This window comes from Asaia platycodi JCM 25414, from assembly GCF_000614545.1.
In the GTDB taxonomy this organism is placed as follows: domain Bacteria; phylum Pseudomonadota; class Alphaproteobacteria; order Acetobacterales; family Acetobacteraceae; genus Asaia; species Asaia platycodi.
In genome coordinates this window covers 112,585-168,216 of the sequence record NZ_BAKW01000002.1, presented here as the reverse complement: position 1 = coordinate 168,216, position 55,632 = coordinate 112,585, and the positions used below count along the sequence as shown (strand labels likewise).

At 58.1% G+C, this 55,632-nt stretch carries 57 protein-coding genes, 1 tRNA gene and 10 pseudogenes (2 of these 68 cut by a window edge); 28 read left to right on the top strand and 40 right to left on the bottom strand.

Annotated elements, in window-relative coordinates; genetic code table 11:
- Positions 1-915: the 3' portion of a tyrosine-protein phosphatase gene (locus JCM25414_RS02840; protein WP_025840664.1), read on the top strand. Its footprint begins 168 nt before the window's first position; 915 of the gene's 1,083 nt are visible here — the last part of the coding sequence; the start codon falls outside the window, past its left edge; it ends in the stop codon at positions 913-915.
- A gap of 469 nt (positions 916-1,384) precedes the next feature.
- On the opposite strand, the gene JCM25414_RS02830 is transcribed toward JCM25414_RS02840, so the two are convergent.
- Positions 1,385-2,845: a catalase gene (locus JCM25414_RS02830; protein WP_025840663.1), complete on the bottom strand. Its 1,461-nt coding sequence runs from the start codon at positions 2,843-2,845 to the stop codon at positions 1,385-1,387.
- A gap of 313 nt (positions 2,846-3,158) precedes the next feature.
- On the opposite strand from JCM25414_RS02830, the gene JCM25414_RS02820 reads away from it, so the two are divergent.
- The 3 genes from JCM25414_RS02820 (at position 3,159) to JCM25414_RS21290 (ending at position 4,830) form a co-directional block, all read left to right on the top strand.
- On the top strand, positions 3,159-3,419 hold the full coding sequence (locus tag JCM25414_RS02820) for a hypothetical protein (protein ID WP_148300920.1): 261 nt from the start codon (positions 3,159-3,161) through the stop codon (positions 3,417-3,419).
- Positions 3,420-3,574: 155 nt separating this feature from the next.
- On the top strand, positions 3,575-4,411 hold the full coding sequence (locus tag JCM25414_RS21295; RefSeq protein ID WP_025840661.1) for a Hint domain-containing protein: 837 nt from the start codon (positions 3,575-3,577) through the stop codon (positions 4,409-4,411).
- Positions 4,396-4,830, top strand: coding sequence for a hypothetical protein (locus JCM25414_RS21290; protein WP_025840660.1), 435 nt, complete (start codon positions 4,396-4,398; stop codon positions 4,828-4,830). The genes JCM25414_RS21295 and JCM25414_RS21290 overlap by 16 nt, the downstream gene beginning before the upstream one ends.
- Before the next feature lie 689 nt (positions 4,831-5,519).
- Here the strand turns inward: JCM25414_RS21290 and JCM25414_RS02805 are convergent.
- The 18 genes and pseudogenes from JCM25414_RS02805 to JCM25414_RS02750 all read right to left on the bottom strand — a co-directional run bounded on the left by JCM25414_RS02805 (position 5,520) and on the right by JCM25414_RS02750 (position 18,063).
- Positions 5,520-5,978 carry a periplasmic heavy metal sensor gene (locus JCM25414_RS02805; RefSeq protein ID WP_025840659.1) on the bottom strand — a complete coding sequence of 153 codons (459 nt, stop codon included), beginning with the start codon at positions 5,976-5,978 and terminating at the stop codon, positions 5,520-5,522.
- Positions 5,975-6,484 carry a hypothetical protein gene (locus tag JCM25414_RS21285; RefSeq protein WP_025840658.1) on the bottom strand — a complete coding sequence of 170 codons (510 nt, stop codon included), beginning with the start codon at positions 6,482-6,484 and terminating at the stop codon, positions 5,975-5,977. The genes JCM25414_RS02805 and JCM25414_RS21285 overlap by 4 nt, the downstream gene beginning before the upstream one ends.
- A complete protein-coding gene (locus JCM25414_RS02795; RefSeq protein ID WP_025840657.1) occupies positions 6,463-6,753 on the bottom strand; it encodes an RNA polymerase sigma factor in 291 nt (96 codons plus the stop codon). Before JCM25414_RS02795 ends, JCM25414_RS21285 begins: the two co-directional genes overlap by 22 nt.
- Positions 6,663-6,998, bottom strand: a complete 336-nt coding sequence (locus JCM25414_RS26390) for a sigma-70 family RNA polymerase sigma factor (RefSeq protein ID WP_369345982.1) — start codon at positions 6,996-6,998, stop codon at positions 6,663-6,665. The genes JCM25414_RS02795 and JCM25414_RS26390 overlap by 91 nt, the downstream gene beginning before the upstream one ends.
- A 352-nt stretch (positions 6,999-7,350) precedes the next feature.
- The gene (locus tag JCM25414_RS02790; protein WP_025840656.1) at positions 7,351-8,184 is read right to left on the bottom strand and encodes a TIM barrel protein; all 834 of its coding nucleotides are present in this window, start codon (positions 8,182-8,184) and stop codon (positions 7,351-7,353) included.
- 79 nt (positions 8,185-8,263) lie between these two features.
- Positions 8,264-8,653, bottom strand: coding sequence for a tautomerase family protein (locus tag JCM25414_RS02785; RefSeq protein ID WP_025840655.1), 390 nt, complete (start codon positions 8,651-8,653; stop codon positions 8,264-8,266).
- Between the two features lie 59 nt (positions 8,654-8,712).
- Positions 8,713-9,834, bottom strand: coding sequence for a Gfo/Idh/MocA family protein (locus JCM25414_RS02780; RefSeq protein WP_025840654.1), 1,122 nt, complete (start codon positions 9,832-9,834; stop codon positions 8,713-8,715).
- 16 nt (positions 9,835-9,850) lie between these two features.
- The gene (locus JCM25414_RS25720) at positions 9,851-9,973 is read right to left on the bottom strand and encodes a hypothetical protein (protein WP_277910975.1); all 123 of its coding nucleotides are present in this window, start codon (positions 9,971-9,973) and stop codon (positions 9,851-9,853) included.
- Positions 9,974-9,985: 12 nt separating this feature from the next.
- A pseudogene (locus JCM25414_RS25715) lies at positions 9,986-10,207 on the bottom strand (MFS transporter); the annotation flags it as partial.
- 103 nt (positions 10,208-10,310) lie between these two features.
- Positions 10,311-11,291, bottom strand: a pseudogene (locus JCM25414_RS16455) (sugar porter family MFS transporter); the annotation flags it as partial.
- Positions 11,292-11,484: 193 nt separating this feature from the next.
- A complete protein-coding gene (locus tag JCM25414_RS02770; protein WP_025840653.1) occupies positions 11,485-12,498 on the bottom strand; it encodes a Gfo/Idh/MocA family protein in 1,014 nt (337 codons plus the stop codon).
- Between the two features lie 24 nt (positions 12,499-12,522).
- Positions 12,523-13,409 (bottom strand): annotated as a pseudogene (iolB, locus tag JCM25414_RS16450) (5-deoxy-glucuronate isomerase).
- A complete protein-coding gene (locus tag JCM25414_RS24345) occupies positions 13,354-13,506 on the bottom strand; it encodes a hypothetical protein (protein WP_242403315.1) in 153 nt (50 codons plus the stop codon). Before JCM25414_RS24345 ends, iolB begins: the two are co-directional and overlap by 56 nt.
- 125 nt (positions 13,507-13,631) lie before the next feature.
- A pseudogene (locus tag JCM25414_RS24340) lies at positions 13,632-13,811 on the bottom strand (myo-inosose-2 dehydratase); the annotation flags it as partial.
- 26 nt (positions 13,812-13,837) lie between these two features.
- Complete coding sequence (locus JCM25414_RS24335) at positions 13,838-14,215, bottom strand: IolE/MocC family protein (protein ID WP_242403297.1); 378 nt, start codon at positions 14,213-14,215, stop codon at positions 13,838-13,840.
- Between the two features lie 50 nt (positions 14,216-14,265).
- Positions 14,266-15,704 (bottom strand): annotated as a pseudogene (locus tag JCM25414_RS16440) (thiamine pyrophosphate-dependent enzyme).
- Between the two features lie 87 nt (positions 15,705-15,791).
- Positions 15,792-16,229 (bottom strand): annotated as a pseudogene (locus tag JCM25414_RS26385) (thiamine pyrophosphate-binding protein); the annotation flags it as partial.
- A complete protein-coding gene (locus tag JCM25414_RS02750; protein ID WP_025840652.1) occupies positions 16,138-18,063 on the bottom strand; it encodes a bifunctional 5-dehydro-2-deoxygluconokinase/5-dehydro-2-deoxyphosphogluconate aldolase in 1,926 nt (641 codons plus the stop codon). The pseudogene JCM25414_RS26385 and the gene JCM25414_RS02750, both read right to left, overlap by 92 nt.
- 212 nt (positions 18,064-18,275) lie before the next feature.
- Between JCM25414_RS02750 and JCM25414_RS16435 the strand changes: the two genes are divergently transcribed.
- Positions 18,276-19,352, top strand: coding sequence for a MurR/RpiR family transcriptional regulator (locus JCM25414_RS16435; protein WP_159101700.1), 1,077 nt, complete (start codon positions 18,276-18,278; stop codon positions 19,350-19,352).
- 23 nt (positions 19,353-19,375) lie between these two features.
- Here the strand turns inward: JCM25414_RS16435 and JCM25414_RS24330 are convergent.
- From JCM25414_RS24330 to JCM25414_RS16425, 4 genes and pseudogenes are all read right to left on the bottom strand, one after another.
- A pseudogene (locus JCM25414_RS24330) lies at positions 19,376-19,636 on the bottom strand (glycosyltransferase family 25 protein); the annotation flags it as partial.
- Entirely contained in the window at positions 19,555-19,857 is a 303-nt protein-coding gene (locus tag JCM25414_RS23600) for a hypothetical protein (protein WP_199897584.1), read from the bottom strand. The gene JCM25414_RS23600 and the pseudogene JCM25414_RS24330, both read right to left, overlap by 82 nt.
- Before the next feature lie 100 nt (positions 19,858-19,957).
- Positions 19,958-20,908 carry a 2-hydroxyacid dehydrogenase gene (locus JCM25414_RS02730; RefSeq protein WP_025840649.1) on the bottom strand — a complete coding sequence of 317 codons (951 nt, stop codon included), beginning with the start codon at positions 20,906-20,908 and terminating at the stop codon, positions 19,958-19,960.
- Between the two features lie 58 nt (positions 20,909-20,966).
- The gene (locus tag JCM25414_RS16425) at positions 20,967-21,641 is read right to left on the bottom strand and encodes a dimethylarginine dimethylaminohydrolase family protein (protein ID WP_369345978.1); all 675 of its coding nucleotides are present in this window, start codon (positions 21,639-21,641) and stop codon (positions 20,967-20,969) included.
- A gap of 435 nt (positions 21,642-22,076) precedes the next feature.
- On the opposite strand from JCM25414_RS16425, the gene JCM25414_RS02720 reads away from it, so the two are divergent.
- The 8 genes from JCM25414_RS02720 to JCM25414_RS02690 all read left to right on the top strand — a co-directional run bounded on the left by JCM25414_RS02720 (position 22,077) and on the right by JCM25414_RS02690 (position 30,360).
- Positions 22,077-23,033 (top strand): LysR family transcriptional regulator, encoded by a 957-nt coding sequence (locus JCM25414_RS02720; RefSeq protein WP_051535659.1) that lies wholly within the window; start codon positions 22,077-22,079, stop codon positions 23,031-23,033.
- A complete protein-coding gene (locus tag JCM25414_RS02715; protein WP_081775772.1) occupies positions 23,033-24,610 on the top strand; it encodes an ABC transporter substrate-binding protein/permease in 1,578 nt (525 codons plus the stop codon). Before JCM25414_RS02720 ends, JCM25414_RS02715 begins: the two co-directional genes overlap by 1 nt.
- Complete coding sequence (locus tag JCM25414_RS02710) at positions 24,600-25,361, top strand: amino acid ABC transporter ATP-binding protein (RefSeq protein ID WP_025840646.1); 762 nt, start codon at positions 24,600-24,602, stop codon at positions 25,359-25,361. Before JCM25414_RS02715 ends, JCM25414_RS02710 begins: the two co-directional genes overlap by 11 nt.
- Before the next feature lie 94 nt (positions 25,362-25,455).
- Positions 25,456-27,723, top strand: a complete 2,268-nt coding sequence (locus tag JCM25414_RS02705; protein ID WP_025840645.1) for a TonB-dependent receptor — start codon at positions 25,456-25,458, stop codon at positions 27,721-27,723.
- A 10-nt stretch (positions 27,724-27,733) separates the two neighbouring features.
- Positions 27,734-28,594, top strand: coding sequence for a sugar phosphate isomerase/epimerase family protein (locus tag JCM25414_RS02700; RefSeq protein WP_025840644.1), 861 nt, complete (start codon positions 27,734-27,736; stop codon positions 28,592-28,594).
- Position 28,595: 1 nt separating this feature from the next.
- Complete coding sequence (locus JCM25414_RS24325) at positions 28,596-29,141, top strand: 2-oxoglutarate and iron-dependent oxygenase domain-containing protein (protein WP_242403296.1); 546 nt, start codon at positions 28,596-28,598, stop codon at positions 29,139-29,141.
- A complete protein-coding gene (locus JCM25414_RS24320) occupies positions 29,108-29,629 on the top strand; it encodes a 2OG-Fe(II) oxygenase family protein (RefSeq protein WP_242403295.1) in 522 nt (173 codons plus the stop codon). Before JCM25414_RS24325 ends, JCM25414_RS24320 begins: the two co-directional genes overlap by 34 nt.
- A gap of 2 nt (positions 29,630-29,631) precedes the next feature.
- Positions 29,632-30,360, top strand: coding sequence for a class II aldolase/adducin family protein (locus tag JCM25414_RS02690; protein WP_025840643.1), 729 nt, complete (start codon positions 29,632-29,634; stop codon positions 30,358-30,360).
- A 212-nt stretch (positions 30,361-30,572) separates the two neighbouring features.
- Here JCM25414_RS02690 and JCM25414_RS26380 read toward each other — a convergent pair whose 3' ends face one another.
- The 5 genes from JCM25414_RS26380 to JCM25414_RS16410 form a co-directional block, all read right to left on the bottom strand.
- Positions 30,573-30,746, bottom strand: coding sequence for a hypothetical protein (locus tag JCM25414_RS26380; RefSeq protein ID WP_369345977.1), 174 nt, complete (start codon positions 30,744-30,746; stop codon positions 30,573-30,575).
- 2 nt (positions 30,747-30,748) lie between these two features.
- Complete coding sequence (locus JCM25414_RS26375; RefSeq protein ID WP_051535642.1) at positions 30,749-31,711, bottom strand: TonB-dependent receptor domain-containing protein; 963 nt, start codon at positions 31,709-31,711, stop codon at positions 30,749-30,751.
- Positions 31,712-31,772: 61 nt separating this feature from the next.
- Positions 31,773-33,674 carry a TonB-dependent receptor plug domain-containing protein gene (locus JCM25414_RS26370; RefSeq protein ID WP_369345976.1) on the bottom strand — a complete coding sequence of 634 codons (1,902 nt, stop codon included), beginning with the start codon at positions 33,672-33,674 and terminating at the stop codon, positions 31,773-31,775.
- 376 nt (positions 33,675-34,050) lie between these two features.
- On the bottom strand, positions 34,051-34,362 hold the full coding sequence (locus tag JCM25414_RS24315; RefSeq protein ID WP_242403294.1) for an MFS transporter: 312 nt from the start codon (positions 34,360-34,362) through the stop codon (positions 34,051-34,053).
- An 8-nt stretch (positions 34,363-34,370) separates the two neighbouring features.
- Positions 34,371-35,279 carry an MFS transporter gene (locus tag JCM25414_RS16410; protein ID WP_242403293.1) on the bottom strand — a complete coding sequence of 303 codons (909 nt, stop codon included), beginning with the start codon at positions 35,277-35,279 and terminating at the stop codon, positions 34,371-34,373.
- Between the two features lie 643 nt (positions 35,280-35,922).
- Between JCM25414_RS16410 and tkt the strand changes: the two genes are divergently transcribed.
- On the top strand, positions 35,923-37,944 hold the full coding sequence (gene tkt, locus JCM25414_RS02675; protein ID WP_025840642.1) for a transketolase: 2,022 nt from the start codon (positions 35,923-35,925) through the stop codon (positions 37,942-37,944).
- A gap of 185 nt (positions 37,945-38,129) precedes the next feature.
- Positions 38,130-38,780, top strand: a complete 651-nt coding sequence (locus JCM25414_RS16405) for an SDR family oxidoreductase (protein WP_199897583.1) — start codon at positions 38,130-38,132, stop codon at positions 38,778-38,780.
- 63 nt (positions 38,781-38,843) lie between these two features.
- On the opposite strand, the gene JCM25414_RS02665 is transcribed toward JCM25414_RS16405, so the two are convergent.
- Positions 38,844-39,302: a GNAT family N-acetyltransferase gene (locus tag JCM25414_RS02665; RefSeq protein WP_025840641.1), complete on the bottom strand. Its 459-nt coding sequence runs from the start codon at positions 39,300-39,302 to the stop codon at positions 38,844-38,846.
- Positions 39,303-39,415: 113 nt separating this feature from the next.
- Between JCM25414_RS02665 and JCM25414_RS21255 the strand changes: the two genes are divergently transcribed.
- From JCM25414_RS21255 to JCM25414_RS02650, 5 genes and pseudogenes are all read left to right on the top strand, one after another.
- Positions 39,416-40,126, top strand: coding sequence for a uracil-DNA glycosylase family protein (locus JCM25414_RS21255; RefSeq protein WP_148300918.1), 711 nt, complete (start codon positions 39,416-39,418; stop codon positions 40,124-40,126).
- Between the two features lie 164 nt (positions 40,127-40,290).
- Positions 40,291-40,671: pseudogene (locus JCM25414_RS26365) on the top strand (Ca2+-dependent phosphoinositide-specific phospholipase C); the annotation flags it as partial.
- 95 nt (positions 40,672-40,766) lie between these two features.
- Entirely contained in the window at positions 40,767-41,336 is a 570-nt protein-coding gene (locus JCM25414_RS16395; protein WP_277910957.1) for a Ca2+-dependent phosphoinositide-specific phospholipase C, read from the top strand.
- On the top strand, positions 41,333-41,575 hold the full coding sequence (locus JCM25414_RS24310) for a Ca2+-dependent phosphoinositide-specific phospholipase C (protein WP_242403292.1): 243 nt from the start codon (positions 41,333-41,335) through the stop codon (positions 41,573-41,575). The genes JCM25414_RS16395 and JCM25414_RS24310 overlap by 4 nt, the downstream gene beginning before the upstream one ends.
- Positions 41,576-42,014: 439 nt before the next feature.
- Positions 42,015-42,091: transfer RNA gene (locus JCM25414_RS02650), tRNA-Asp, on the top strand.
- A gap of 124 nt (positions 42,092-42,215) precedes the next feature.
- On the opposite strand, the gene JCM25414_RS24305 is transcribed toward JCM25414_RS02650, so the two are convergent.
- The 4 genes from JCM25414_RS24305 to JCM25414_RS02630 form a co-directional block, all read right to left on the bottom strand.
- Positions 42,216-42,488: a hypothetical protein gene (locus JCM25414_RS24305; RefSeq protein ID WP_242403291.1), complete on the bottom strand. Its 273-nt coding sequence runs from the start codon at positions 42,486-42,488 to the stop codon at positions 42,216-42,218.
- A complete protein-coding gene (locus JCM25414_RS16385; protein ID WP_242403290.1) occupies positions 42,449-42,979 on the bottom strand; it encodes an ATP-binding cassette domain-containing protein in 531 nt (176 codons plus the stop codon). The genes JCM25414_RS24305 and JCM25414_RS16385 overlap by 40 nt, the downstream gene beginning before the upstream one ends.
- A gap of 2 nt (positions 42,980-42,981) precedes the next feature.
- Complete coding sequence (locus JCM25414_RS02640) at positions 42,982-43,833, bottom strand: ABC transporter permease (protein WP_025840639.1); 852 nt, start codon at positions 43,831-43,833, stop codon at positions 42,982-42,984.
- 343 nt (positions 43,834-44,176) lie between these two features.
- On the bottom strand, positions 44,177-45,178 hold the full coding sequence (locus JCM25414_RS02630; protein WP_025840638.1) for an MBL fold metallo-hydrolase: 1,002 nt from the start codon (positions 45,176-45,178) through the stop codon (positions 44,177-44,179).
- On the opposite strand from JCM25414_RS02630, the pseudogene JCM25414_RS26360 reads away from it, so the two are divergent.
- The 5 genes and pseudogenes from JCM25414_RS26360 to JCM25414_RS02605 form a co-directional block, all read left to right on the top strand.
- A pseudogene (locus JCM25414_RS26360) lies at positions 45,126-45,734 on the top strand (retropepsin-like aspartic protease); the annotation flags it as partial. The gene JCM25414_RS02630 and the pseudogene JCM25414_RS26360 sit on opposite strands and share 53 nt — an antisense overlap.
- A 106-nt stretch (positions 45,735-45,840) precedes the next feature.
- Positions 45,841-46,416, top strand: coding sequence for a retropepsin-like aspartic protease family protein (locus JCM25414_RS02620; RefSeq protein ID WP_025840636.1), 576 nt, complete (start codon positions 45,841-45,843; stop codon positions 46,414-46,416).
- 65 nt (positions 46,417-46,481) lie between these two features.
- On the top strand, positions 46,482-47,123 hold the full coding sequence (gene queE / locus JCM25414_RS02615; protein ID WP_025840635.1) for a 7-carboxy-7-deazaguanine synthase: 642 nt from the start codon (positions 46,482-46,484) through the stop codon (positions 47,121-47,123).
- A pseudogene (queC, locus tag JCM25414_RS16380) lies at positions 47,123-47,823 on the top strand (7-cyano-7-deazaguanine synthase QueC). The gene queE and the pseudogene queC overlap by 1 nt, the downstream one beginning before the upstream one ends.
- Positions 47,810-48,358, top strand: a complete 549-nt coding sequence (locus JCM25414_RS02605; protein ID WP_025840634.1) for a 6-pyruvoyl trahydropterin synthase family protein — start codon at positions 47,810-47,812, stop codon at positions 48,356-48,358. The pseudogene queC and the gene JCM25414_RS02605 overlap by 14 nt, the downstream one beginning before the upstream one ends.
- Before the next feature lie 46 nt (positions 48,359-48,404).
- Here the strand turns inward: JCM25414_RS02605 and JCM25414_RS23270 are convergent, their stop codons facing one another.
- Positions 48,405-48,563: a hypothetical protein gene (locus tag JCM25414_RS23270; RefSeq protein WP_159101696.1), complete on the bottom strand. Its 159-nt coding sequence runs from the start codon at positions 48,561-48,563 to the stop codon at positions 48,405-48,407.
- A gap of 235 nt (positions 48,564-48,798) precedes the next feature.
- Here JCM25414_RS23270 and JCM25414_RS02590 point away from each other — a divergent pair, with 235 nt between their 5' ends.
- Positions 48,799-49,419, top strand: coding sequence for a DNA polymerase III subunit epsilon (locus tag JCM25414_RS02590; protein ID WP_025840633.1), 621 nt, complete (start codon positions 48,799-48,801; stop codon positions 49,417-49,419).
- A 41-nt stretch (positions 49,420-49,460) separates the two neighbouring features.
- Here the strand turns inward: JCM25414_RS02590 and JCM25414_RS02585 are convergent, their stop codons facing one another.
- Positions 49,461-50,015, bottom strand: coding sequence for a hypothetical protein (locus tag JCM25414_RS02585; protein ID WP_025840632.1), 555 nt, complete (start codon positions 50,013-50,015; stop codon positions 49,461-49,463).
- A 105-nt stretch (positions 50,016-50,120) separates the two neighbouring features.
- On the opposite strand from JCM25414_RS02585, the gene JCM25414_RS02580 reads away from it, so the two are divergent.
- Positions 50,121-50,900, top strand: coding sequence for an SDR family NAD(P)-dependent oxidoreductase (locus tag JCM25414_RS02580; RefSeq protein WP_025840631.1), 780 nt, complete (start codon positions 50,121-50,123; stop codon positions 50,898-50,900).
- A 22-nt stretch (positions 50,901-50,922) separates the two neighbouring features.
- On the opposite strand, the gene JCM25414_RS02575 is transcribed toward JCM25414_RS02580, so the two are convergent.
- A complete protein-coding gene (locus JCM25414_RS02575) occupies positions 50,923-52,362 on the bottom strand; it encodes an outer membrane beta-barrel protein (protein WP_025840630.1) in 1,440 nt (479 codons plus the stop codon).
- Positions 52,363-52,569: 207 nt separating this feature from the next.
- Here JCM25414_RS02575 and JCM25414_RS02570 point away from each other — a divergent pair, with 207 nt between their 5' ends.
- Entirely contained in the window at positions 52,570-53,286 is a 717-nt protein-coding gene (locus JCM25414_RS02570) for an MgtC/SapB family protein (RefSeq protein WP_025840629.1), read from the top strand.
- A gap of 15 nt (positions 53,287-53,301) precedes the next feature.
- Here the strand turns inward: JCM25414_RS02570 and JCM25414_RS24300 are convergent, their stop codons facing one another.
- The 4 genes from JCM25414_RS24300 to folK all read right to left on the bottom strand — a co-directional run.
- Complete coding sequence (locus JCM25414_RS24300; protein ID WP_242403289.1) at positions 53,302-53,565, bottom strand: hypothetical protein; 264 nt, start codon at positions 53,563-53,565, stop codon at positions 53,302-53,304.
- On the bottom strand, positions 53,532-54,251 hold the full coding sequence (locus tag JCM25414_RS16375; protein WP_242403288.1) for a major royal jelly family protein: 720 nt from the start codon (positions 54,249-54,251) through the stop codon (positions 53,532-53,534). Before JCM25414_RS16375 ends, JCM25414_RS24300 begins: the two co-directional genes overlap by 34 nt.
- A gap of 278 nt (positions 54,252-54,529) precedes the next feature.
- Entirely contained in the window at positions 54,530-55,186 is a 657-nt protein-coding gene (folE, locus tag JCM25414_RS02560; protein WP_081775762.1) for a GTP cyclohydrolase I FolE, read from the bottom strand.
- On the bottom strand, positions 55,183-55,632 hold the 3' portion of the coding sequence (gene folK / locus JCM25414_RS02555; protein ID WP_025840627.1) for a 2-amino-4-hydroxy-6-hydroxymethyldihydropteridine diphosphokinase. 429 nt of this gene lie beyond the right edge of the window; 450 of the gene's 879 nt are visible here — the last part of the coding sequence; its start codon lies beyond the right edge, outside the window — the gene reads right to left on this strand; it ends in the stop codon at positions 55,183-55,185. The genes folE and folK overlap by 4 nt, the downstream gene beginning before the upstream one ends.

Here is a 55,632-nt window from a genome sequence, read left to right as displayed (position 1 = left end):
GTCGCTCCCGTTCCGGATCAGACCAAAATGACACCCGTAAGAAGGAATATCAGCGAAACCGCCATGACGCTGGTGTCGCCGTTACCGGGAACGACGCGGGCCTATTTTTTCATCAAACCCGAAAACGGCAAACCGGGGATTTGGGTCTCTAACCGAGTGCTCCCCACTCAGGGCGTGGCCAATTTCCGCGACATGGGCGGCTATGAGACCACGGACCACCATCATGTGCGCTGGGGGGAGTTCTATCGCTCTGCCGCTCCGAGCGGTCTGACTCAGAACGATTACGTCTTTGTCGATACATTGGGCATCAAGAGCGTTACCGATCTGCGCACGCAGGCCGAGCAGAAAAAGCAGCCCACGCGATGGCAGGGCGTAAGCCCCGCTTTCTTCCCTTCGGAAAAACCGGACTTGCCATCGGATATGACCGATCGAAGCCGTTTATCGACCATGAGCGACGCTCAAGCGAAGGCGCTGATGGAGACATTCTATGCACAGATGCCCGACTACTACGCGCCTGAGCTCAAGGCCTTGTTTGCACGCCTCCTGGCACGTCAGACCCCAACCCTGACGCATTGCACCGCAGGCAAGGACCGCACGGGTTTTGCCTCTGCACTGATACTCTATGCGCTCGGCGTGCCGGAGCAGACGATCCTCAGCGACTACGCCATGAGCGGCGACCTGCTGCGCGCCCATCTGACGCCGAGCTTCAAGGCTGCCATGACCGATCACCAGAATGGCGGTGCCATGGCGGCTTCTCCCTCAATGCGTGCCATGCTGAATTCAGATCCCGATTATCTCAAGGCCGCGTTTGCCTCGATCAGAAAGCACTATGGCTCGATCGACGCGTATCTCGCGCAAAAGCTGGCTGTCGGACCGCAGCAACTGACCGCTTTACGCAGCCTCTATCTGGATTGATCCCGAAGGAGCGGGCTGAGCTGTTATCGGCCCGTCTCCGCCTCGGTGCGCGAGAGCAGCAACGCGAAGATCTGGGGAATGCTCGACAACGACAACGCGAGGACACTGCCTCTGAAAAGCAGGGTCGCAAGCCATGCCACAACGAGCAGGACGGACAGAACCAGAAAGCCGGTGACCCGGCCGCATTGCCGCTTGCGTCTCTCCTTTCATGCACGAATCAGTGAATAAAGACAGAGCAGAAAAATCGTATTGCCCAAGGTCCGAAATGGCTGATTATTGGGTGAAACACATCTCTGCCAGATCATGGTACCCATACCACACCGCTCTCTGCGACCATCCGAATGAGGACATTCGCTTTCACGTTTTTCCCTATATCGATTACTCAACATAATATCTGGAAACGGCGCATTAAAAAAGGGAGAGCCCGAAAGCTCTCCCTCTTGCTAAACACCCAAGATGCTAGTCGGGCTTAGCTTTTCTGCGCGAGAACAGCTTCACGAATGCGCTGGCCGATCTTCTCGTCCACATTGGACCAGTATTCGAACACACGCGACAATACCGGCTCTTCAACACCACCAGCAATGTGACCAGCCGCGTTCTGGACCAGACGGTCACGCGCTGCGTCATCCATCACACGATTGACCAGATCATTGGCCTGGCTGAAATCGTTGTCATCGGGGCGCAGCGTATAAGCCGCACGCACGAACTCACCATCGGCTGCCCAGACGGCGTTTTCAGGGTAACGCTCGGCATCGGCTGCAGGACCGCCCTTCGAATTCGGCGCATAAACCGGATCGGACGCATTATGCGACCGCATGGTGCCACCCTTTGAGTAGGAATGAACCGGGCATTTCGGCGCGTTGACCGGAATCTGCTTATAGTTCACCCCGAGACGGGCACGATGTGCATCGGCATAGGCGAAGGCACGTGCCAGCAGCATCTTGTCGGGTGACAGTCCCGTGCCCGGCACGTGGTTATTGGGCTCGAAAGCGACCTGTTCGATCTGCGCGAAAAAATCTGTCGGGTTGCTGTCCAGTGTGAGCTTGCCAACCTCGATCAGCGGATACTCACTTTGCGGCCATACCTTGGTCAGATCGAACGGGTTGATGTGATAGGTCCTGGCATCCTCATACGGCATGATCTGCATCTTGAGCGTCCAGCTCGGATGCTCGCCGCGCTTGATGGCTTCATACAGATCACGACGATGGTAGTCGGCATCGCTGCCAGCCAGCTTGTCAGCTTGGTCCTGCGTCAGACACTTGATGCCCTGATCGGTCTTGAAGTGGTATTTCACCCAGAAGCGCTCACCTGCTTCATTAACCCACATATAGGTATGGCTGGAAAAACCATCCATGTGACGCCAGCTGGCAGGAATGCCGCGATCACCCATGAGCCAGGTGACCTGATGCGCCGTCTCGGGGCTCAGCGTCCAGAAATCCCACTGCATGTCGTTGTCGCGCAGACCATTATCGGCGCGGCGCTTCTGCGAATGAATGAAATGCTGGAACTTCATCGGGTCGCGCACGAAGAAGACGGGCGTATTATTGCCCACCATGTCAAAATTGCCTTCTTCGGTATAGAACTTCACCGAGAAGCCGCGCGGATCGCGCCAGGTGTCGGGACTGCCCGACTCACCGGCCACAGTCGAGAAGCGCACGACCGTCTCGGTCTTCGCGCCCTTCTGCAGAAACTTGGCCTTCGTGTAGCGGCTCAGATCATGCGTGACTTCGAAATGGCCGAACGCGCCACCGCCCTTTGCATGAGGCTGACGGTCAGGAATCATCTCACGATTGAATACCGCCATCTGCTCGATGAGGTAATGGTCATGAAGCAGGATCGGGCCATCGGCACCGACGCTCAGCGAGTAATCAGTGCTGGCAACAGGGGCGCCGGCATCGGTTGTGGCGGTTTTGATGCGCTCGTCAGACATGGAAGTTCTCCGGTCAAAAATTCACATAAGCAGAATGACCCTGGGCGGCATGAGTTGCAGCGGATGCTCATCGAAACTCTCTATCACTGAGACAGGATAAAGTGGCTACACCACGATTACTATCAAGGTGCTATTGATAGTTATTATCAATTACTCTCTACCAATCGTTCTCGACAAGCTGGCTGACGATCAAATACTCCAGAATCCTCTGTTTTTTGGACGGTCGTCCCTAGAAGATCTGCGGTGTACTTTCGATCTCATTCAAGTATTCGTGATGATGCCGAATCATTGATCCAATAATGATCAGGAAATTGTGACAATTCATGTGTTTCCGTCCGACAAACGCGGGCCCCCCGTATCAGGAAAAATCAGTTTTTCAGGGGGCTTCTCAATCATGAGCATATCTGTCCAGAACGATCTCAATCAGGCGGCTGCACCAGAAGCAGTCGATCAGCAGAAAAAGCAAGCTGCGGCGGCTCAGGCGGACGCGCTGCTTCGCGCCTCGCCGGACGCGCAGATTGTGGTCGGCCCTAATTCCGGCAAGGTCAACTATGAGAACCAAGCAACTATCTGATCGATGGGGGCACACTCAACCTCGACACGAGCGCTGGGCTGCTTGGATTCGGCAAGACCTCGAATGCATATGCCAATGTTGGCGCGGATGGTGGTACAGTAAACGTCGACCTAGACTCATCAATATTTAGTGGTTTTTCTGGAAACTATGAGTATGTGCTTAATGTCAATAATATACCCCCTGAAAAGCTACTTATCACATTCGATCTCAACGCCCCTTCCAAGAAGGCAACGATTTCGTATGATGGTATGAACACGACTATCAAGATCAAGGTGGTAGGCGGATTCATTATCACAAGTTCTATCACTGTATATATTGTTATTACAGGAAATCCAAACAACATGCCCACCGGAACGCTTGATCTTCTTTATTCAGGAAATACAGGTCAAGTCACTATAAGATGCTATGCAGCGGGCACAAAAATCCGAATTCCTGAAGGCGAAATCAACGTCGAAGATCTCAAAATCGGCAGTATCGTGACGACTTTAGAGGGAGATCGTCAAAACACGTCCAAGGTGAAATGGGTCGGCAAAAGAGCCGTCACAGTCTTGGATGATGATGACCGTCTTGTCAGAATCAAGCGTAACGCTTTTTCAACACAGGTGCCTCTGGATGATCTGCTTGTAACCCCGGAGCACTGCATCTTCATCGAAGGGCAGTTCGTCCCGGCACGGATGCTGGTGAACGGGTCATCAATCGCTCTGGATGAGGCCGAGCAATTCGATGTGTATCACTTCGAGCTCGAAAAACACTCGGTCGTCATTGCAAATGGATTACTGTCTGAAAGCTACCTGGATACCGGCCACAAAGATCTTTTTATCGAACATCCGAAGCCATATCTCGTGATCAATGGTACCTCCACGCCCATATGGGGGCGGGATTCTGCAGCACCTCTTTGCACAGAACGACGCATTGTCGAGACGCTTTTCAACGAACTTGCGGCGCGCGCCAAGCACTCGGATTTGTCGACAATCTTGTGCCGCATAACCTGACGCCCGACCCACAGATCCGGATCGTGCTGGAGGATGGCAGCTCCCTCACTCCTACGCGTGTGAACGGCACCCGTTTTATTTTCAGGATTCCTGCCAACACGTCGCGCGTGTGGATTGCCTCACGGCATAGCCGCCCATGTGATATAGAGGGGCCGTTCGTTGATGACAGGCGCAAACTGGGGGTGTCGGTGGGTTCGATCTCGCTCTTCACAGCGCAGGGGCTGTGCTCGATCGACACACATATGGATGAATTCTCCCTTGAAGGCTGGCATCCCAGAGAAAGCGAGGTCGGTCGGTGGACAGACGGCTATGCTGAACTCCCCCTGACCACTGTAGACAACAGTGAGCCTGCCATCCTTTCGCTGGAGATCTTCTCGCAAGCGCACTATCTCGAACAGCCCGAAGAGATAATCGTCTGACCTGTTTTCAGGATCAGAAAAACAGTCACTTGCGGTCTTGGCAAAACGACCGCCAGCATCGGTTCGACTGAAAGGACCAGACAAGATCATGCATCGTTCTGAACCTCTGTCGAACCTGCTGACCCATCATGATTGTCGAGCGTGGCTATTTGCCGCGGGCTTCCGCCGGGCATACCTGAGTTCACGATCCCACTTGTAGCCGGCCAGAGATCTCATCAGATCCGAAGCTGAACCTGTGTTTTCAGGACGCCTCGCACATTACCTGCTCGTGAGTGAACGGAGAGAGTTTCTTGCTAAAGCGAACCGTCGTCATTGAGCCGAGCACTTTGCTTCGTGCCTCACCCTCTCCTGCAATGCAGAGGGGTCTTACCTCAGTGATTGCCGCGAACTCGGAGGCTGATGCAGTCAATGACAATCCTGCCACCACACAAAACAGGCGTCATCGACACCCACGTTCAGGGTATATTTCTCGGCAGCGGGAATGTGATGACCGCCCCGCACAATCAGGGGACCTCTCGCATTGCGGCTCACGGAGCACGTTGGCAAGGGCGCAGCTTTCGCGCCTCAAAGTACCGCAGGTCGAACCGTATATCTTCGCAAGCCATCAAAGGCATGATCTTCGAGACGTCGTCGCAGCGCGAGCTGAGAAGATGCTCGAGATGTATTGCCTCACTGGCAGAGACCTGCGCTTACGACCTGCAACGAGGCTGCTTGGGAAAGGCCTCTATGAGGGCTTTTCGACCAGGTAGCGAGATATCGGAAAATGCGTTTACAAGCGATCCCCTGAACACAGTCATGAAGACATTCCATGATTCCTGCCACTCCACGATGCGATCGGCGACGTCGCTTTTCGAAAAGGGCTCCTGCGTCAAAGACCTGTCGAGAGCATCGCGACGATTGCCGATCATCTTGAGCTGATCGATGTAATGTGGCACGTCCTGCTTCAGAGCCGTCGCAAATTTTTCCCTGTCTGCGCGAGGAAGCGCCGCGACGACGCCAGCAAAAGTAATGCGCCTGTCGATACAGATTGGAGACCGATTCTGAACAAATCGGACGCCCAGAAAAGATACGAAGAAGAGATTGAGCATGACTGACGAGATAATCAGAAAACTGCGTAAGGAGAGGCCGGGCTTCCTGACAACTGTCACAGCATCATCCCGAGAAATGCCGAATCAAGGGAGGCGAGCATCGACAAATCGACACCCGTATTGACGGGATGGAGCCCGAACCACAGACCGGTGACGCATGACGTCGCACAGAGCATGCACAGCGCAAGTCGGTGCTCACGCCATCCCCCGATGAGTGACTTGAAATTTTCGGCTGAGCGAGCGCCTGCAGACCTTAGATCCGAGGAACGAAATTTCCGCACGGGAATTTGTTCGACCTCGCCAATCATGGACATGACGTTCGCTTCCAGACGCGTCGCCGCATCCGAGACTTTCGCATCTGACGGCGTGAGCCTTGTGAGAGCGCCTTTGACGTAGAAATCGATGGACTGGGCATTACGCAGGACGTCAGCGGCTTCCGAACTCTCACTCACCAGCACAGAGGCGTCATGCCGCTCTTCGGCAGGCCATCGTCTGAGGTCGCCGCCATAAGCCTCGGCGAGATGTCTGAAGCGCTTTACGTTCATCATGATGACCTGCGAGTCCATTTCATCTTCATTTCCGAGATTTCAGTCTCGAGAAGTGTCCTTGCCGATTTGAGCAGGCGCTCGACCTTTTTGCGAGAAACTCCCATCAGTGCTGCCGTCTCAGTGCCCGAACGCTCTTCCCCGTACACAAGATTGATCGCCACCCTTTGTTGCACAGGTATCCGCGCCAAAGCTACGGTCAACAACATTTCCATTTCTTTACGTTCGATCGCCTCTTCGGGCGACAAACCCTCATCCGGGACGTCAAACGCCTCTGGCAGAGGCTCCACTTTTTCCGGCGCATGTAGTCAATACATGTATTCACGACAATTTTGTGCATCCAGGTCGAAAATTTGGAAAGGGACGAACTATAGGCAGAGGCATTTTTCCATATCTTTACCAAAACTTCCTGAGAGATTTCCTCAGATGCTTCGAAGGCTCCCGTAATTCTTATTGACAGCTTCAAAATACGCCCACTGTAACGAGACACTATCTGTCCGAACGCAACTTGGTCACCGTCAGCAGACAACTGCATCAATACCTCGTCTGACATATTGGCATAGGAATCCGTCTGCCCAGCCATTCACCGAGGTCCTGCGCCGTGTCGTGCATGTTTCATCTGCCTGCAAACCACCATGATCGTTCCTATCAGACAGATAGGGCTCGCCTGGCTCTCTTTGCTCAGGGTGTCCTATCCCGTGTCTGGTACGAATCGAATGCTCTGCCAGGCCCTCTTGAGTACCTGTTATCACGCAGATTTGTATAGAGACTTCCCTATCGCATCGCACAAGGTTTTGCGCAAGCGGCGCTCGCGGCACGTCGGATTGTCAGAAATCTCAGCGTGGTGCGCCCACTCGTGAAAGCTTGCCCCGCCCCACGGCGCGGGATCAAGGCTCGCTGCTGGGTGAGTCGGAAAAAGCCGCCACAAAACGGTTCAAAGCGCGTTCACTGTCTTGATCGGACGCCCACGCTTCAAGCCCGATGACGCCGGTATATCCTATCTCTCTCAGCGCACGGGCGATTGCAGGATAGTTGATCTCGCCTGTTCCCGGCTCGCAGCGACCCGGAACATCGGCAATCTGGATTTCTCCAATGAGCGGCTGAGTCTTCCTCAATAGCGAGATCAGGTCGCCCTCGCCGATCTGGGCATGATAAAGGTCAAGCATGAGACGCAAGGAGGGGTGATCTACGCTTCTGACCAGCGCTGCGCAGTCCTGAGCGCGACCGAACGGCACGGCCGGATGATCGACTGCAGCATTGAGATTTTCGAGAACGAACATAACGCCTGCGCTCTCTCCCAGATCGGCAAGACGGGAGAGCGTGTCACGAGCCTTCATCCACATGGCGCCGTCTGGCCCATTGAGGCACTTCACCACGGGCAGCCCGTCGGGCCCTAATCCGGTGCCATGCAGATTGAGCCTCGGTATGCCGAGCTCTCTCGCTGCCTGAATGGAGAGCGCCGCAGTGCGCAGCATCTCGGCAGCGCCTTGATCATCAGCCAGCGTGCCGTTGATGTAACCGGTCATGGAGGAAAACACGGCACCAGTAGCCGCCAGATTTTTCAGATCATGCCGGGTCCAGTCCCATATCTCGACCAGAAAGCCTTTCTGCGCGAGATACCGGACCCTCTCGAGGATCGGCATCTCAAGCAAGATCATCTCGGCACATACTGCGAGAGAAAACGGTGCCGTGCGCTGAGAGAGCGTGAGACCATCTGTCACAACAATATTCCTTTCAGCCGGACGCTCCGTCAGATCCGTATTTATCCCTGATGATAGACTGCCGCGATCGGTCGGAGCGTCAGAGCTCTCCTGTCAGAAACTGGGCGCGCCCATGACCGAAAGACCAATGCGCATCTTCATTCTCGACGACCGAAACCATGACGTCCGAAGGCGCGATACCGCATTCTTTCTGCAGACGCTCAGTGAGGCGGCGATAGAATGCAGCGTTCTTCGCCTCACCCCGTGGCCTGCTGAACATCTGCAGCACGAGCATCCTGTCGGTTCGGGGGATATCGAGTCCGGTATCCTCAACGATCATATGGGTCTTTTTGTGCTCCGAGACGATCTGATAGCGGTCTCCGCGCGGCACCTCGAACACCTCGAGCATCGCCTCATGGGCCGCGTCGAGCATCGCCTTGATCTCGATGTCGCTGCGCCCTTCGACGACGTGAAAATGCAGTAGCGGCATGGTCTTTCCTTGTCCTGAATACGTCCTCCCCGGTGATGGCCCGGGGAAGATGGCTTGGCTCAGAGCGAGAGCCAGGTTCTGTCTTTGTGCGACATGACGGCGGCATCGATCAGACGCTGCACTTCCCACGCCTCGCGGAAATCGGGGCTCGCGGCCACACCCTGATCGATGGCGCGAATGAACTCCGCCATCTCGATGGTCTTGAGGTCGTTGAAGCCGAGATGATGTCCACCCGCCACGCAGAATGCCCCGTAAGGCGCATGCTGCGGGCCGGATTCGATCACGCGAAAGCCATTGCTCCGCGTGTCTTCACCTGCCTTGAAATACTGCAGTTCGTTCATGCGCTCCTGATTGAAAACCAGCGTGCCCTTGCTGCCGGAGACCTGAAAACCAAGCTGCATGTTGCGCCCCGTCGCCAGCCAGTTGGCTTGAAGCGTGCCAAAGCAGCCACGCTCGAAACCGACGATCATACGGGCAATATCATCCACCCCCACCGCCTTGCGCTCGCTGCTGCCCGGCTTGACCGGGCGCGTCTTGATGGGCGTATCGAGCTGGGCGAAAACCTGCGTGACCGGGCCAAGCAAAAAACGGGCAATGGCAATGATATGGCTGCCGACATCGGCAATCGCGCCCTGCCCGCCAGCCGGATCGCAACGCCATGACCAGGGCGTCTGCGGATCGGCCATGAAGCCCTCGGCATGAATACCGTTAAAATCGGTAATCTCGCCGAGTTCGCCAGAAGCGATCATCTCGCGCGCATATTTCAGAAGCGGGTTCTTGAGATAATTGAAGCCGCTCGCCGTGCGCACGCCTGCCCGCTCGGCGGCAAGCGTCATCTCCTGTGCATCGCCAGCACTGATGGCGAGTGGTTTTTCACAGTGGACATGCTTGCCCGCCGCGATAGCCGCGAGCGCCATCTCCTTGTGAAACAGCGTGGGAGTCGTGATCGACACCACGTCGATTTCAGGGTCCTCGATAAGCTTCTGCCAGTCGGTCAATGCCTTGTTGAAACCGAATTGGTGTTTGAACATCTCGGCACGGGCGCCATCGATATCAGCCACCGCGTGGAGCATCGGGCGGGGAATATTGTCAAACACATTGCCAGCTGCCTGATAGGAGAGCGCATGGGCCTTGCCCATGAAGCCCGTACCGATCAGACCGACGCGAAGTGTCTTTCTCATGATCGTCGCTCCTCTCTCAGACATGTCTGGTGGTGTTGGCCGCAACCGATGCGGTCGTGGCAGAAGCTGAGCGATGATTGATCATCGTATCCTCGATCTTTTCGAGCGCGACGCCCTTGGTCTCAGGCACGAATTTCATCACGAACCACAGTGCGAACAGGCCCAGAATGGCGAAGAGCCACATCGAGAATGCACCGTGAAATTGCTCTGAGAGATATTTGTTTTCGCTCAGCATCGGGAAAAACTGACTGACGACGAAGTTCATGCCCCATTGAGACGTCACGGCGAGACTGATGCCCACTGCGCGGAAACGATTGGGAAAAATCTCGGAAATCAGGATCCAGCAGACAGGTCCCCAGGACAGGCCGAACATGAGCATGAAAACCAGCATGCCCGACAGCGCCATGAGCCGGTGGACTGGGTGTAGAGCCCCATGACACCACAAGCAGGCCCAGCACCATGCCGATGGAGCCCCAGAGCATCAGCGGTTTGCGTCCGTGACGATCGACGATCCAAGCGCCGATGATGCAGCCGAGCAGAAGCGCAAAGCCGATCCAGATCGTCTGGAACAAGGCCGCCTGCAGACTGCCGCTGGTCGATTTCAGCACCATCGGCGCATAATACATCATGACATTGATGCCGGTGACCTGCTGCAACGCAGCGATGCTGGCCCCCACGAAAATGATCCAGCGTGCCCGTGCATCGCCAAGAACCTTGGTAAAGCCGAGCGACGACTGCGCGACAGCACCCAGAGACTGTTTGATTTCCGAATGCAGGTTGCGAGCGTGATGTTCGTTCGAGATACGCGTGAGCGTTTTCAGTGCTTCGTCATGACGGCCTTTGAGCACATGCCAGCGCGGAGATTCCGGGATGAAGAAAATCATCGCACAGAAAAGAATGCACGGCACGATTTCAGAGCCGAACATCCAGCGCCACCCCATATCGAGCAGCCATTCGGGCGTTGCGGAACGCGCAATCAGGTAGTTGACGATAAATACCACGACCTGGCCGAATACAATCGCGAACTGCTCCATGCTCAGCGCGCGCCCGCGCATGTCTTTGGGTGAGACCTCGGACATGTACATGGGCGAGACCGCCGATGCGACGCCGACCGCGATACCCCCAAGCATGCGATAAATGACGAACCACGTAAAATCGGTTGCCAGTGCCGTGCCGATCGACTGCACGCTGAACAGCAACGCGCAGATGAATAACGTCATGCGACGACCAAGACGGTCGGCCATGGCACCCGAAATGATGGCGCCAACCATGCAACCTATTACGACATTGGAAACGGCCCAGCCGGTCTGGGCAGGAGAGAGATGAAAATATTCCTGCAACGGCGAGATCGCGCCGGAAATAACCGACGTATCATAGCCGAAAAGGATTCCGCCCAGAGCCGCGATCGCACAGATGCGCAGCACATAGCCCACATCATGACGCTCTGACTGCACCATGACGACGTCTTTTACTCTTCTCATGAAATGTTCTCCTGTCCCGGCGCTTCATCACCGGGAGAGACAGTCATTGAATGGGTTCAGACAGCCGTTCTGGATCCTGTGCGCCCTGTGCTGCTTGCGGGCCTGCGATAAACGCGGCAGATCCTGACGGCTCCCTTTCGTGCGGTTTGTCCCTTCCGCTCGTTAAAATTCAGCCGCCGTAAAGCGCAGGGCGCGGCTTCATCGAGATTGGCTCGATCCGGCCGCTCTCCTGCGCCTTGACGCAGGCATCGGCGGCAACCGAAGCGCAATACCCGTCCCATGAGGTCGCACCATTAAGCGCACCCGCCTTGACACCGTTGATGAAATCCTGAACCTCGACGTCATAGGCAGCGATGAAACGCTCCTTCCAGTCGGTCATGATTTCGGTCGAAAGCGCCGCAGCTTTGCGCAATTCGACGGCTGGCGGCATCGGCAGGCTGGCTTCGCCCAGCTCTCCCACCACCGCGCATTTGATGTCATAGCCGTACTGACAGTTCACGAATATTTCGACATCGATACGGATGCCTTTTTTCGTTTCCAGCAGCACGATCTGCGGATCGCGAATATGCTCCATGGCCTTGCTGCTGCTGCGCGGGAAAATAACCTGCGCGCTGACGTAATCATCGCCCAGCATCCAGCGGAACACATCCAGCTCATGAATGAGCGTGTCGGTGATGCCCATATCGGTCTTGTAGTTTGCCCCCACGCGCTGGTTGCGATGAGCGGCGTGAATCATCAGCACTTCGCCGATCTCGCCCTTGTCGATCAGGGCCTTGAGCGCGCGATAGCCCGTGTCATAGGGACGCATGAACCCGACCTGAACGAGGCGCTTTCCATGGGCAGCCTCGGCCTCGACGATTTTCAGGCAGTCTTCTGCGCTCGTTGCCAAAGGCTTTTCGCAGAAGACATATTTCTTGTGACGAATGGCCTCGAGCACATAGCGCGCATGCGTGCCCCCCCAGGAGGTTACGATCACGGCCTCGACTTCGGGCAGGGCGATCAGCGATTCACCATCTTCCGGCACTTTGGCGCCGGGCGCGTATTTCTCGGCCACTTTACGGGCGCGATCGAGATCAACATCGGTAACGGCGACGATCTCGGCGCCTGAAAGCGCCTGCATGCAGCGACGGATATGGTCTTCACCAATGGCACCCGTGCCGATGACACCAATTTTGAGAGTCATGTTTCTGAACTCCGCTTTTCCGGCTCAGTAAGGAAGAAAGGCCTGGTCGGGATCCATGGTGAATTTCCACACCCGGCGCGGCCCTGCCATCACGTTGAGGTAATAGAGATCGAAGCCATGCGGCGCACCGACCGGGTGATATCCCTTCGGCACCATCACCACATCACGATCGGCAACGGCCATGGCCTCGTCCAGCGAACCATCCTTGGTATAGACACGCTGCAGCGCGAAGCCGCTCCCGCGTTTCAGACGGTGATAATAAGTCTCTTCGAGATAGGTCTCGTTGGGAAAATCATCGGTGTCGTGTTTGTGCGGCGGGTAGCTCGACCAATGACCACCCGGCGTGATGACCTCAACCACCAGCAATGTTTCTGCCGGCGCCGTATCGGGCAGGATATTGCGCACGAAACGCTGATTGGTGCCGGTGCCTCGCGTCAGTTCGCCCACGTCATCGGGCGCGATCACCCTTGCAGGGTATTTCCCCTTGGCGGGCGAGCCGCAAACCGCAAGCTCCACAGGCGTTTCGGCCTCTACCCGCCAATCGGCCCCGGAGGGTAGATAGACCGACCATGGCGCCCCGCTGAAGGGTCCATACGCTCGCCCAGCACCCCGAAATCCTGACCGGCACCGATAATGCGCGCCTTACCACTAACGAGCACGAGACAGGTCTCGTTCGGCCCCGTGCGATCGGCAATCTGCTCGCCTGCGGCCAGAGACCGAATGTTGAAATCGATATAACCCCAACCCGCCGATTGCGGCGTCACTGCGACTGTCCGCTTTTTCTCATCCGGTTTGTGCGAATGCACCAGAAGCTTCGAACTCATGACGAGGCTCCGTTCATATGGCCCGTCGCAATCAACGTATCGACAGATAATTGCGGCCCATACGCGCGTAGACGAGCGGGTTGGCAATTTCGGGGTCCTGCTCGGCCTCAAGCACGATCCAGCCCGAATAATCGGGCAGCTCGCGCATGACACGGGCATAATCGATGCAGCCATCGCCCGGCACGGTGAATACGCCAGACAGTAGCTGCGCAGAAAGCTCCAGTCATAGACATCGGCCTGAGCGCGCTTGAACGGGCGGATATCCTTGCCATGCACATGACGGATACGATCACGATAAGAGCGCGCCAGCTCGGCCGGATCGGAACCGCCCCAGAGCGCATGGCCGGTATCGAGCAGCAATTTCACCGAAGGGCCGGTCAGATCCATGAAACGACCGATATCCTCACGCGACTGGACCACCGTGCCCATGTGATGATGGTAAACGAGGTCGATGCCGTGATCGGCTAGGAAATCGGCCACGACCGTCATGCGTCGGGCGAATTCCGCCCACTCGCCTACGGCCAGATAGGGACGCGCAGAAAGCGGGGTATCGATCTGGCGTGGATGGCATTCGAGGTTTCTGCTGCAATACAGACCTTGCATCCCATACCCTTGAGCAATTCGAGACGCGGCTTGAGGGCGGCTATTTCCTCTTCGGCACTGCGGGTCAGCAATTCGGTCGACCACCAGCCGGAAATGAATTCGAGCCCGAACGGATCGAGCGCCGCCTTCATGCCGGAAACGGTCTGAGGGAATTTATGACCCAGCTCCATGCCCTGGATCCCGGCCTTTTTGGCTTGGGCCAGACACATTTCGAGCGTGGTGGACGCGCCAACCGACTGCATGTCGTCATTGGACCAGATGATTGGATTGGCGCCGATCTTGATCGTCATACTCGTCTCCTTGCCCCGCACCTTAAGGCGCGGGGCGGCGTGAATCTGTCTCAGTTACCGATGCGCTGGGTGCCGCGTTTGCGCTCGTAGCCCGCACGCGCCTCCTCGACCTGATGTCTGGGCGAGACTTCGGGCACGGCGACATCCCACCAGGCGCCGCCATCTGTCGTGGTCGGCGCCGGATCGGTATCGATCACCAGAACGGTAGTACGATCGGCCGAACGGGCGCGCTCGACAGCCTCGGTCAGGGCTGAAAGGCCAGAGACTTTTTCGGCATGAGCGCCGAGACCATGGGCCAGCTGCACGAAATCGATCTTGAAAGGCCGCACCTGATGGCAATCTTCCCAGAGGTTGTTGAATGGGGCTCCGCCACATTCCTGCTGCAGACGGTTGATGCAGCCATAACCATGATTATCGAGCAGCACGACAATCAGCTTCTGGTCGAGCATGACCGAGGTCGCGATTTCGGTATTCAGCATCAGCCAAGAGCCATCGCCCAGCATCACGATCACCTCGCGATCAGGACAGGCCATTTTGACGCCGAGCGCTCCGGCCAACTCGTATCCCATGCAGGAAAAGCCATATTCCATATGGTATCCACCGGGCTGTTCGGCCTGCCAGTGTTTCTGCAATTCGGCTGGCAGACCACCAGCGGCGCAGACGACCGTATCGGTCGGGCGCCCGGTGCGCTGCACGGCACCGATCACCTGCGCGTCGGTCGGCAGGGTTTTCTGACCTGCGTCGGGTAGAGCCTGATAGCGCGCCGAAATTTCCATCCAGTTCCGGTATTCCCGCTCGGCCTTGCCGGTCCAGTCCGATGCGGCTTTCCAGCCTTTCAACCCGGCTTCGAGCGCAGCCAGCGATTTGCCGGCATCACCGACAACGGCCAGCGCCAGATGCTTGGTGGCATCGAAATTCTGTATATTGAGCGAAACGATTTTCATGTCCGGGTTAGAGAAAAGCCCCCATGACCCGGTGGTGAAATCGGCCAGGCGCGTGCCGACCGCAATCACGAGATCAGCTTCTGCCGCCATGGCATTGGCTGCCGAACTGCCGCTGACGCCGATACCGCCCATATTCAGGCTGTTCGATGTCGGCAGAGACGAGCGCCCCGCCTGCGTCTCGCAACGGGAATACCTTTTTCGGCGCAGAATGCTGCCAGCTGCTTCTCGATACCAGCATACAGCACACCACCACCGGCGATCACCAGCGGTTTGCGCGACTGGCATATCAGGGCAATCGCCTCTTCGAGCTCGAATTCATCGGCCAGCGGGCGACGGATGCGATGAATACGTTCTGCAAAGAAGCTCTCGGGGTAATTGAAAGCCTCTGCCTGTACGTCCTGACACAGCGAGAGCGTGACAGGACCACATTCTGCAGGATCGGTCAGCACGGCCATCGCGCGGTTGAAAGCGGGCACGATCTGCTCGGGCCGGGTGATCCGGTCGAAATAGCGCGAGACCGAGCGAAACGCGTCGCTCGCGCTCACCGTGCCATCGCCGAAATCCTCCACCTGCTGCAGGACCGGGTCTGGAATGCGATTAGCAAACACATCACCTGGCAGAAGCAGAACCGGCAGACGGTTGACATGCGCCACCGCCGCACCCGTCACCATATTCAGGGCGCCAGGCCCGATGGAGCTGGTGCAGGCCATGGCCCTGCGACGGCGCGAGGCCTTGGCGAAAGCCGTCGCCGCGTGAACCATGCCCTGCTCGTTATGACCGCGCAGGGTGGGCAATGTCTCCCGCTGGGCATGCAGCGCCTCACCCAGACCGGCAACATTGCCATGGCCGAAAATCGCCCAGACACCGGCAAAGAAGGCTCGATGCGCCCGTCGATTTCGGTCTTCTGCGCCATCATGGCCCGCACAAGGGCCTGGCTCATGGTCAAACGGATCGTCTTCATTCCCCTGCTCCCTGGCTTTAGGCGCTGGCGCCGGAAAGCGCGGCCTGATCGCGAGACGTCCAGGCCTCGACAAAGGCGCTGAAACGGCGCGCCATCTCGGCAACAGCATGCTCATCTGTGGTTTTTCCGGCCAGCCAGTCACGGGCTGGCTGGGCAAAAATGGTGCGCCCTATGGCGAAACCCTTGACCCAGGGCGTTGCGGCCGAGGCCTTGAACGCCTCCATCAATTCTTCTGCCGGGGCATCGAGGCCCAGAATGACCACACCACGGCAATGCGGGTCGCGGGCCTCAATAACAGCACCGATTTTCTCCCACGCCTTGGGGTCGCGCTGCCCTTCGAGCTTCCACCAGTCGGGACGCAACCCGACATCGTAGAGACGCGACAGAATGGATGAGACCGTGTCGCTGGTGAGCGCGCCATTCTTGCCCGCAATGATCTCGATCAGGATTTCCTTGCCAAGCTTGCGGCAAGCATCCTGCGCACGGATCAGCTCGCGTTCCTGACGCTGCTTCAGATCATCACTGTCATCGGGGTGATAGAAGCACAGGCATTTGATCACCTGCGCGCTCGGCCACTCCACCAGATGGGCGCCGAGCGAACCGCCACATTCGAAGTCGAGCGGGCGAGACCCGGTCTTTTCGATCGGGCGTGCCGTCCAGAGACCGGCATGGGACGCGTCGAAAAGCGCATCCTGTCCGTAACGTCCATCCATGAACACGCCAAAACCGGGGCGTCCCTGCGCTACATTCTTCGCCGCCTGAACCGCGAGTTGCTTGAATTTCGGCAGACGGTCGAAAGAGGCGCCAACTGACGTGGCGATCTCCTCGAGCTGCAGGCGGTGATCGCAGGCAAGCGCCATGATGGGCATAATCTGCGAACGGCGCGTCGTGGCCCAATGCAGATGATTGAGCGCATCATCGCGACGCAGCGCACGCTGGCTGCTGCCTTTTTCGAGGAAATAGCTCAACTCTTCCCAAGTCGGGATTTCAGACGAGCAGAGCAGGCGCGATACGGCAAACGCACCGCAGGCATTGGCGAAGCGGCAGCATTCGGCAATTTTCTCGCCTCTTACCCATCCGCGCAGGAAACCCGACATGAAGGCATCGCCAGCGCCCAGCGTATTATAGACCTCAACCGGAAAACCGGGGCCTGAAATACCGTCTTCCAGCGATGGCGGAATGGCCGCTTCGAAAACAACGCACCCCATAGGCCCGCGCTTGCAGACGATCGTCGCCTTTGAAACGGCCCTGATGGCGCGAATGGCCTCAAGCGTGTCTTCGCTGCCACCGGCGATATGCAGCTCTTCTTCCGTGCCGACAATCAGATCGCAATGGGGCAGGATTTCTTTCAGATGGGCCGTCACGCTGTCGGATTTGACGTAGCGTGACTCCCCGTCGCCGATCCCGGCCAGCCCCCAGAGATTGGGACGGTAATCGACATCGAACACGACCTTGCCGCCATGCTCATGCACCAGATCCATCGCCTTGCGCTGTGCCTTGGCCGAAGCAGGACGCGAAAAATGCGTGCCAGTGACGACAACCGCTTTCGTGCGCGCAATCAGCGCCGGGTCGATATCGCCTTCATCGAGCGCCGCATCCGCACAATCGGTGCGATAAAAAAGCAGCGGGAAATTTTCGCGGTCGCGCACGCCAAGAATGGCGAGCGCCGTAAACCGGTCGGGATCGACGCGCACGCCATCGGTGCAAACCCCTTCACGCTGAAGCTGCTCGGTGATGAATCGACCGAAATGCTCGTGACCCACACGGGTAATGAGCGCCGATTTCAGCCCGAGCCGGGCAGTGCCGATCGCAATATTGGCCGGGCACCCGCCGACAGCCTTGCTGAAGCTGGCCATATCTTCGAAACGGCCACCGATCTGCTGGCCGTAAAGATCGACTGAAGAACGTCCTATCGCGACGATATCGAGATCCTGTCCGCGCATCCCCGACTCCTGCAGCATGTTACGTTGAGCATGATAAGAACATACATTCTGTTCTTGGTCACGTTATAGAATGGACATTCCCTAATTTTCTTTAACTTCGCACGCGTATGTGATTAACTTGCTGCCATCACCCGGATCGGGCAGCCCCGCCGCTTCGCGCTCCGTCCATGAAATGCTATGGAATTTTTATTCCCTTTTCGGATTGTGCTGAATTGACCGAGACCCCCGAAGACCCCGCTCCGACCCAATCCGATTTCGACGCGTTTCATCATCGCTTGCGCCTGTGCTACGCCGACCTCCCGAAAAGACTGCTGCAACTGGCCGATTTCGTCAGCAATGCACCAGATGAAGTGGCGCTTGGCACGGTCAGCTCGCTGGCAAGCCAGGCGAGTGTGCAGCCTTCTACGGTGGTACGTTTTGCCCGCACGCTCGGCTTTGCCGGATTTTCGGATATGCAGGCTGTTTTTCGTGACAGGCTGCGTGTCCGCAATGTCGCCTATCGTGACCGGGTAAACGCGCTGCATCGCGTGGATGGCGAGGCCGTCGAGGCCTCGGTCATTTTCAACGGTTTTTACGAAGCGGCCCAGGATTCGCTCCGTGCGCTTCAGACCCAGCTCATGCCTGACAGGCTCGAAGCCGCGGTCACCACACTGGCCCAGGCCGAGTGTCTGTATCTGTTAGGGCTGAGACGCTCGATGCCGGTCATACGCTATCTGTCCTATCTCCTGGCGAAGCTCGATATCCGCCACCAGATCATCGGACTCGAAACCGGAATGGAGGAAGAAAGCTTTGCTCATGCCGGCCCGAAAGATGCTGCCCTGCTTCTGAGCTACAAGGCCTATGCCCCGCGAACCGTGGAATTATTCGAGGCCCTTGAAGCGCGAAGCGTGCCGGTCATTTCCATGACCGATAGCGCAGCCAGCCCCGTCATCCCGCAATCGGGACTGTGGCTCGAAGTGCATGAGGCCGATTTTCAGGCTTTCGCTCGAATGCAGCCTCAATGGTTCTGGTCTCGACACTCGCCGCCGCCGTGGCCGAACGGCGAGGCTGAGTATCAGGCGCCCCTTTCAGACCGGCCTTCGCGTAGACGAAGACGCCTTGTCATTGGGGGATATGGCCAGAGGTGGAAAGGCGCCGAACGCATTGAGCTGCCTGAAATGATAGGATGTCACGACATCAATGCCGACATTACGGACCATCCGATCCAGCCCCAGTTGCTGATATTCCTGCGCCCGCAAAGGCAGGCATCGCTCCAGAAGGCCCGTGCGCCTTTGGGCGACACGACATAGGCGCAAAGACCGAACGCCTGTAGCAGCCTGAAAATGCGCGCTTCGACAGCCTCATCAGCAAAAAGAGCGGCGTTTTTCTGCATCATTTTTTCATCGAGCGTCACGGTGCCACGGGTAATACCGGGCAAGGCATCAATCGTGATGGGCGCATTGAAATTATAGCCCAGTAAAATGACGTCCCATCCCTCAGGCAGGGAGGCGATCAGCCTGTCGCTTTCAGCGACAAAATTGCGGCAGAGAAGGGCGTCATCTTCGAAAATAGCCAATGGTGCCTCCTGCTGCACCGCCTGGCTCCACAAACCGAGATGAGAGAGAGCGGCACCCAGGCTCCCTGGGTATAACGCAAGCCGGTTTCCGCCACGCCACGCTTGACCAGATCATCAACGCAGAGTGTCTGCCCTTCCACGCCGTCGACGCGCTCGATCAAGCCGACATGCCCGTTTGATTGAAGAAAGGACGCCCATCGCTCCTTATCGACCTCTCGATTGATCACGACACGGCGCATCTCTTTTATTCTCCTTTGCGACAAACAAGCCCATCAGGTTTTGCGGTCTTATAATGCGCGCAGCAAGAAGGGGGAGGCAAGCCGGGTTGGAGCGGGAGGGTCAGTACCCTCTGGCGCGATCGTAGAGCAGGGCGGGGGACTCACCGCATTCTATCTGTCGGATAACCTCGGCCAGATAGCGCACCTGCGCCTCTCTTGACGCTTCAGAGGCGATATGCGGCGTGAGAGTGATTTTCGGATGATCCCAGAGCGGTGACTCCGAGCCGAGGGGCTCCTGCGCCTGCACATCCAGCACGGCACCGGAGAGATGGCCGCTCTCCAGAAGAGCCAGAAGTGCCGCCTCCACCAGATGATCCCCACGCCCGACATTCACCAGGCCCGCGCCCGGTTTGAGCCCGGACAGAAAGGCCGCATCGAGCAGACCACGCGTCTGGGGGGTGCTGGGCAGAAGATTGACCAGCAGATCGGTGCTGCCCAGCAGATCGGGCAGGGCATCGCGCCCCACATGAACGGCAACCCCCTCATCCTGTCCGCCCTCACCTGAGCGGCGCCAGGCCGACACGATAAAACCCGCGCGCGCCAGACGCTGCGCCACCACGGCGCCAATCTTGCCATAACCCAGCACGGTCACGCGGGTCCGGTCCGAGCCGCGCGATACCAGATTGCGCGCCCACACATGGTTGCCCTGCTGCAGCGCCCATGTGCGGGCATCGCGTAGCAGGCCAATCAGCGCCCAGAGAACATAGTCGGCCATGAGCGTGCCCGTCTCGCCGCCGCCCATACGCACGAGCTTCACATGATGCGGAAAATCGGGGCTGGCAACCAGATGATTGACCCCGGCCCCAGTGCAGAGAATGCTACGCAAATGGTGCATTTCGCGCAAATCGTCATCCGACGCCTCCCAGACCAGGGCGTAATCTGCGTCTTCGCGACAGGTCTGAGGATCAAACCAGGACAGGATCTCGATATCGGGGGCGTGGCGCGCAAAGGACTCGCGCCAGCCTTCGTAAGCCTCCGCGCCATCGGCGCTGATGATCAGACGTGGTGCCATGGCATGCCCCTTTGCCAGTTTGCGAAATACCCTTTTTTCAGCGCCGAAACGGACGGCATCAATCTTTCAGACTGGCACGTCTGAGCGGCATCGTCATGCAGTGAATACTGCCACCGCCCTGCGAAAACTGGTCGAGCGGGGTATCGAGCACGGTCAGGCCATGATCGCGCAGCATGGCGTTGATGCGCGTCGAATGCGCCGGGCTGACCACGCGCCCCTCACCCAGAGCCAGCACATTGCAGCCCATATCGCGCATGGCCTCCTTATAGGTCACGGGCAGGATACGGATCTTCTGCGCCTCAAACCAGGCGAGATCATCATCCTCCAGCACATCGACCACGCCGATCGCAAGGTCGTTGGTCACCATGGTGAAGATCACGTCTAGATGCAGGAAATGTTCTGGAAAGTGGATCATGCGGCAGGTCCAGCCTGCCTCTTCGAAGGGCTTCATGAAGGCCCGTGCGCCCTCGATGGTGGTGCGCCCGCCGCTCACCCCGACCGCCAGAAGACCGGGACGGATGACATGGATATCCCCGCCCTCGACAAAGCCTTCGGTGCAACGGGAAATGATCGCGTCCTCGCCGTAAAACGCCTCGATACTCTGCGCTTCTGGCTGGCGTTCGGGCCGCATGAGTCGCGTGACCACCGTGCCCCAGGGCGTGGTCTGAGACGAATCGCGCGTATAGACCTGATAGGGCAGCCCTTCCTGAGGGGTCAGGAAGTGGCAGCGCACCCCGCGCCTTCGAGAAGGGCCACCAGACCGTCGAATTGCTGGCGTAGCAGTGCCGGATCAGGCGGGCGCCACTAGCCAGCGTGCGTATGGCGATGTCGTTGCTCGGGTTCCAAGTGTAGAAATCGGGCGGACAGAGAAGCACATCCGACAAGGTTCCGGTTTCGCTATCGATGAACCAGCGCTCAACGGTCATCGTCTTCTCCCTTTTTCGATGCAATGCCGCCCTTGCCGGGCTGGACCAGACGCTAGGATGGGCGCGGTCATTCCTCAATCACAATGAGGTGGAGTTTGGTTTGGCGTTTCATAAATTAAAAGATGCACGCCCAGCCGCCATACTCCAGATACGGCGCCGAGTGTATCGGAAGCGGTACAAACGGTTGATCGTGTGGCAGGGAGAGATATCATTGCATGCTGTCTGAAACAGGATCATTGCCCTTGTCCCGTCTGCGCCCCACCCCAACACCGCGCCGCCTGCCCCGTGCCAGCGGGTTTCAGGGGCGTATCGCCGAGGTCGATCTGCGTCTTCTGCGCGTCTTTGCCTGTGTGGCGCAGCATGGCGGATTCGCAGCAGCCGAGCTGGCACTCGGTAAAAGCAAATCCTCGATCAGCATCGATATTGCGGCCCTTGAAGACCGGCTGAGCATGGTGCTCTGCCATCGTGGGCGCGCCGGTTTTGCCCTGACACGCGAGGGTGAAGGCGTGCTTGAGGCCACGAGCAGACTTTTTAACGATATCGATCTGTTCCAGCAGCGGATCAACGATGTCAGCGGCACACTCTCAGGTCGGTTCTGCCTCTATCTGCCCGATAATATCCAGTTTCATGGCGAGACCGCTCTGCTGCGCGCCATACATATCTTCACCACACGCTACCCGGCGGTCGAGATGGATGTGCGTTCCGCTTCGACACGCGATGTGGAGTTTGCCGTACGCAATGGCACCGCGACTGCCGGCATCACGCTCTATCCGCATCAGCAGCCGGAAATGCAGGCCACCGCCCTGTTCAGCGAACGCTCCAATCTCTATTGCGGTGCGCGCCACCCGCTTTTCGACAGGCCGGAAGAGGCCATCGATATCGCCTCCCTCGCCGAAGCGCGCATGATCAGCGTCAGCGATGCGGCGTCTTCCCCAAGATGGGATGAACTGCGCCCTTCCATGAATTTTGCTGCCAAGGCCGATAACATCGATTCACGCGCCCTGCTGATCCTGTCGGGTATGTATATAGGCTTTCTGCCGGAGCTTTTCGTCACCCAGATGGTCCAGCAGGATCGTTTGCGCCATATCGCCTTCAACGATCTGCATCTGGTCAATCATTTCTATTTCCTGATCCGCCCCACCCCGGAAAACGGCCTTATGGCCGAAACCTTCCGCTCCATTCTCGAAGAGACATGCTGATGCGGCGCCTTCTTCAGGCTCTGGTCCTGATCACCCTTTTTCTCTCCGTCGCAGCGGCCCGGGCACAGGAGCGCCCCTCTTTCATAGAGGGCGGCGTCTTGAGGGTTTGCACCAATCCGACCCTGCCCCCCATGACCTTCGTCAACGGGGCCGATCTTTCGGCAATCGACGGGTTCGATATCGCACTCGCCCGAGCGCTGGGTACCTATTGGCACGTCCCCGTCGAATTCGAGACCATGGATTTCACAGGGCTGTTTCCAAGCCTGAGCGCCGGGCGTTGCGGGCTGGTCATCAGTGGCGTTCTGAAACAGAAATCCCGCGAGCGTCTTTTCGATGCCGTGGCCTATCTGGAAACCTCACCCGTGATCGTGGCACCGAGCAAGATCGCACCGATCAACAGCTTCGACGCGCTGGCTGGCCAGAGCCTCGCCGTTGAATCGGGCACGAGCTATGCCGCCCGTATCGAGGAGATCAATCAGGAACTTGCCGCACGCGGCAAGCCGCCCATCGCCTTGCAGCAATATCCGAGCGAGGATCAGGTGGTGCAGCAGGTTCTGGTCGGGCGCGTGCAGAATTTCCTGAGCCAGGATGTCGAGCTTTTCTATCGCGAGACCCAGCTGGGCGGGAAGCTTCATGTCATCTACAGCCCGAGCCTGCCCGGCTATTCCGAGTTCGCCCTCTATCTGCGTCGTGCCGGTCAGGATCGCGCCCTTCTGGCGAGCGCGCTCGGTACGCTGAAGCAGAAAGGCGAGATCGCCGCCCTCGAGAAGAAATGGAATGTCGGGAGCGCCGCCCGCAAGGCGCTGGGTGTGGCGGTAGAACGGCCGCGCTTCAACACGACGACCTTCTTCTCCGCCCTGTTCTCCATGGCCTTTCTCAAAGGCGCGGGCATGACGCTGGCCATTGCCCTTGCCTCTCATGCCGCCGCCATCGTGCTTTCCATCCCCATCGCACTGAAGCTGAACGCCCCGCGCTCGCTCTGGCATCCGTTTCTGCGCGCCTATGTGGCGGTATTTCGCGGCGCACCGACACTGCTCCAGCTTCTGTTCATCTGGAATGCCCTGCCCCAGTTCTTTCCGATATTCCGCGAAAGCTGGTTCTCGCCCTTTCTGGCAACATGGATCTGTCTTTCGATCAATGAATCGGCCTATCAGGTCGAGATCAACCGCGCGGCACTCAGCGCCATCGATCCGGGGCAGCTGGCAGGCGGTCAGGCGCTGGGCATGAGTCAGGCGCAGATCTATCGCCATGTGATCTTCCCTCAGGCCCTGCGCGTGGCACTGCCACCCACGATCAACGAATTCATTTCCCTGTTGAAAACCACCTCTCTGGCTTCGGTCATCTCCTTGCAGGAGCTGCTTTTCATTACCCAGGTTCAGGTAGCGCGCAGCTTCGAATTCACCGAATATTATGCGGCGGCTCTCGTCTATTATCTGGCTATGGTCTTCGCCTTTCTGCATCTGCAGAAACGCATAGAGACCCGCTTCGTCTGGGCGAGTCGTGATGGCGCCGCCCGAAAGAACGGACGAGACACCCCCGTCATGCCGGAAACAGGAGGGTCACGTCATGCTGCATAATCTGCCCCCCAACCCCGATTGCGCCCTCAGCCTGCGCAAGATGAGCAAGTTCTATGGCGAGTTTCTGGCGCTCGACCGGATCAGCCTCGATATCGGTCATGGCGAAAAGATCGTCGTGCTCGGGCCGTCCGGCTCAGGTAAATCGACACTGATCCGCACGCTCAATCGCATAGAGCCGCATGATAGCGGCGTGCTGATGATCGATGGTGAGATCATCGACGAGAAAACGAGCCTGCCTTTGCTGCGCGGTGCGGTGGGCATGGTGTTTCAGAACTACAATCTGTTCCCGCATCTCACCGTGCTGCAGAACTGCATGCTGGCACCCAGACTGGTGCGCAAGGCGCATTACGATGCGACCGACGCCCTCGCCCGCCATTATCTCGAACAGGTGGGTATTGCGGAGCAGGCCGATAAATATCCGATCCAGCTTTCGGGCGGACAGCAGCAGCGCGTCGCCATTGCGCGGGCCCTGTGCATGGCGCCCGATATCATCCTGTTCGACGAGCCAACAGCGGCCCTGGACCCCGAGGCGATCAAGGGGGTGATCGGTATTATCGATACGCTATCGGAGCGGCGGATCACCACCATCTGCGTGACGCATGAAATGGGGTTCGCGCGCCATATCGCCGATCGCGTAGTCTTCATGGATAAAGGGTCCATTCTTGAAGTCGCGCCACCCGAATCCTTCTTCAAGACACCTCAGACCGAGCGTGCGCGTCATTTTCTGGATCAGATGATTCATCATGGGTAACGATCTGACAAAGTGAGGTTTGGTTTTTTTCAATCGAACAGCAGGTCGTTTCGCCTTTTCAATGAGAAGGAAGCCACTGACGGGAGTCCTTTTCATGACGATGCGCCTGCCCAAAGGATTTCTCCGCCTCACCAGCACAGCCCTTTCGCTCTCCGCCGGGCTGGTGCTTCTCGGCACACAGAGCGAGGTGCTGGCGGCAACGCAGAAACCGACAGCGCGCCACAGCGCGGGACATAAAGCCGGCCCACGCCACCAGCCCGTCCATGCCGCGCCCGAAGCCATTCAGGTGACCAGTTCGCGCGCCCAGCGTTTCCTGACCACAGCCGCCACGGTGAATGTCCTGACCGGGCGTGAATTGCAGGCCCTGCATATCACCAGCCCGAAAGACCTCGCCGCCTATACACCCGGACTGACGGCCGTGAACGCCACATCGGGCAGCACGCCTGTCTTTTCGATACGCGGGATCGGTCTCGATGACTATACCGGCAATAATATGGGTGGGATCGGCATTTATCAGGATGGCGTCTTCGCCCCTTATCCCGTTTTCTATACCGGCCAGATGTTCGACACCCAGATGGTCAGCGTCGAAAAAGGGCCTCAGGGCTTCGATTACGGTCGCAGCAGCACGGGTGGCAATATCAATGTCGAAACGACAAAGCCCGACGGCAAATTCGGCGGCTACGTCAACTGGGGTTACAGCAGCTACGGCACCAACACGGCGAGTGCTGCCATCAATGTGCCGATCAGCGACAGGATCCAGAACCGCACCGCTTTTTCCTATATCAATGGCGATGGCTGGCAGCGCGATATCCATACGAACAAGCGTTATGGCTCGCAGGACCAGCTCGGCCTGCGCAATCTGACACGCTTCCTGATCGATGACCGCTCCAACCTGCTGCTGAATATTCATTATACCCGTGACAAGGGCATTTCGATGTCGCCTCAGGATGTCGATGGCGATGCGGTGAACGGCTTTGCCAATGGCACGGTCGGTGTAGGCCCGAACGCCTCGTATAAGGCCGTCAATGTCGGCTCGGATCGCGTCGGCCGCAATGAGAATGGCGGCGGCGTTTCGATCAATTACACCCATGATTTCACTTGGGGGCAGTTTGTCTCCACCACGGCTTTCAACGCGTTTCGTCGCAGCGATTACGACAATTACGATGGTGAATCGATCAGTGTCGGCGACTATCACTGGAACGACACCTCGCTCGCGCAATCGCATGACATGCATCTGAAAATGGATCTGACGAAACGCTTTCATCTGAACGTTGGCGTCTATGAATCCTGGGACAAGATCAACGGCGCCTATACGAGCTATCGTTCCTATCTGCTTGGCGTGCCAAACGGCAATCTGACCGATCGCTTCGTGCAGCAGAATATTTCGACCGGGCTTTATCTCAGCACAGTGACCAATGTGCTCAAGAACCTCGACTTTATCGCCTCGGGCCGTTTTTCATGGGATGATCGCGGTTTCAATGGCGGCACGATTGACGATGCCGGCGCGCTTACAAGCAAGGGCGCCTATCTGTCGCGCCTCGACAACACCCATTCCTATGCCCGTCTGACAGGGCGCGTGGGGCTTCGCTATACGATCGTACCCGGCACGCTGGTTTATGGCACCATCTCCAATGGCTACAAGGCAGGCGCCTATTTCGCAGCCCCCGTCTCGGCGCCTCAGGCGCTGGATTATGTACGCCCTGAAAACATGATCGCTTATGAGATTGGTGCCAAGACGAGCCTTCTGCATAATCATGTGCAGATCGAAGGCGCGCTGTTCGATTACGAATATCACAACCGCCAGACGCTTTTCGTGGCCGAAATGCCGATGAACATCACCTCGCTCAGCCTCGGCCCCATCCCTAGAGCGCGCACCCGAGGCGGTGAGCTGTCGAGCACGCTGCACGATCTGATCCCCAATCTCGATCTGCGCGGCTCCTTTGCCTATCTGGATGCGCAGAATATCAGCCCGGTAAACGATATCGGCGGCCTGCCGCTGCTTTCCACCGTCAGCGCGCATTCGGTACTGCCATTCGCCCCACGCTTTTCATGGAATGCGGTCGCGCGCTACGGTATCGACATGCCGCGCGCCTATCGCCTGACGCTCCAGACCAGCTATACCTGGAAAGACAATATGCTGGTGGCGCTTGGCGACCCCAATGGCGTGACCGACAAGATCAGCTCTTTCGGCATGCGTATGGAGGTAGGGCCGAAAACCGGCAAATGGACAGCCGCTGTCTATGTCGACAACATGCTCAACAAGCACGGCAATACCTATTCCTTTACCGGGTCCGATAATTCCCGCGTGCAGTTCCTGCAAACCCCGCGCTGGGTCGGCTGTGACCTGCGCTATAATTTCTGACGGAGCCGCGATGCGCCTTGAGACCTATCGTACGCTCTGGGGCGATACCCGCCCCTGGGGCGAAAGCATCGCCGAGGCCCGCGCTGAAGGCTTTGACGGGATTGAAGGGCGGATTCCGGATCTTCAGGCACTGCCTGCCTGTAGCGAGGCTCTACTCGCTACGGGGGCTCCCTATATCGCCATCGCATTGACCGGAGGCGGCGTGGTGCCGCGTCAGGAAGCCTCACTGGACGACCATCTGACCGATCTGGACGTCGCCCTAGGCCGTGCGACCCAACTCGCACCGCGCTTCGTCAATGTTCTGGGCGGCAGTGACCGCTGGAATGCGGATAAACAGGCCGAGTTCATCTCCCGAGCCATGACTCTGAGCCAGACCTACGGCCTGACCCTCAGCTTCGAGACCCATCGTGCCCGGCTTTGCGCCACCCCATGGGTCACGCTCGAGGTGGTCGCACAGGTTCCCGACGCCCTGTTCACCGCCGATATCAGCCATTGGGTAGTCGGCTGCGAACGTCTGCTCGACGATCCCTGCGACGATTTCAGCGCGTTTATTGCCCGCGTGCATCATGTCCAGGCCCGTGTGGGCTATGATCAGGGGCCGCAGGTCTCGCATCCCGGCGCACCCGAACATGCGGCTTCCCTGCGCTTTCATCAGGGTTTCTGGCGCGCCATCTGGCAGGATCAGGCGCAGCGCGGTTATGCGCGCACGACGCTGACGCCTGAATGCGGGCCGGATGGCTATACCCATACTTTGCCCTTCACCAACCTGCCCGTTGCAGACCGTCACGAGATGAATCGCTGGCTGCTCGATGCACAACGCAGGTCTTTCGCAGGGTGCTTCCCTGCCCCATCTCCAACGAGGAGTTTCTGACATGACAGAAGAGACGTTCACGTCCATTCCGGTGATCGACATCGCCGGGCTGTATGCCGAAGACAAGGCCGAGCGTCAGAAAGTGGCCGATTCCTTGAAGCACGCCGCCGGCAAGATCGGGTTTTTCTATATTGCCGGCCATCGCGTGGCGCCTGAGCTGATCGAGAATGTGCGTCAGGCGGCGAAGGAATTCTTTGCACAGCCCTTCGAGAAGAAAATGGATCGCTATATCGGCGCTTCCGCCTCTCACAAGGGTTTCGTCCCGGAAGGCGAGGAAATCTATAACAAGTCCCGCCCGGATCATAAGGAAGCCTTCGATATCGGCTTTGAGGTGCCCGCCGATAATCCACTGGTTCAGGCTGGAACCCCGCTTCTGGGGCCGAATGACTGGCCCGAAATCCCCGGCTTTCGCGAGCGCGCCAGCGCCTATTATGCCGCCGTATTCGATCTGGGGCGCGTGTTGTTTCGCGGCTTTGCCTGGCACTCGGTCTCGACGAACACGCTTTCGATGACGTGGCGCAATTTCCCCCGTCGAAACTGCGCATGATCCATTACCCCTATGACGGCGAGGCACAGGATGCGCCGGGCATCGGCGCCCATACCGATTATGAATGCTTCACCATTCTTCTGGCCGACAAGCCGGGTCTCGAAGTGCTGAACGGCAAGGGTGAATGGATCGACGCGCCGCCCATTCCCGGCACCTTCGTCGTCAATATCGGCGATATGCTCGAGATGATGACAGCAGGTGCTTTCGTGGCGACAGCCCATCGCGTGCGCAGTGTGAAAGAAGAGCGGTATTCGTTTCCGCTTTTCTACGCCTGCGATTATCATCACGAAATCCGCCCCCTCCCCGCTTTCGAGAAAGGCGATACGGAATATGAAGCCGTAAAAATCGGCGATCATATGTGGGCTCAGGCCATGCAGACCTATTCCTATCTCATCGCCAAACGAGAACGCGGCGAGATTGCTCTGCCGGAAGGCACGCGACGCACCAACACCTTTGGCCATTTCAGCAAGACGGGGGTAACGCCGTGAGCATGCAGACGGAGCAGGAACTGCGCGAAGAGCTGGCCGCAGCCTATCGCCTCTATGCGCAATTTGATCTGACCGACATGGTCTATACCCATCTCTCCGTGCGCCTGCCGGGAGAAGGTCATCGCTTTCTGGTCAATCCCTACGGGCTGCTTTTTGAGGAGATCACGGCGAGTTCTCTGGTCGTGGTCGATTCAGAGGGCCATCCTCAGCAGGAGACGAGCTGGCCGGTCAACCCGGCAGGGTTTGTCATTCATTCTGCCGTGCATCGTGCCCATCCCGATGCCGCCTGCGTGATGCACAGCCATACCCTGGCGGGCATGGCCGTCGCCGCGCAGGAAGATGGCATATTGCCGCTTAACCAGATCAGTATGGAGTTCTACGGGCGCATCGGGTTTCACCCCTATGAGGGGATCGCGGCAGACGACAATATGAGCGAGCGCGAAAGGCTTGTGCGCGATCTGGGCGATCATATAGGGCTAATCCTGCAAAATCATGGGCTACTGACCATAGGCAGCTCGGTGGCTCAGGCCTTTTATCGTATGTATTATCTGGAACAGGCCTGCCGTGTGCAGCTGGCCGCGCAATCGGCAGGCGTGCCGCTGCACTGCCCTAGTGAAGCCGAAATCCTGCGAGCCCGCGCCCAGTTCGAGAGCGATCCCGATCAGGGCCAGATGATCTGGAAAGCCCTGCGACGCAAGCTCGACCGCGAACAGCCCGAATACAGGGAGTGAACCCGGCGCGTTCCATTTTCCCCTGAGGCAGAAGGGCGCGGTCGTGGCCGCCCCGTCCTTGGTCAACCGGATCTGTCTCCATCGCCCCCCAGATGCGGTTTGTTCAAACCACCCAGTCTGACCCGGCACCACCCTTGCGCAGAGCAAAAACATAAAAAAACCCTCCGGGCAGCTAAGCCCGGAGGGTTTTTCATTTCAGACGCTCTGGAAGTTTAGAGAACGACCTTTACACCGAACTGGAAGGAACGAAGAACGACACCGTTCTGCGACCAGGACGAGTTGTAGAGGTAGCCGCCATAGGTTCCGAAATCGTAAGGTGATTTGAAGCCAAGCAGGTTGTAGACGTTGGCATAAGCACTCCAGCGGCGGTTGAACTGGTAGTTCACCGTCAGATCGACATCCCAGAAAGCCTTGACCTTGCACTGCCCGCTCGGGACAAAGCTGCTTGAGGTAAGGGCATCGGCGCAATTGCCCGCCGTGTTCGAACCCGTCTGGTCTTCTGCCGTCGTGCGATAGCCGCTGGTGTAATAGACGGTCGCGTCACAGCCAGCTTGCGCCATGACAACGTGTTGGACCAGTTGGCGCGCCAGCGCGGGGTGCCCGAAGCAGAAACGGCGCCATAGGGACCAAGCGTTCCGGCAAAGCGATAGACCGAGCCATCAGGATTGGTCAGGTTCATGCGACGCACGAAGGTCGCGGTACCCTTGCTGTACCAATGAACTTCATGGAACACGCCGGGAAGCTGCGTATTGGCTTCGAAAGACAGATCGAAGCCGTCAGTCACAAGCTTGTTCGTGTTGACATAGCCCAGATTGATGATGCCCGGACGGAGCTGGCCGCCAGGGTTCTGCGGATCGGCGATATCCGGGGTGACCGTCACGCCTGTCGGCAGGGCTTCACCCGCGAGATAGGCATTGGCCACGTTCGTCGTACCGACCGGGTTTGGCGCGATATAGTGGTTTTTGCGAATGTAATAATAATCGGCGCTCAGGGTCAGCCAGCGCGTTGGGCGAAAAATAGGGCCACCAGAGAAGTTGGTCGCAGTTTCCGGGCGCAGATTCGGGTTACCGGCCGTGTTCGAGCCGATATAGTAGTTCTGCGCGTAGTTATTGGGCGTGCCGTTGGCGTTAAGATGCTGGCTGACGAAATTGGCATTATTGGGCGTGTAGGTCGTGTAACCGACATTCGACCCGCCAGTTTCTGCAAAGCTCGGTACGCGGAAGCCCTTAGCGAACGTGCCGCGCAAGGTCAGCTTTTCGGTTGGCTTGAACTGCACACCGAATTTCGGCGAGAAATGGCTGAAACCTTCGGAATAATGGTCATACCGGCCCGATGCGTCGGCAGTCAGCATTTTCACGATCGGCGCATTGGCCTCGAAGAAGCCCGACTCTACCAGCGGCTGCCCTGAGCGTTCACCGGGTTGATGATCCGGTGTACTGATTGGCCGGGTTGACAGTATCGAGCGGATTGGCGTTCGGATCGTTCAGCGCCTCGTATCGGATATTACCACCGATCGCGAGCTTGGCCATACCACCCGGCAGGCGGAACAGACCCTTGCTGAGGGTCGCTTCGCCCGAATATTCCTGGGTGCGCGCATTGATGACGTTGCGCGGTGCAATGGAATTGAGCACCGACTGCGAATTGGCAGACGGATCTACGAAGTTGTAGCTGCCGCTCGTGATGGCGTTCTGGATGCCGGCAATCGTGGGGACGCCCGTGATCGTCTGGTTCAGCAGCGTGTTCATACCGACGAAATTGACGTCGTAATTCCAGTCCGAACCCCAGCGCGAGGGATGCCATCCATTATAGCGCACCGAGCCACGGAAATTCTGGCTGGTATCGGTAGTCGTGGGCAGCAGATTGCCAAAACGATAATTGACCTGAGCCTGCTCGCCAAGTGCCGCATAGGGGTTGTTAGGATTGAGCGAGCCATCAGCCAGATAGACCGGCAGATAGGTGTTCTGCGCCGTAGCCAGCTTGGCCTGGCTGTAGGACGAACTGCCATAAGTCGAAGCAGGCGTGCCCGTGCTGATCGACCGTGCCTGCGACCAAGTAAACATGGCTGTCAGCTGAGAGCGCTCCGTCACATTGGCCGTGAAATGCGCGGTAGCGCTGACACGGCGCAGATCGGGCGCAAGCTGGGCATATTTCTGCGTATTCCACGAGCATGCCTGGCTTGTGCCCGTGGTTCCGGAAACAGCGCCCTGAGAGACGCCACCAAGCCCACCGCATCCGGCTTGCGGATTCAGCAACTGCCAAGGGCCCGCATTCGTACCCGTCGCCGTGACCGGACGAACAATAGCGACAGTTGAGGGAGAGAAGTTGGTGATTGCGCCGTCCGACACGATATTGGCATTGCCATTGCCGCCGCCAATGCCGGTCAGATCGCCATTGTTATAAGGCGCATTCAGCTGACGGTAATAGAGAGGGTCGTCCTGCTGATATTCCGAGTTGATATAGAAGTTATAGCCGTCCTTATGCAGGTCGCCATGACCCCAGGTGGCATAGAGACGCTGATGGCCTGCATCGCCGCGCTGGGTCAAACCGCCCTCGGCGTTGCCTTCGAAACCCTTGATCTCTTTGCGGGTGATCATGTTGACCACGCCGGCAACGGCATCGGCACCATAGGTGGCCGAACCGCCATCCTGCAGCACATCGACGCTCTGCATGATCGATTGCGGCATCCAGTTGGTATCGACGAAATTGCGCTCGCCGTCATCGGCCAGCGGATAATAGGACAGACGCTGGCCGTCCATAAGGACAAGGGTCGAGTCCGTGCTGAGACCACGAAGCGAAGGCGCAGAGGCACCGGCGGCAAATCCACCACCAGCAGACCAGGCATTGGTCAGATTGCCCGCACCGTTGGATGACAGCAACTGAAGGGCATCGGTCACGGTCTTGATGCCGCGCTGCTGCATATCCTTCATGGTAATATGCGTGATTGGCGAGGCGCTGGTGGTGTTCGGGTCGCGGAACAGCGAGCCAGTCACCATAATGGTTTCAGCACCTGCTGAAGGTGCAGCCGCAGCGGTGTTCGACACGGGAGCCGCAACCGCTTTCGCACGCATGGACCGGCTGGTCGTTGTCCTCTTGACCGTCGACTTGGCCGGGGCTTTGGCAGCGTTGGCGGGAATTGTCGATGTTTCAGGCGATGAAACAGTTTGTGCCTGTGCCTCACTCACGAAATGCAACAGGGCGATACAGGCGGTCGCTCCCATCAATCCGGTAGCGAGTCCTCGTTTCCGTCGGTTTGACGGGGCAACCATACCGCAGAGTGCTGCGGCGTTATTCGTCTCTCGATCGAGCGGCGTCATAAGGCATTCCGTCAAAGTGGGTTATTTTGCGACAAAAATCGTCACAACATTCCCATTTCGTAACGGGGTATCGTTAATGCCCGCAAGGCAGGTTACATATTTATTACATAGTTTGGCTACGGCTGTGCAACAATGTCACACTACAAGATGCGTGCCGTCCTGTACAATTAACAAGCAAAATCAATCTCTTAAATGATAATTTGGATAAGACATCCGGCTATCCCCATCCGACACAGACCGTTTCGTTAAAGAAATCACTATACAAATCCGTAATTTAACAGTCGATATTGAGACGCTTCTTCACGAGGCCAGAATCAAAAAAAGGCGGGGTATGGACCCCGCCTTTTTCGATGATGTCGTTACGCCTGAAAGAAGCCTAGTGAGCCAGCCCTTTGGCCGAAGCACGAGTAGCATGAAGATGGGCCTCCACCTCCGGGTCGAGCTTCAGGAAATAAGTCAGGATGGCGCTGATGAAGTAGATGATGGAGTAGACGATCATCACGCCGAGCACACCGAAAGAGGGCTCGAAGATATAGACGATCGCCGGACCGATCCAGACACTGGCGCCTGCACCGAGATTCAGCAGCGACATGGCAGCAGCTTTGTTCTCGGGCGCCAGGTAAGGCATCAGGGCCGAGAGCGGGACATAGCCAGCCAGGGTCATGCCGTAGAAGGCACCGGCAACCATGACGATGATCAGATGATCAGGGCCAAGCAGGTAGGAGCGAAATACAGGGCCATGGTGCTCAGGGTGGAACCGATACCGCCCATGATCATGGTCGTGTAGCGCCAGCTCAGCTTGTCGCTGATGATGCCCAGGAACAGGTTGAAGAAGATGTTGCTGATGAAGATTGCCTGCAGCACAGCCAGCCACTGACCCATGGTGAAGTGCAGCGTATGGGTAAAATAGAGCGGCATGAACACCAGGAAGCCAAATTCGGCAGAGGTGTTGATGGCACGCACGAGGCAGCCGATGCCCACCTTCGGGCGCTGCCAGCCAATGGCGAGTGACATGAACAATGTCTTCATTGCCCCCTTGCCGCTGGCTTCGACACGGGGCACGCGCTGCATGCCCAGCAGAGCCAGTCCACCGCCAAAGATAACAAAGCTGAGCGCAGCCCATAGCGTGGCATAACCACCGATAATGGGAAGAAGAATACCTGCAATGGTGGTGCCCATCGTCGGCAGGCCGGCCGTAAAGCAGAACCAGAACCAGCCGACCGCCGAGCCGAGCTTCTGTACGGGAGCCGTGCTCACGACCCAGACAAGAAAGCCGAAAGCAAAAAGCGGATAACCAAACCCGCGCAGGCCGTAGAACAGCGTGATCAGCGTCCAGGATTTCGACGGCAGGGCAAAGCCGAGAAAACCGATCTGGAAGACAATCCAGATGGCGAGGCCGATGAGCATCACTGTGCGGCTGCCCCACATCTCGGAAAGCGCACCAGAAGCCCAGGCGGAAATGGCGGCGGTCAGACCGTAGATTGTAAAGAGACCGGCGACATCGTGTTCCTGAAAACCAAGCGAAACGAGATAGGGCGAGAGATAGCCGCTCTCCACACCGTCACCGATCATGAAGAGCAGTGTTCCGACGAAACCCCAGATCATGACTGGCGGAATTCCCGCCCATGAAACGAAGCGTTCAAAAGCCGTTTTTGGTTCGATGTCTTGCAGAGTGCCGGTCGCAGACCGTGCCCCCCCGACGAATGTCCCGCCTGCCATCGTGTGTCTCCTGAGTCTTACAAAAGGCCTCTAACTGCTGGGCAGCGTGCCTGGCCCGTCTCCTTTGCGCGGGTTGGTCGGGCTCGGCAAATCACAAAAAAGAGTTATAGATACCAGATCATATGTTCGTATGAGACATTCACCCTGACAGCTTTGGTATGATAAACGTTTTTTAATGGGTTAATATAAGAACGATAGGTGAATCCATGACGGATAAAATACCGCAGTTGACATAATTTTGAATGAAACTTCATCAGGTTAATATAAATCCCGAATCTTCGAATTCATTTTGGTCAATACATACAAAACTATGCCATCACGTTTTTATGATTTATATCCATATTTTGAAAGACATATTTGATGGATAGTTGAAAATCAAAGAAGAGATCGTTCTCCTTCTCGCACTTCGCGAGAGGCCGATTTTCTCTCTGTCAAATTGTTATCATGAACAGAGTTTAATACATATCATTTCATTCGGAATTCTAACATCCACTGCCCGTCTCCGTCGGGACCAGATAAGGGTCTTCCCATGACCACACGTACCCAGCGCGCGAATGCCATTCGCATTCTCGCAATCGATGCCATCTTCAAGGCGCAATCGGGACATCCCGGCACGCCCATGGGCATGGCCGATATCTCCGAAGTGCTTTGGCGCGACGTGATGCGCTACAATCCGGACAATCCGGACTGGAGCAATCGCGACCGCTTCGTCTATTCCAACGGCCACGGATCGATGCTGCTCTATGCCCTGCTGCATCTCTCGGGCTTCGCCTTGAGCATCGACGATATCAAACAGTTCCGTCAGCTCCACTCCAGAACGCCGGGCCACCCTGAATTCGGCTATGCACCGGGCATCGAGACCACGACCGGCCCGCTCGGTCAGGGCATCGCCAATGCAGTCGGCATGGCGCTTGCCGAAAAAACGCTCGCCGCGCAGTTCAACCGGCCCGGTCTGCCGATCGTCGATCATCACACCTACGCTTATGTCGGCGAGGGCTGCCTGATGGAAGGCATCTCGCACGAGGCCTGCGCCCTCGCGGGCACGCTGGGTCTGGGCAAGCTGATCACGATCTATGATCGCAACATGGTCACCAATGACGGGCCGATCGACGGTGTCTATACCGACGACACGCGCAAGCGCTTCGAGGCTTATGACTGGCAGGTCATCGGCGAAATCGACGGTCATGACCCCGGGGCCGTTCTGGCTGCGCTCACCGAGGCACGCGCCGAAACCACGCGCCCGAGCCTGATCATATGCCGCACCACCATCGGTCAGGGCTGCTCGGAAGGCTATGCCGGCACTCACAAGGTGCATGGCGGTGTTCTGCCTGCCGATGAGATCGCGAAAATACGCGCGCGGCTGGACTGGACGCATCCGGCTTTCGAGATTCCTGAAGCGATCTATCGCGACTGGGACCACCGCCCCGCCGGGCATGAGGCAGAATCGGCATGGAACGCGCTTTTCGCCCGATACAGGGACGCACATCCCGAACTCGCGGCCGAATTCATGCGACGCCAGAACAAGGGCTTTCCCGCAAACTGGCAGAGCCTGTCGCGCGATTTCGTTCGCAGTCTTCAGGACGCACCGAAAGACATTCCGTCACGCAAGGCCTCGCAGAACGCCATCGAGGCATTTGCCCCGCATCTGCCTGAGATGTTCGGCGGCTGTGCTGACATCACCCCGAGCTGCCTGACACGCTGGTCGGGTTCATCTTCTGTCTGTTTCGATCCGGCGGGAAATTACGTCGATTACGGCGTGCGCGAATTCGGCATGGTCGCCATGGCCAATGGTATCGCGTTGCATGGCGGGCTTATTCCCTATACCGCCACCTTCCTGATGTTCATGGAATATGCGCGCAATGCCGTGCGTATGGCCGCACTGATGAAGCAGCGTCAGATCCTGGTTTATACGCATGACTCCATCGGTCTCGGCGAAGACGGGCCGACGCATCAGCCCGTGGAACAACTCGCCAGCCTGCGCCAGACACCGAACATGATCACCTGGCGCCCCTGCGATCAGGTCGAGGCCGCCATCGCCTGGGTGAGTGCGCTAGAGCGTCTCGACGGGCCGACTGCCTTTTCCCTGTCTCGCCTGCCTCTGAAACAGCATGAGCGCAACGAGGCGCAACTGCGTGATGCGTGGCGCGGTGGCTATGTGCTGTCAGACAGCACCGGCACACCCGATCTGATTTTGATCGCCACAGGGTCTGAAATGACACTGGCAATCGATTCCGCCGAGGCCTTGCGCGCGAGGGGCCTGGCCGTGCGTGTGGTTTCCCTCCCCTCGCCCGAGACTTTCGACGCACAGGACGCGTCCTATCGCGAGAGCGTGCTCCCCGATGCCGTGAGAGCGCGCGTCGCCATAGAAGCCGCCAGCACGCTCTACTGGGCACGCTATGTCGGGCTCGATGGCGATGTGGTGGGCATGACCGGTTTTGGTGAGTCCGGTCCTGCGCCGGATCTTTTCCGCCATTTCGGCTTCACAATCGAGAATGTCGTCACCCGCGCCGAAGCGGTTCTGATCCGCATCAAAAGCCGCAAGCCTATCTGATTTCTTCTTTTTCGGGCGGCGTCTCAGGCGCTGCCCCTCTTCGTGACACTGGAATACGGGATATATTTGATGGACCTTTTTGATCTTTCCGGCGACGTCGCTTTCGTAACTGGCGCAGGCAGTGGCATCGGCCAGCAGATTGCCATAGGCCTTGCCGAAGCAGGCGCTCGGTAGCCTGCTTCGACCTGCCCGGCTCGCATAAAGGGCTGGATGAGACCGCCGATCGCATTCGCGGTTTTGGACGCTCTGCCCTTGTCTGCACAGGCGACGCCACGGATGAAGCAAGCCTCGCCGATGCGATTGCTTCCACCCAGACCCAGCTTGGCCAGCTCTCTGTCGCCGTCAACGCCGCAGGCATCGCGAATGCGGCGCCGGCAGAAGAAATGGGTCGTGATCAGTGGCAGCGCGTGCTCGACATCAATACCACTGGCGTCTTTCTGTCGTCTCAGGCGGAAGGCCGCGCCATGCTCGCCAATGGCCGCGGCTCGATCGTCAATATTGCCTCGATGTCTGGGGTGATCGTCAATCGTGGACTCATGCAGGCACATTACAATGCTTCGAAAGCCGCAGTGATCCATCTCAGTAAGAGTCTGGCCATGGAATGGGCAACCCGCGGCGTGCGGGTCAACACCATCAGCCCCGGCTATACCGCCACCCCCATGAATACACGCCCCGAATGGGCAGAGCGCGTGAAAGTATTCGAAAACGACACACCCATGAACCGGATCGCCCTACCGCGCGAAATGGTGGGACCGGCCATTTTCCTTTCTTCCCGCGCGGCGTCTTTCTGCACGGGCGTCGATCTGCTGGTCGATGGCGGTTTCTGCTGCTGGTGATTCCTCTCAGGGCACTGCCCTGAGACCTGCAAGGGGGGCGCAAGCCCCCTTTGAACCCGTTTTTCAGAGATCGAGGTGGAAAAACTGGTTGAACGCGCTCGCCTGATAGGTGCTGAAAGGCGGCCCACTGATAAAGCCCTGCTTTCGATAAAGTGCGATGGCTGAGTTGAAGGCCGGTGCGGTGCCAGTTTCCAAGCTGAGTCGTTTCAAGCCGCGCTCCCGCGCTGTTGCGATCATGACCGCAAGAATCGCGGCCGCAGCACCTTGCCGCAAAAAATCGGGGTGCGTGCGCATGGACTTCACCTCGCCTACACCCGCATCCAGCGTTTTGAGTGCACCAATCGCCGCAATACGCCCGCCGATCTGCGCCGACCAGACCGTGACTTCAGGCCTCTGCAACCCCGAGAGATCGAGCGCAAAACGACTGGCTATGGGTGAATTTTCAGCCATACCCACCAGATGGAGTGCCAGCAGAGCCAGAGTTTCGTCACCCGAAAGATCGTCAAACTGAACGTCGATCACCCGATGAGGCCCCCATTTTCCAAGATCTCGCGCGAGACGGGGCGGATCGTTCCATCCCGCTCTCGACACGGCCAGCGTGCCACGACATGGTCGATGGATGAAAGGGTGTGCCTGTGACTTCTCCCCTGGACGTCTTGAATGAAGCGGAAACTTCTCTCGCCGGGCATGTACTGGAGGATGGAAGGCCGTTCCTCGACCATTCCGGCTCGTTGCTCTATTCATCGGTCAGGACACTTGCTCCCGGCCCGATCTATTTTCTGGGGCTTAATCCCGGTGGCAGCCCGCAGAACAATGCGGATGAAACCTTGCGTCACTCGCTCGCTGAAATACGCAGTGGCAGAAATGCCTTTTGCGACGACATATGGGGGGACCGGCCCGGGCAATACAAACGTGGCATGGCGCCTTTACAGCGCAGGGTCAGAGACATCTTCGCAACGCTGGGTCTCGATACGAGGTCAGTCCCCGCTACCAATCTGGTATTTACGCGATCCAGAAATATCCGCGCGCACAATGACTTCAGACATGCCATCAGCCTCTGCAAGCCCACTCATGAACGCTTCATTCAGGCCATTCAGCCCCGACTCATACTGACCCACGGCTGTTGCGGCTTTTTCAAGGAAGCTTTCGACGTCAGGATACTGGATGAACGAAAGGCGCATCATGCAAGATGGAAGGCCCGCATCGGAACCTGTCGTGTCAATGGTAAGGAAATCGGCTTTGCCAATCTGCCGCATCTTTCTCTCTGGGCCATTGATGCCCTGACCGAGCAGGGATTGCAGCGCAGAACCGTGATCGATTGGGTTCGCAAGGAACTCCTAGCGTAAATACCGCCTGCATGAATTGAGCTACCACACATGCGGGCATGGAATAAATCCGAACCTGCATAGGGTTTCCAGCAACGCTGGACATGATGCGACAGACAGGAATTTTTGTTGCTAAATCGCTGTGGTTTTATTCGCGATAAATCATTCTTTTCCATGAATTATTTATGGAAGTTTTTTATAGCCCCCATAAAGATTTCGTGACGTACGTCTTGGCGCTGTTCAGCGCCCGAAGGTCATGCCCTTATCGACGCCTCACATCCCGCTTTCAGGATCTGTCGATGCGCTTTCGTTCTGCCTTGCCCCTGACCCTTCTTGCCACGTTGCTGGGCTCCGCCCATGCCGCAACGATGGACGACACGGTCCAGCTCAATCAGATACAGGTCATCGGCACACATAACAGCTATCGGCGCGACATCTCGCCTGCCACGCTGAAATGGCTGACGAAGCTCTCCCCTCAGGCGGCCATCGCCCTCGATTATCGTCATGACACGTTGAGCGCGCAGCTCGATCATGGCGTGCGCCAGCTCGAGATCGACATCTATGCCGATAGCGAGGGCGGTCGCTACGCTCATCCCAAGGGCCCGGAATGGGAGCGCAAGGCCGGGCTCACCCCCGACCGGATCCGACGCCCCCGCAGGCGATGCAGGGTACCGATTTCAAGGTCATGCATATCGTCGATATCGACCAGCGGTCGAACTGCCAGCCTCTCCGCGTCTGTCTGGCTGAAATCAAAGCTTGGTCGGATGGGCATCCGAACCATGTGCCAGTCTTCATCGACCTCGAGACCAAGCAGGATATTCCCTTCGGCGGCGGCAAGCTCGATTTCACCCCGCCCGAAGTCTTCACCCCTGCCACCTATGACAGACTCGATGCCGAGCTGGTCTCGGTTTTCGGACGCAACGGGATCGTCACCCCCGATCAGGTGCGCGGCTCTGCCGAGACACTCGACAAGGCCGTGCATCTGCATGGCTGGCCCAGCCTGTCCCAGACGCGCGGCAAGATCGTCTTCCTGTTCGACCGCCCTCATGACACCGCACGCTACACGCAAGGCCACCCTGCCCTGCGCGACCGTATCGTCTTCACAAATGCGAAGCCCGGCGACCCGGATTGCGCGTTCACGGAAATCAATGAGGCTTTATCGGTGCCAAGGGCAATGGCAGCGAGGCTGTCGATAACACTGCCGCTGCCCGTATCATTCCCGATCTTGTGAAACAGGGCTATCTCGTGCGTACCCGCGCCGATGCCAATACGATCGAGGCGCGGCAGAACGATCTCAAGCGCCGCGATGTCGCCTTCTCTTCCGGCGCGCATCTGATCAGCACGGATTATCCCGGTTTCGAACCGGCGCCTTGGCATGATTATGCCGTAAGCTTCGGCTCCGGACTGGTTGCGCGCTGCAACCCGGTCAATGCCCCTGTCTCCTGCCGCAGCAACGCCCTCGAACCCTGAGCCGCGGCCACGGTTCAGGCGGCGCGTCGGTTAAGCTTTGATGACGGCGGGAATGTCATTACCCAATTTCCGTCCCGGGTTTCATGCCTGCATTGCTCTGCTTCACCAGACAGGATGCGTGCATGAAATGCCTCACCCCTCTTCTGCTTCTTATTCTGGCCCCGCTCGCCGCCCGGGCGGCCCGAAAGGTCCTGAGTGGAAGCGGGCGGCGGGGCTCATCTCGGCTCTGGTCGATCAGGGTTATCTGCTTCGCACCCTGACCATAAGGCCTTTTCCGGTCGGCTTTCGCTCCAGTCCGGGGATGAGACCGGCAAGAAAAATGAAAAAAAACTGCTGCCCCCTGTTGCCAAAAGAAATCGGGACTGGTAGTTCCCGCTTCACCGAAGACGAGGACGTTACGGCCTCCTCCGAAGCGGTTGCTGAAGCTGAAAAGCTTCATGCGGGTGTAGCTCAGTTGGTTAGAGCGCCGGCCTGTCACGCCGGAGGTCGCGGGTTCGAGCCCCGTCACTCGCGCCATTCTCTCTCAAAAATTGATCCAGATATTCAGCGTGCTTTCGTCTTCGAAAGTCGTTTTCGTGTGCCTGCCTTCTGCCGAAGCAGAAAGCGGACACCTCCCCCGTCATAGCTGTCTGCGTGCGCCTCAAGCCGCCAGATAAGTGTCCAGAACCGCATCTGCCGGGCCGTCCATACGGATCTGGCCATTTTCCAGCCAGAGCAGACGTGTGCACCAGCGACGGATGATCTCGGGTTGGTGGGACGACATGACGAGCGTGTCCGCATCCTGAACAAGGGTCTCAATACGCTTTTGCGCTTTTTCCATGAAGGTGATGTCACCTGCCATGAACCACTCATCCATCAGCAGCACATCAGGCGTTATGGCTGTGGCCAACCCGAAAGCGAGGCGCACCAGCATGCCGCTGCTATAAGTCTTGACCGGCAATGACAGAAAATCGCCCAGTTCGGCAAATTCCACGACGTTTTGCAGAATCGCGCTGTCGCCACCCGACCAAGCCCATGAGAGAGGCAGCGCAGGCGCACGTTTTCGAGGCCCGTAAGCTCCATATTCATGCCGAGCTGCGTATCGAGCAGGGTACCGATAGACCCCGTTATGCGCACGCGCCCCGATACGGGCTCATAAATACCCGCCAAAGCGCGCAGGAGCGTGGTTTTGCCTGCCCCGTTGCCGCCGATAAGGCCGAGGCGCTCCCCTTTGCCCAGCGTGAAACTGATCTCTCTCAGCACATCGACCGTCACTCGATGCCGCGCATCCTCCACCAGAGCGCTACCCGCCCCCTGGCGCGTATGGTTGGCGACGGCCTGGGCCATGGAACGCTTCAAGGTACGGTTTTCAGAATGATAAACCGGAAATTGCAGGCACAGACGGTCAACGAGAACTCTGGTCATGATCAAACCCAGTAAGCGATACGGGCGCGGAAACGGGCAAAGAAAAGCGCAGCCGCTACAATCAGAATGGCGCTATGGGCCAAGGCAGCCTCCCAGATGAGCGGAGACAGGCTTTCACCGATAAGCGGTGCGCGAACAATGGCAAGCAGCGGATGGAACGGGTCTAGCAGCAACCAGTCCGCAAGGGGCCCGACCAGCTCGGGTCGCCAGATAACCGGCGTGATGAAGAAAAAGACCTGAAGCAGCGAGACGATGATCGGCGGAATATCGCGAAACCGCGCGCCCAGAAGCCCCAGGCAAAGCATGATGGCGAAGCTGTCCACACTCCAGAGCACCAGAGCAGGCACCACCAGCCAGATCTTGTGAGGCACGACATGAAAGATCAGAAACACGACCAGCACGACAGCTGCGTTATGCGCCAGAACGAGAAAATTGCGTACGATGACCTGCAGGGCGAAGACGCTGAACGGTGTCCGGGCAGATTGTATGAGGCTTGAGGCCTGCGAAAAGACAGTCGTGCTCTCGGTGATCAGGGTTGAGATGTAGCCCCAAAGAACCAGAGACAGGGCAAGAAATGGAAGATAGTTGCCAAGAGCAATACCGAACAGCTCTGCGTACAAGAACCCAAGGGCCGCCACCATGACCGCCGTGCTGATCGTCAGCCAGAATGGGCCGAGAATCGATCCGCGATAGCGCATCTTGATATCGAGCCAGCCCAGCGTCATGGCGAGAGGCAAAAGGCTCAGTCCCTGACGCAGATCGACGAATGCCGCCCGGTAACGCGCCCATCCTGACAAAGGATACAGATCGAGCACCTTTTCCCTGTCGCCTGCCCTTGGCTGCGTCGTGTTCATGCTTCTCGCTCTTTGCTTGACCCAGAGCAGAAGCTCTAGCCTTTCGGACGCGCCACTCCAAGGGTCAGCACCTTCAACCCCTTCTTCGTGGCCCGAAAATTATCGTCGGTGGTAGGGCAGATGGATCGCTGCCCCAGCCTGGTCTATGATCGCAGGGCAAAGATCGAGGCTCTCCCGCAGAAATGACAAGTGCCGATTACTTCATGATTTGTTTTGTTTTTGCAGCTATGCGATCGGCCCGCTTCTGGCCGGTCTTCTTGTGCGCCGGATCTACAAATCAGATCTGTTCAACTCGTCTGACGAATAGGGCGATCACCATGGGTGAGCGTGGCGGGGCACGCGCCTAGAACGACAAAGAAAGGCCCTGCCGGGCAATGATGAAGCGAAAACCCTCTGTATTCCCTGCCTGAAGCTGGGTTTCGATCAGAGATTCCGCTGAAGCGCCGCCAGTGAGCACGGGCTTGATATGGGCAACGAGCACCGGAAAACCCTTCATGGGCACACCGGCCTCAGCCTTCAATGCCGCAAGCTCGCGCAATAGCCAGGCCGGAGTCAGATGACCGTAGAGCTGTGAATCGCGCCTGCTATTGTCATAAGAGCACTCGATGACAAGACCCCGGAGTTCATGAGCGCGGATCATAGGGGCCACGACTTTCCAGAGCGCGGCCAGCCTGTCTCCTTTTTCCAGAAGGTCTGGCCCCGTATCGCCGAGATAAAGCAGCGCATCGGACCCTGAGCGCAACAGGAAAGCCGTCGATTCCACGCCGCCATGGCTGAGCGGAAAAGCGGTGACGCTCAGCCCTGTCCCTGAGAGAGGAACGGTCTGGTCAGGGAGCAGATCGTGGTAATGAAACAGGCCCAGGGCAGGTTTTGCCCCGCGATCGGCCAGATTGGGCCAGACGCGATGGTTGAACAGATCGTCCTGCATCACCGACAAGACCGACGGCAGGGCATAGATGGGCTTACCCGTATCGTCAGGCGACACAGCCAGCAGCCCCGCCACATGATCGAGATGGGCATGGCTGAGCAGATAGCCCTGAATGACATGATGGAGCAGCAGGCCGATGCGCGAGATTTTCGTATCATGTGGCAGGGCGAGATGATCGAAATCATGGGCCGCGTCGGCTTTTTCGAGGCCATTCATCACTGTACCGGCATCCAGCAGCACGCCAACATCTGCACCCTGCTCGCGCACAAGATACGCACTCAGATTGCCGTCTTCGAGCCCGCCATGCGCACCGAGCACCGTCACTTCGAAGCCCCTGGCCTGAGCCGGTCCGGCAGGCAAAAGCATGACCGTAAGAAGCCCGCCGATGAGAGCGATTTGTCTGAACCTGGCACGCATGGATTTCTCTCCTCGCCTCCCTGTCGTTGAGGCCATTAAAGACGGCAGGTATCGGCATCATCCGGCCGAAGCAAGATGCAGGTACAGAGACGAGACCCGGCATGTCTCACCTGCAAAACCCCCAATACGGATAGAACGCCCTTGCGAGCGCGGCACGACTGTTACATCATCGTTGCAATTCAGAAGAACGAAGCAGAAAAAGCATGGAAAGAGCCGTCGCATGCCCATGAAGAAAGCCGCGTCAGGGCCAGCAACGCGACTACTCTCATGCTTAATTCTTCTACTTGGCATGAATCTGCTGGCTGGCTGCGATGCGCCCGTGAAAGACGGTTCCTGCACCATTGGCACGCTGGGACGCCTGCCCCTCTACTCGTCTCATAATGTGCCGGTCGTACGCGCCACGATCAACAAGCATCCTGTACTGTTCGAGGTCGATACCGGGGCCTATAACAGTGTATTGGGCGAGGAATATGCCGGGATGCTCGAACTGAGCTATTCGGGAGGCATGGTCCGGGCTATCGGCGTCAAAGGCACCGAGTTCCAGCGTATCGTGCAGGTAGATGATATCGGACTGGGCGGCGCCACCAACACAAACCATGCCTTCGTCATGACCTCCCAGCCTTTCCATCCCACCAGGCCCCCTCCTGCCGCCGCTTGTAGGCATGATAGGCGCCGAGATCCTGCTGGCAACGGACCTTGTGATCGATATGCCGCATCATCAGATGCAGTTGCTCGATATGAAGCGATGCCCTTACCCGATGCCTCTCTGGAAAGGCACGATGCATACCGTGCGGATCGATCGCGATCTCGACGACATGAAGCTGCATCTGCATTTCGCGCTCGACGGGGGCGAACCCATACGCGCTGTTTTCGACACAGGTGCCTCGCGCACCGTTATACCGCTGCGCATGGCCCGCAAGCTTGGCGTCACCGATGCCATGCTGAAAAATGATCGCTCCACGACCGATGTGCAGGCCGTGGGCGACGACAAGGTTACGGCCTATCATCACCGTTTCAGGACACTGACGCTCGGCGATTTTACGATCCATAATCCTGAAGTGATCATCATGGATAATGACACGCTCGATTATGCCCTGTTCGGCGCCGATTTCCTGCGTCATCACCGTGTCTGGATCACGACCGAGAACACGATGTACGTGCAGCATATTTCCGAGATACCGCGCGACGAAAATCAAGCACCGCCATCATCCGCAACATCGGAAACAGGCGCCAAATAACGCCTGCGGCGAAAAAGACCCATTTTTCACTTGCATCAAGCGCCCGGCTCGCCGACATGCGAGGCATGCCATACGCCGTAAAGGAACTCTTCGCGACACTTCAGGGAGAAGGCGCCCATACCGGGCGCGCCTCCGTGTTCTGTCGCTTTGCCGGATGCAATCTCTGGTCGGGCCGTGAGGAAGATCGTCACAAGGCCGCCTGCCAGTTCTGCGACACCGATTTCGTCGGTACGAATGGCGAGGGCGGCGGGCGTTTCGCTACCGCAGAAGATCTTGCGCAGGCACTCGTCACCTGCTGGGAGGCCGCCTCGACCGAGTCAGGGCGACGCTATGTCGTTTTCACGGGGGGCGAACCTCTGTTGCAGATCGATGCGGCGCTCGTTGCAGCAGTGCACAAGGCAGGGTTCGAGATCGCCATCGAGAGCAACGGCACGATCGAGGCGCCTGAGGGCATCGACTGGGTCTGCATCAGCCCCAAACCGTCAAGCACCCTGGTCCAGCGCTCCGGGCAGGAACTAAAGCTGGTCTTTCCGCAGGAAACCCTGCCGCCCGACCTCTTCGAGGGCTGGGATTTCGCTCATTTCTGGCTGCAACCCATGGATGGCCCCGAGCGTGTCGAGAACACGCAAAAAGCCGTCGCCTATTGCCTGAAAAACCCGCGCTGGCGCCTGTCGCTTCAAACCCACAAGCTGATCGGGATTCCCTGATGCTCTCTGACGATAAGGCGATCGTTCTGTTCTCCGGTGGCCAGGACTCGGCCACCTGTCTGGCCTGGGCTCTCGACCGCTTTGCACACGTCGAGACGCTTGGCTTTGCCTATGGTCAACGTCACGCGGTGGAGCTGGAATGCCGTGACACGCTACGCACGACCATGATCGACGCCAAGCCGGAATGGCGCGACAGGCTGGGCGAGGACCATACGCTCGATCTCTCCGTTCTCGGGCAGATTTCCGAGACCGCGCTCACGCGTGAAGCCGCTATCGAGATGAACGAAAACGGCCTGCCCTCGACTTTCGTGCCGGGTCGCAACCTGCTCTTTCTGAGCTTTGCCGCTACTCTGGGTGTCAGGCGCAATGCCCGCCATATCGTGACCGGCGTCTGCGAAACCGACTATTCCGGCTATCCCGATTGCCGCGACGACACCATCAAGGCATTGCAGGTGGCCCTCAATCTCGGCATGGAAACGCGCTTCGTGCTGCACACGCCGCTGATGTGGCTGGACAAGGCCGCGACCTGGCGTCTGGCAGAGACACTGGGCGGTAGGAAAATGGTTACAGCGATCAATCGAGACAGCCATAGCTGCTATCTTGGCGACCGCACGCACCGGCACGACTGGGGGTATGGTTGCGGCACCTGCCTGCCTGCGAATTGCGTGAGAAGGGATGGTCGAGCTATGTCGGCGCTTGAACTGAGCTTTACCCGTCGTTTCAGCATGGGGCATCGCCTGATCACGGGCAGCTCCGAACGCTGTGCCATACCCCACGGGCATAACGAGTTCGTCACTGTCACGCTTCAGGCGCGCGAGGCGTCCCGGCTGGATGGCACACGCAATATGGTCGTGCCTTTCGCCGATGCAAAAGCCCGCTGGCACGATTTTATCGATACACGCCTCGACCACGCTTTTCAGATCTCGTCTTCTGACCCGCTGCTCGGATGGTTTCTTGAAAATGAGCCTGCGCGTGCGGACAGGCTTGTCGTCACACCCGGCGACCCAACCACCGAATTGATGGCCGCTTTGCTTTACGCCAAGCTGGAAGCTTTCCTGCGTGCTGACGGCAATATGCTCTGCTGCACCAGCCTCACGCTGGAAGAAACGCCAACCAATACGGTCAGGCTGACAGGATCACCCGATGCCTATCTGCCGGTCATGGATGGCGAACCCATCGCGTATTGGTGGCATCGTGCCGACCCGACGATTTCCGACGTGACCTTATCGCCCTGACCCGAGCTTGCGGCATTGAAGCATATCTTGCCGAGAGGCATTGCCATCAGTGCGTTTGAGACCATTCCTGCCCGAGCAGCTGGACATGGACACGAAAAGCACCATGATCATCTGTCTTGATATCTCTCGGGGTCTGCGGGGCCGCCTTGACCTCGGCCTCGGGAGCGGGAACATCGTTCTGGGGGGAAGTCGAATTCTTGCTCATGGCCTTCTCCTTTATTGCAGGACATCAAAGGAACATGGCGTCAATCTGGCATCGTTATGAAAAAATGCGGCGCGTGACGGCTGCAGCGTTCCTTTCTAAAAGAACGTTGCATTTCTCAAAAAGTTCGCTCGATATTTTCCTGAACGGGGCTCTCTTCTTGTAAAAACCTCTGTCATTCAAGAAACGGGCAAAGCAAGACTCCCCTTGTGCTCAAGAACAGGATCCCCTCGACTCGATGCGTCTGCGTGTTATTGATCTCGAAACGTCGGGAAATCATCCTCTCTCTTCTGAAGTCATCGAGTTCGGTTCGGTCGATATGGTCCTGATCGACGGCGACTGGCAGATCGAACCCCCTCGAACCCAGCTTTTTCGGCCTTCTGCCCCGCTCACGCCCGAAACCCAGGCAGTTCATCACCTTATGGAAGGGGATTTTGCCGCCGATCTGCCCCATGCGACACCCGACGCCCTTGGTGCGCTCGTTCAGCGCGTACCTCGCCCCGACATGCTGGCCGCGCATCACATCGCGTTCGAGCGTCACTTTCTGACCGATGCCATCACCGGCGGGCTGCCCTGGCTGTGCACTTTGCGCATCGGTCAGAAACTTTGGCCGGATGCACCACGCCACACAAACCAGATTCTTCGCTACTGGCTCAAACTCGACCTCGACCGCAGGCTTGCCGCCCCCGCTCACAGGGCCGGCCCCGATGCCTATGTGACCGCGCACATCCTGCAACGACAGCTTGCTCTCGCCCCGCCGGATGAGCTTTTCAGACTGACCCAGGCCAGGCATGTGCGACGCGGCGCCGCTTTACGCTCAGGCAAAGATCTGAACCGTCAGGAGCAGCTTTTCCCCTGATCATTCTCCGACAGGCTTTCCACCAAGACTGAAAGAACGCCTCAGAAGGTGAATGATCTGTTTTGGAGCGCGACCGCCTTTTTCTCGATCGCCGAAAGCATACGACGTCGGATCAGCCCACTTACAGGCCGTATCCCATACCAGTATGGTGTCATTTTACGTCGCAGTTCCGGCTGCGGGCATGACACGAGAGTGCGCGTGACAAGTCTGGTTTTATGTGAGGCGATTCTTTCGGTCTCGAAAACAAGCAAAAGACGGCAGGCATTTGCATCCTGCTTCCAGAACTCAGCCTTCGTTGTTTCATGCGGTAGCAGCCCATAATCCCATCGCCAGAACGACCCCATAAGGCCCAACCAGAGTCGCCTCTCTCCTTCACGACCGAGAGAGGTAAAACTGTTCATCGAAAAGCGATGTGCTTCCTGACCGCGCCTCAAGCGGCCGGGCAAGTCACGCAGCCCGAGGCAGAACTGAATTAGAGGATCATCCTCGGCCCTGAACATGGCGGCTGCATCCAGACAGAATTGTGGCTCGGCCTGAATGAGACGCGCGTGACACTCCTTGAAGTGCACAGGTAGAAAATGCTCTGGCCCGATCATTCCATCCTCATATTGTCGCCTGCCCCTCGCAGAAAAATGCATCGTCGAGAAGCACGTTGATCCTTATCATTTCACCCGCCTGCCAAAACTTTTCCTGGAAATTTCATGCCGCGTCTTCCGAACAAGTTTGCTGTCGTCACAGGTGCTGCGCGGGGCATAGGGCTCGCCATTGCCCGTCATTTTCGCAATGAAGGCTGCGCGGTGGTTCTGACCGATATCGACACAGAAAACGGCCAGCGTGAAGCCGACGCGCTCTCTTGCCGCTTCTTTTCGCTGGATGTGCGTTCCGAAAGCGATTGGGCGAGGCTCTCGACGCTCTGCCCATGCCCTGATATCGTCGTCAATAACGCCGGGATTACCGGGTTCGAGAATGGGCTTGTAGCTCATGACCCCGAACACGCGACCCTCGCAGACTGGCACGCGGTACATCGCACCAATCTGGACGGTACGTTTCTGGGCTGTCGCTATGCCTTGCGTGGCATGCAAGCGCGCGGCACAGGGGCGATCATCAATATTTCTTCGCGCTCCGGGCTCGTTGGCATACCCGGTGCGGCTGCCTATGCATCATCGAAAGCCGCCATACGCAATCACACCAAGAGCGTTGCGCTCTACGCGGCCCAGAAGGGCTGGGCCATACGCTGCAACTCGGTTCATCCAGCTGCCATTCTTACGCCCATGTGGGAAGCCATGCTCGGCGACGGGCCAGACCGCGAGACACGCATGAAGGCCTTCGTGGGCGACACACCTCTCAAACGCTTCGGCACGGTCGATGAGGTCGCCGCCATTTGCGTGATGCTGGCCTCCGACGAAGCGGCCTATATTACCGGCTCCGAATTCTCGATCGATGGCGGATTGCTGGCAGGGTCCGCTGCCGTGCCGGGATAACAGGCCGCTTTTCGTCAGGCAGTCAGAATGTCCAGACCATGTCGCAGGAAAACCAGAACATGGTCGAATCTCCATTCCGCACGATAGGATCGCTCACCGACGCTTCGCGATTGAACGGTCTCGTGCCGTTCAGGCTGTGATCGACCCGGATCTCGGGCCGCAGCACGAAACGCCCAAGCGGCAGATGCCGGTTTACGAATTCGGGCTCGTAATGCAGGCCAAGCGTCAGATCGCCATAGGTCGTGGGAGGAGCGGCATAGAATGGATAAGGTTGATTGCGTAGCTGCTTGCCGAAAGCGGTTGTGCCCGGATAGGCGGCTATCATCACGCCGGTATTGTCGCGAAATACCTCACCGCGCAGATTGAGCTGCACCGAAGGACTGAGCGACCAGGCAAGATAGGCCGTGCTGCCATAAAGTTCGTCATCCGGAATCTCATCATGCAGCCAGGTGCTGGCAAAGGTAAAAACCAGCGCCTTGCTGAGATGATAGGTGAGCAGAAGATCAGCATTATATTGCATGCGATGCACAGCCTGATCGCCTATTCCGGCGCTGATCCAGCCTTCGGGAGAAATACGGGGATCGCCGTCATGACCCTGCGGTCCGGCCCGCCCGATCAGATGCCCGTCGAGCCGTCCATTCATCAAATGGCTGAAGGAGACACCGAGATAGCCTTTGGGCCGGTTATTATTGCCGCTCTGCCCAAAAGTGGTGGAATTGCCTGCATCGATCCCGATTAAACCATCGACATGAGCGCCGACATGCGCCGTTGCAATAATGCCTACCGTCTGGAATGGCACGATAAAATCGGAGCTGTAATTATAACTGTAGAACGGACGTGACAGCGCGGCCGGGCCTTCCGACCCCATCAGCCCGTAAGACTGACCGATCTGAAAATCGATCCCCCGGCTGAAAATCCAGGGCGTATGCAGATCGACATGCGCCTGTGTCGGCGCCCATTGATACATGCCGCTCAATGCCCTGTCGCCCATACCGACCGTGACGTCAAAGCGGGAATCGGAGCCGTACATGGCTTCTGCCGTAAAGCCGATCCCGTAGCCGCCGCCTATGTCGTCGATATCATGCGAGACAGAGCCCAGAATCTGATTGAGGGTGGCCGTGTTCGCGCGGTCGAGAAAGAACTGGCCAAAATTTCGGCCCGATTTCGTCCAGGGATTGGCGGCAATCCCCCCCTCAATGGTCATATGCGTTTTGATGCCGCTCCAGTAGTCTTCGGACACGGGCGGCCGCACGGACGCAGCCGGCACAGGCGCAGCTGGCACAGCGGCACGCCCCCGATTCGCCTTGCGCCGCGCCACACCGCCTGAACGAGGCTCATAGGGGGGCTGGGTCGTCTGGCTCTGCGCCGTCGTCACGGCATGGGCTTGATGGGCGCCGTGCAAACCCATAACCGACAGACACACGAGCAGCGCCGCCGATACGGCCGAGCCTTTCCCGATCATCGTCGTTTCTCCCCACGTTCTGGCTTTCCGAAGGGCTGCGCCCTCTGTCGGGCGGCACTCTGGACCGGGCCAAGGCTCACATTCACGTGATTTAATGTTGCAGACCGACGTTTCATGGACCGGAACGTCAAGGCTGCCGGGTGGGCGAAAACAACAAAACCGATTAGACAAGCCGGGCCAGCCCTCTTGCAACAGACTGGATCTCCCGTGCGGTTCATCGAAACATTCGACCTCCATTCCTTCACGGATTCGAGCATCAGCCTGCTCGCCGCCTTTGTTTTCGGCACGCTGATCGGGGCTGAGAGACAGTACCGACAACGCACGGCGGGGGTACGCACCAATGCTCTGGTTGCCCTCGGCGGGGCGGCCTTCGTCGATCTGGCCCAACGCATCGCCGGCGATGTCGAATCGCTGCGCGTCATCGCCTATGTGGTGTCAGGTATCGGCTTTCTGGGAGCGGGCGCCATCATCAAGGAAGGCGCCACGGTACGCGGCATGAACACAGCCGCAACGCTCTGGTGCTCTGCGGCCGTTGGTGCCTGTGTCGGCAGCGACATGCTGGCCGAAGGGTTTCTGCTCACCTTTTTCATCATCGCAGGCAACACGCTGCTTCGCCCCATCGTGCGGGCCATAGACCGCATTCCGCTTCAGGCGAAATCGATGGAGGCCGGTTATGCGTTGCGCATCGTAACCTGTCGCCAATCGGTGCAGGAAATGACCGCCCTGCTCAAGGAACAGCTGGAAGAGGCCGATTATACGATCGGCAAGCTGTCTCTGAGTGAAGAGGAAGACGAGCAGGCAGCCATCAATGTCAGCCTCATGGTCTCATCGAACGGGCCGGGCTCACTGGAAGCACTGATTTCGACCCTGATTCAGGACAGCCGTGTGGTGGCGGCGTCGCTCTCACTCAACGCCGATACCTGAAGCCTTCAACCAGCTTCAGGGTGCTGGCGCTGCAGGCAAGGCGATCTTGACCAGAAGCCAGGGCCCCTGCTCCTTGTTCACCCCGCCATGAAAGGCTGGCTGGCGCGACCATTGGCCGATCGTGGCGTAGAGCGTGTTATCGCTGTAGACCAAGCCATCCGGCGCAATCAGCCGCGGGTCATGGGCAATGACCGAGATCCGGCCATCGGGCGCACGGGCCAGAACGCCATGACGCTCGATATCGGTCAGGAACAGACGTCCATCGGGCGCGGTAGCCATGCCATCGCCCATACCGGCCTCGCTTCATCCTTCACGCTGAACTCGATTTCGGTCTCGCTCGCCTTGGGGTCGGCCAGCACGGCGGTAGGCGCCGAGTAGAGTTCACGGCTGGTCAGAGGCTGCCAGAACAGCGTCTGCTGATCGGCACTCAACCCGATACCATTCGCCCCGGCCTGCGCCATGGTCGGGTGCTCCGGGTCATAGCGCGACGCCTTGCCATCAAGCACAGCCAGAAAGCCGTGCCGCGGCATCACCGGCTCGGTATCGGCCAGAAGACGACGCTGCGTGCCGGAGGCAATATCGACCGCGATAAGCGCAGGATGCACGGTCAGGGAGGAATCGGTGATAAAGGCCGTACCCCGATCTCCATGGGTCAGGTCGATACGCAGATCATTCGGATGACTGTCAGAACGCAGCGCAGGAGCCGCGAGAGGAATTTCCTCGATAATGCGCGCAGAGGCGGGGTCGATATGAATCAGTCTTGCTGCGCCCGGCACCGTGCCCTTGTCAGCGAGAATGCCTTCATCGAGCACCCAGAGCTGTCCGCTTGCGTCGACCGTCATACCCAGCGGCGATACGAAACGCCCCTGGCTCTCCTCATCTGGAAACGGCGTCAGTTTGCCGTGGTCGAACAAGGCAAGCCTCGGCCCGTCATGATCATGCAGACTGCGTGGAAACCCCAGCACCAGCCGATGATCGGAGAGAATGGCAATGCCCGAGGGCTGTGCTTCGTGAAAGCGCCCAATGATCTCGACATTGCCCGAGGGCGCATAGCCCTGATCGACACTGTCCTCCTTTCAGGGGCGGGAATACTCTCACTCGCCGCGACGGCGCGGGGGAAGAAACTGCAAATGCCACCGATGTCATCAGGGCATAAAGGGCCAGACGCGTTTTCATATTCCCTCTTTCCTGTCCATCATGAAAGAGATCGGGGCAGGCGCGTCAAGCCACAGCGGCGTGAGGCTCAGCCCTTGAGCAAAGACATGATCTCGGCACGTAACGCAGCATCACGCTGCCAGGTGCCACGCACAACTGTCGTCACCGTTCGGCTGCCGACATTGCGGATGCCGCGCATGGCCATGCACATATGCTCCGCCTCGACCAGAACCATGACGGCCTTGGGTTCAAGCACCTCGATGATGGAGGCGGCAATCTGATCCGTCAGACGTTCCTGAAGCTGCGGACGACGCGCCAGCACGTTCACGGTGCGCGCGATCTTGCTCAGCCCGGTCAGACGGCCGCCCTCGGGCAGATAGGCCACATGCGCCTTGCCGAAAAACGGCAGCAGATGATGCTCGCACATCGAATGAAACCCGATATCGCGGACGATCACGGCACCTTCATGCTGATCGGCCAGAAACTGCTTGTGCAGATGCTCGCGCGGGTCTTCATGCAGACCGCCCAGCACGTCAAGATACATGCGCGCCACGCGGCCCGGCGTCTCGAACAATCCTTCACGGTCGGGGTCCTCACCCAGAGCCTGAAGGATCTCACGCACTGCACCGGCGATGCGCGCTTCGGCATCTTCGGGTCTAGCGATCGGTGCGATGGGGCGCTCTCCACCCTGCCCCTTGTGGCGGGCGGCATCCAGCGCCACGAGATCGGCAGTCGGTTTGGTCATTTCTGGTCCTCGGCAATGCAAGACGGGTCTTTCGCGCAGGGGACAACGTCATCAGCCTCGCGGGGGAGCCTGTCCAACATGTCCGAAACGGAAAGTCCACTGATTTTCTGTTCGGGCGCGATTTCTGCAAGGGGAACGAGCACAAAAGCCCGCTGCGCGATGCCGGGATGCGGCAAGGTGAGCACAGCATTATTCATTTCATGCGTGCCCAGATAAAGCAGATCGACATCCATTGCTCTCTGCCCCCAGCGCACGGACGGCACGCGGCCGAGCCGGGTCTCGATCTCCTTGCATACGCGCAAGAGCGCCATCGCATCGAGACTGGTATGCCCGGTGACGCAGAGATTATAGAAATCAGGCTGTTCTACCCCGCCCCACGGAGCCGTTCGGTAAAAGCTCGAAACAGCGTCGATTTCGAGCCCCGGCGTCAGGCCGAGCCAGGTGAC

What these genes read in the sequence shown, in the direction of transcription:
- JCM25414_RS02830 (WP_025840663.1), bottom strand. Translation starts at nt 2,845, where the DNA reads ATGTCTGACGAGCGCATCAAAACCGCCACAACCGATGCCGGCGCCCCT.
- JCM25414_RS21285 (WP_025840658.1), bottom strand. Translation starts at nt 6,484, where the DNA reads ATGGACTCGCAGGTCATCATGATGAACGTAAAGCGCTTCAGACATCTC.
- JCM25414_RS26390 (WP_369345982.1), bottom strand. Translation starts at nt 6,998, where the DNA reads ATGCAGTTGTCTGCTGACGGTGACCAAGTTGCGTTCGGACAGATAGTG.
- JCM25414_RS02785 (WP_025840655.1), bottom strand. Translation starts at nt 8,653, where the DNA reads ATGCCGCTACTGCATTTTCACGTCGTCGAAGGGCGCAGCGACATCGAG.
- JCM25414_RS02780 (WP_025840654.1), bottom strand. Translation starts at nt 9,834, where the DNA reads ATGAGAAAGACACTTCGCGTCGGTCTGATCGGTACGGGCTTCATGGGC.
- JCM25414_RS25720 (WP_277910975.1), bottom strand. Translation starts at nt 9,973, where the DNA reads ATGAAATTCGTGCCTGAGACCAAGGGCGTCGCGCTCGAAAAGATCGAG.
- JCM25414_RS02770 (WP_025840653.1), bottom strand. Translation starts at nt 12,498, where the DNA reads ATGACTCTCAAAATTGGTGTCATCGGCACGGGTGCCATTGGTGAAGAC.
- JCM25414_RS24335 (WP_242403297.1), bottom strand. Translation starts at nt 14,215, where the DNA reads ATGACGATCAAGATCGGCGCCAATCCAATCATCTGGTCCAATGACGAC.
- JCM25414_RS02750 (WP_025840652.1), bottom strand. Translation starts at nt 18,063, where the DNA reads ATGCGCGGACAGGATCTCGATATCGTCGCGATAGGACGTTCTTCAGTC.
- JCM25414_RS23600 (WP_199897584.1), bottom strand. Translation starts at nt 19,857, where the DNA reads ATGCGCCGTGTCGTGATCAATCGAGAGGTCGATAAGGAGCGATGGGCG.
- JCM25414_RS02730 (WP_025840649.1), bottom strand. Translation starts at nt 20,908, where the DNA reads ATGGCACCACGTCTGATCATCAGCGCCGATGGCGCGGAGGCTTACGAA.
- JCM25414_RS02715 (WP_081775772.1), top strand. Translation starts at nt 23,033, where the DNA reads ATGCGGCGCCTTCTTCAGGCTCTGGTCCTGATCACCCTTTTTCTCTCC.
- JCM25414_RS02710 (WP_025840646.1), top strand. Translation starts at nt 24,600, where the DNA reads ATGCTGCATAATCTGCCCCCCAACCCCGATTGCGCCCTCAGCCTGCGC.
- JCM25414_RS02705 (WP_025840645.1), top strand. Translation starts at nt 25,456, where the DNA reads ATGACGATGCGCCTGCCCAAAGGATTTCTCCGCCTCACCAGCACAGCC.
- JCM25414_RS02700 (WP_025840644.1), top strand. Translation starts at nt 27,734, where the DNA reads ATGCGCCTTGAGACCTATCGTACGCTCTGGGGCGATACCCGCCCCTGG.
- JCM25414_RS24325 (WP_242403296.1), top strand. Translation starts at nt 28,596, where the DNA reads ATGACAGAAGAGACGTTCACGTCCATTCCGGTGATCGACATCGCCGGG.
- JCM25414_RS02690 (WP_025840643.1), top strand. Translation starts at nt 29,632, where the DNA reads ATGCAGACGGAGCAGGAACTGCGCGAAGAGCTGGCCGCAGCCTATCGC.
- JCM25414_RS26375 (WP_051535642.1), bottom strand. Translation starts at nt 31,711, where the DNA reads ATGCTGACTGCCGACGCATCGGGCCGGTATGACCATTATTCCGAAGGT.
- JCM25414_RS26370 (WP_369345976.1), bottom strand. Translation starts at nt 33,674, where the DNA reads ATGACGCCGCTCGATCGAGAGACGAATAACGCCGCAGCACTCTGCGGT.
- JCM25414_RS24315 (WP_242403294.1), bottom strand. Translation starts at nt 34,362, where the DNA reads ATGGTTGCCGGTGCCTTCTACGGCATGACCCTGGCTGGCTATGTCCCG.
- JCM25414_RS16410 (WP_242403293.1), bottom strand. Translation starts at nt 35,279, where the DNA reads ATGATCTGGGGTTTCGTCGGAACACTGCTCTTCATGATCGGTGACGGT.
- tkt (WP_025840642.1), top strand. Translation starts at nt 35,923, where the DNA reads ATGACCACACGTACCCAGCGCGCGAATGCCATTCGCATTCTCGCAATC.
- JCM25414_RS16395 (WP_277910957.1), top strand. Translation starts at nt 40,767, where the DNA reads ATGCAGGGTACCGATTTCAAGGTCATGCATATCGTCGATATCGACCAG.
- JCM25414_RS24305 (WP_242403291.1), bottom strand. Translation starts at nt 42,488, where the DNA reads ATGCTGGTGCGCCTCGCTTTCGGGTTGGCCACAGCCATAACGCCTGAT.
- JCM25414_RS16385 (WP_242403290.1), bottom strand. Translation starts at nt 42,979, where the DNA reads ATGACCAGAGTTCTCGTTGACCGTCTGTGCCTGCAATTTCCGGTTTAT.
- JCM25414_RS02640 (WP_025840639.1), bottom strand. Translation starts at nt 43,833, where the DNA reads ATGAACACGACGCAGCCAAGGGCAGGCGACAGGGAAAAGGTGCTCGAT.
- JCM25414_RS02630 (WP_025840638.1), bottom strand. Translation starts at nt 45,178, where the DNA reads ATGCGTGCCAGGTTCAGACAAATCGCTCTCATCGGCGGGCTTCTTACG.
- JCM25414_RS02620 (WP_025840636.1), top strand. Translation starts at nt 45,841, where the DNA reads ATGATAGGCGCCGAGATCCTGCTGGCAACGGACCTTGTGATCGATATG.
- queE (WP_025840635.1), top strand. Translation starts at nt 46,482, where the DNA reads ATGCCATACGCCGTAAAGGAACTCTTCGCGACACTTCAGGGAGAAGGC.
- JCM25414_RS02605 (WP_025840634.1), top strand. Translation starts at nt 47,810, where the DNA reads ATGTCGGCGCTTGAACTGAGCTTTACCCGTCGTTTCAGCATGGGGCAT.
- JCM25414_RS23270 (WP_159101696.1), bottom strand. Translation starts at nt 48,563, where the DNA reads ATGAGCAAGAATTCGACTTCCCCCCAGAACGATGTTCCCGCTCCCGAG.
- JCM25414_RS02590 (WP_025840633.1), top strand. Translation starts at nt 48,799, where the DNA reads ATGCGTCTGCGTGTTATTGATCTCGAAACGTCGGGAAATCATCCTCTC.
- JCM25414_RS02585 (WP_025840632.1), bottom strand. Translation starts at nt 50,015, where the DNA reads ATGATCGGGCCAGAGCATTTTCTACCTGTGCACTTCAAGGAGTGTCAC.
- JCM25414_RS02580 (WP_025840631.1), top strand. Translation starts at nt 50,121, where the DNA reads ATGCCGCGTCTTCCGAACAAGTTTGCTGTCGTCACAGGTGCTGCGCGG.
- JCM25414_RS02575 (WP_025840630.1), bottom strand. Translation starts at nt 52,362, where the DNA reads ATGATCGGGAAAGGCTCGGCCGTATCGGCGGCGCTGCTCGTGTGTCTG.
- JCM25414_RS24300 (WP_242403289.1), bottom strand. Translation starts at nt 53,565, where the DNA reads ATGGCTACCGCGCCCGATGGACGTCTGTTCCTGACCGATATCGAGCGT.
- folE (WP_081775762.1), bottom strand. Translation starts at nt 55,186, where the DNA reads ATGACCAAACCGACTGCCGATCTCGTGGCGCTGGATGCCGCCCGCCAC.